Annotated in this window: 54 protein-coding genes and 1 pseudogene; 28 read left to right on the forward strand and 27 right to left on the reverse strand. The window is 75.3% G+C overall.

Features of this window, described 5'->3' with window-relative positions; all coding sequences use genetic code 11:
- A pseudogene (locus tag I4I78_RS02490) lies at nucleotides 1–851 on the forward strand (hypothetical protein); the annotation flags it as partial.
- Nucleotides 852–880: 29 nt separating this feature from the next.
- Here I4I78_RS02490 and I4I78_RS02495 read toward each other — a convergent pair.
- The 4 genes from I4I78_RS02495 to I4I78_RS02510 are packed head-to-tail and all read right to left on the reverse strand — an operon-like array spanning nucleotide 881 to nucleotide 3,360.
- Nucleotides 881–1,162 (reverse strand): hypothetical protein, encoded by a 282-nt coding sequence (locus tag I4I78_RS02495; protein WP_218609521.1) that lies wholly within the window; start codon nucleotides 1,160–1,162, stop codon nucleotides 881–883.
- Nucleotides 1,159–1,857 carry a DUF2267 domain-containing protein gene (locus tag I4I78_RS33660; RefSeq protein ID WP_218609522.1) on the reverse strand — a complete coding sequence of 233 codons (699 nt, stop codon included), beginning with the start codon at nucleotides 1,855–1,857 and terminating at the stop codon, nucleotides 1,159–1,161. The genes I4I78_RS02495 and I4I78_RS33660 overlap by 4 nt, the downstream gene beginning before the upstream one ends.
- A gap of 48 nt (nucleotides 1,858–1,905) precedes the next feature.
- Nucleotides 1,906–2,883: a hypothetical protein gene (locus I4I78_RS02505; protein WP_218609523.1), complete on the reverse strand. Its 978-nt coding sequence runs from the start codon at nucleotides 2,881–2,883 to the stop codon at nucleotides 1,906–1,908.
- An 18-nt stretch (nucleotides 2,884–2,901) separates the two neighbouring features.
- A complete protein-coding gene (locus tag I4I78_RS02510) occupies nucleotides 2,902–3,360 on the reverse strand; it encodes an STAS domain-containing protein (protein ID WP_218609524.1) in 459 nt (152 codons plus the stop codon).
- A gap of 265 nt (nucleotides 3,361–3,625) precedes the next feature.
- Here I4I78_RS02510 and I4I78_RS02515 point away from each other — a divergent pair, with 265 nt between their 5' ends.
- The 6 genes from I4I78_RS02515 (at nucleotide 3,626) to I4I78_RS02540 (ending at nucleotide 7,873) form a co-directional block, all read left to right on the forward strand.
- Nucleotides 3,626–3,991: a TraR/DksA C4-type zinc finger protein gene (locus I4I78_RS02515; RefSeq protein WP_226378964.1), complete on the forward strand. Its 366-nt coding sequence runs from the start codon at nucleotides 3,626–3,628 to the stop codon at nucleotides 3,989–3,991.
- Nucleotides 3,988–4,827, forward strand: coding sequence for an MBL fold metallo-hydrolase (locus I4I78_RS02520; RefSeq protein ID WP_218609525.1), 840 nt, complete (start codon nucleotides 3,988–3,990; stop codon nucleotides 4,825–4,827). The genes I4I78_RS02515 and I4I78_RS02520 overlap by 4 nt, the downstream gene beginning before the upstream one ends.
- A gap of 41 nt (nucleotides 4,828–4,868) precedes the next feature.
- The gene (locus tag I4I78_RS02525) at nucleotides 4,869–5,768 is read left to right on the forward strand and encodes an MBL fold metallo-hydrolase (RefSeq protein ID WP_226378965.1); all 900 of its coding nucleotides are present in this window, start codon (nucleotides 4,869–4,871) and stop codon (nucleotides 5,766–5,768) included.
- Between the two features lie 162 nt (nucleotides 5,769–5,930).
- A complete protein-coding gene (locus I4I78_RS02530; RefSeq protein WP_218609526.1) occupies nucleotides 5,931–6,719 on the forward strand; it encodes a GAF domain-containing protein in 789 nt (262 codons plus the stop codon).
- Nucleotides 6,716–7,465 carry a GAF and ANTAR domain-containing protein gene (locus I4I78_RS02535; RefSeq protein WP_226378966.1) on the forward strand — a complete coding sequence of 250 codons (750 nt, stop codon included), beginning with the start codon at nucleotides 6,716–6,718 and terminating at the stop codon, nucleotides 7,463–7,465. The genes I4I78_RS02530 and I4I78_RS02535 overlap by 4 nt, the downstream gene beginning before the upstream one ends.
- 78 nt (nucleotides 7,466–7,543) lie before the next feature.
- On the forward strand, nucleotides 7,544–7,873 hold the full coding sequence (locus tag I4I78_RS02540) for a hypothetical protein (RefSeq protein ID WP_218609527.1): 330 nt from the start codon (nucleotides 7,544–7,546) through the stop codon (nucleotides 7,871–7,873).
- 69 nt (nucleotides 7,874–7,942) lie between these two features.
- Here I4I78_RS02540 and I4I78_RS02545 read toward each other — a convergent pair whose 3' ends face one another.
- The 6 genes from I4I78_RS02545 to I4I78_RS02570 form a co-directional block, all read right to left on the reverse strand.
- Nucleotides 7,943–8,797 (reverse strand): SDR family oxidoreductase, encoded by an 855-nt coding sequence (locus I4I78_RS02545; RefSeq protein ID WP_218609528.1) that lies wholly within the window; start codon nucleotides 8,795–8,797, stop codon nucleotides 7,943–7,945.
- The gene (locus I4I78_RS02550; protein ID WP_218609529.1) at nucleotides 8,794–9,990 is read right to left on the reverse strand and encodes an alcohol dehydrogenase catalytic domain-containing protein; all 1,197 of its coding nucleotides are present in this window, start codon (nucleotides 9,988–9,990) and stop codon (nucleotides 8,794–8,796) included. The genes I4I78_RS02545 and I4I78_RS02550 overlap by 4 nt, the downstream gene beginning before the upstream one ends.
- Nucleotides 9,991–10,122: 132 nt before the next feature.
- Nucleotides 10,123–12,222 carry a xanthine dehydrogenase family protein molybdopterin-binding subunit gene (locus I4I78_RS02555; protein ID WP_218609566.1) on the reverse strand — a complete coding sequence of 700 codons (2,100 nt, stop codon included), beginning with the start codon at nucleotides 12,220–12,222 and terminating at the stop codon, nucleotides 10,123–10,125.
- A gap of 31 nt (nucleotides 12,223–12,253) precedes the next feature.
- Entirely contained in the window at nucleotides 12,254–13,252 is a 999-nt protein-coding gene (locus I4I78_RS02560) for a xanthine dehydrogenase family protein subunit M (protein ID WP_218609530.1), read from the reverse strand.
- A complete protein-coding gene (locus I4I78_RS02565) occupies nucleotides 13,249–13,764 on the reverse strand; it encodes a (2Fe-2S)-binding protein (protein WP_218609531.1) in 516 nt (171 codons plus the stop codon). Before I4I78_RS02565 ends, I4I78_RS02560 begins: the two co-directional genes overlap by 4 nt.
- 88 nt (nucleotides 13,765–13,852) lie before the next feature.
- Complete coding sequence (locus tag I4I78_RS02570) at nucleotides 13,853–15,076, reverse strand: glycosyltransferase (protein ID WP_218609532.1); 1,224 nt, start codon at nucleotides 15,074–15,076, stop codon at nucleotides 13,853–13,855.
- Between the two features lie 98 nt (nucleotides 15,077–15,174).
- On the opposite strand from I4I78_RS02570, the gene I4I78_RS02575 reads away from it, so the two are divergent.
- Entirely contained in the window at nucleotides 15,175–16,233 is a 1,059-nt protein-coding gene (locus I4I78_RS02575) for a glycosyltransferase (protein ID WP_226378968.1), read from the forward strand.
- On the forward strand, nucleotides 16,230–17,522 hold the full coding sequence (locus tag I4I78_RS02580) for an aldehyde dehydrogenase (protein ID WP_218609533.1): 1,293 nt from the start codon (nucleotides 16,230–16,232) through the stop codon (nucleotides 17,520–17,522). Before I4I78_RS02575 ends, I4I78_RS02580 begins: the two co-directional genes overlap by 4 nt.
- 386 nt (nucleotides 17,523–17,908) lie before the next feature.
- Here I4I78_RS02580 and I4I78_RS02585 read toward each other — a convergent pair whose 3' ends face one another.
- From I4I78_RS02585 to I4I78_RS02595, 3 genes are read right to left on the reverse strand one after another with little or no spacing between them, the layout of a single operon-like run.
- Nucleotides 17,909–18,826: a glycosyltransferase family 2 protein gene (locus I4I78_RS02585; RefSeq protein ID WP_218609534.1), complete on the reverse strand. Its 918-nt coding sequence runs from the start codon at nucleotides 18,824–18,826 to the stop codon at nucleotides 17,909–17,911.
- Nucleotides 18,823–19,692 carry a glycosyltransferase family 2 protein gene (locus I4I78_RS02590; protein ID WP_218609535.1) on the reverse strand — a complete coding sequence of 290 codons (870 nt, stop codon included), beginning with the start codon at nucleotides 19,690–19,692 and terminating at the stop codon, nucleotides 18,823–18,825. Before I4I78_RS02590 ends, I4I78_RS02585 begins: the two co-directional genes overlap by 4 nt.
- The gene (locus I4I78_RS02595; protein WP_218609536.1) at nucleotides 19,689–20,639 is read right to left on the reverse strand and encodes a polysaccharide pyruvyl transferase family protein; all 951 of its coding nucleotides are present in this window, start codon (nucleotides 20,637–20,639) and stop codon (nucleotides 19,689–19,691) included. The genes I4I78_RS02590 and I4I78_RS02595 overlap by 4 nt, the downstream gene beginning before the upstream one ends.
- Nucleotides 20,640–20,710: 71 nt before the next feature.
- On the opposite strand from I4I78_RS02595, the gene I4I78_RS02600 reads away from it, so the two are divergent.
- From I4I78_RS02600 to I4I78_RS02640, 9 genes are all read left to right on the forward strand, one after another.
- Nucleotides 20,711–21,682 carry a UDP-glucuronic acid decarboxylase family protein gene (locus I4I78_RS02600; protein WP_218609537.1) on the forward strand — a complete coding sequence of 324 codons (972 nt, stop codon included), beginning with the start codon at nucleotides 20,711–20,713 and terminating at the stop codon, nucleotides 21,680–21,682.
- Nucleotides 21,683–21,836: 154 nt separating this feature from the next.
- Nucleotides 21,837–23,474, forward strand: coding sequence for a carbamoyltransferase C-terminal domain-containing protein (locus tag I4I78_RS02605; protein ID WP_218609538.1), 1,638 nt, complete (start codon nucleotides 21,837–21,839; stop codon nucleotides 23,472–23,474).
- A complete protein-coding gene (locus I4I78_RS02610) occupies nucleotides 23,471–25,006 on the forward strand; it encodes an HAD-IIIA family hydrolase (RefSeq protein WP_218609539.1) in 1,536 nt (511 codons plus the stop codon). The genes I4I78_RS02605 and I4I78_RS02610 overlap by 4 nt, the downstream gene beginning before the upstream one ends.
- A 95-nt stretch (nucleotides 25,007–25,101) precedes the next feature.
- Nucleotides 25,102–26,115 carry a glycosyltransferase family 9 protein gene (locus I4I78_RS02615; protein ID WP_218609568.1) on the forward strand — a complete coding sequence of 338 codons (1,014 nt, stop codon included), beginning with the start codon at nucleotides 25,102–25,104 and terminating at the stop codon, nucleotides 26,113–26,115.
- Between the two features lie 20 nt (nucleotides 26,116–26,135).
- Entirely contained in the window at nucleotides 26,136–26,684 is a 549-nt protein-coding gene (locus I4I78_RS02620) for an SIS domain-containing protein (protein ID WP_374225830.1), read from the forward strand.
- A complete protein-coding gene (locus tag I4I78_RS02625) occupies nucleotides 26,681–28,291 on the forward strand; it encodes a PfkB family carbohydrate kinase (protein ID WP_218609541.1) in 1,611 nt (536 codons plus the stop codon). Before I4I78_RS02620 ends, I4I78_RS02625 begins: the two co-directional genes overlap by 4 nt.
- On the forward strand, nucleotides 28,288–29,010 hold the full coding sequence (locus tag I4I78_RS02630) for an SDR family oxidoreductase (protein WP_218609542.1): 723 nt from the start codon (nucleotides 28,288–28,290) through the stop codon (nucleotides 29,008–29,010). The genes I4I78_RS02625 and I4I78_RS02630 overlap by 4 nt, the downstream gene beginning before the upstream one ends.
- Nucleotides 29,007–29,978, forward strand: coding sequence for a glycosyltransferase family 9 protein (locus tag I4I78_RS02635; RefSeq protein ID WP_308251861.1), 972 nt, complete (start codon nucleotides 29,007–29,009; stop codon nucleotides 29,976–29,978). The genes I4I78_RS02630 and I4I78_RS02635 overlap by 4 nt, the downstream gene beginning before the upstream one ends.
- The gene (locus I4I78_RS02640; RefSeq protein WP_218609543.1) at nucleotides 29,971–31,374 is read left to right on the forward strand and encodes a UDP-glucose/GDP-mannose dehydrogenase family protein; all 1,404 of its coding nucleotides are present in this window, start codon (nucleotides 29,971–29,973) and stop codon (nucleotides 31,372–31,374) included. The genes I4I78_RS02635 and I4I78_RS02640 overlap by 8 nt, the downstream gene beginning before the upstream one ends.
- Here I4I78_RS02640 and I4I78_RS02645 read toward each other — a convergent pair.
- From I4I78_RS02645 to I4I78_RS02665, 5 genes are all read right to left on the reverse strand, one after another.
- Nucleotides 31,349–31,681, reverse strand: a complete 333-nt coding sequence (locus I4I78_RS02645; protein WP_218609544.1) for a plasmid stabilization protein — start codon at nucleotides 31,679–31,681, stop codon at nucleotides 31,349–31,351. The two genes, I4I78_RS02640 and I4I78_RS02645, sit on opposite strands and share 26 nt — an antisense overlap.
- An 84-nt stretch (nucleotides 31,682–31,765) precedes the next feature.
- The gene (locus I4I78_RS02650) at nucleotides 31,766–32,608 is read right to left on the reverse strand and encodes a SigB/SigF/SigG family RNA polymerase sigma factor (RefSeq protein ID WP_218609545.1); all 843 of its coding nucleotides are present in this window, start codon (nucleotides 32,606–32,608) and stop codon (nucleotides 31,766–31,768) included.
- Nucleotides 32,609–32,854: 246 nt separating this feature from the next.
- Nucleotides 32,855–33,856, reverse strand: coding sequence for an SDR family NAD(P)-dependent oxidoreductase (locus I4I78_RS02655; protein WP_218609546.1), 1,002 nt, complete (start codon nucleotides 33,854–33,856; stop codon nucleotides 32,855–32,857).
- Between the two features lie 27 nt (nucleotides 33,857–33,883).
- Nucleotides 33,884–35,908 (reverse strand): CocE/NonD family hydrolase, encoded by a 2,025-nt coding sequence (locus tag I4I78_RS02660; RefSeq protein ID WP_218609547.1) that lies wholly within the window; start codon nucleotides 35,906–35,908, stop codon nucleotides 33,884–33,886.
- 69 nt (nucleotides 35,909–35,977) lie between these two features.
- Nucleotides 35,978–37,261, reverse strand: coding sequence for an acetyl-CoA carboxylase biotin carboxylase subunit family protein (locus I4I78_RS02665; protein WP_226378970.1), 1,284 nt, complete (start codon nucleotides 37,259–37,261; stop codon nucleotides 35,978–35,980).
- Between the two features lie 142 nt (nucleotides 37,262–37,403).
- On the opposite strand from I4I78_RS02665, the gene I4I78_RS02670 reads away from it, so the two are divergent.
- Nucleotides 37,404–37,790, forward strand: a complete 387-nt coding sequence (locus tag I4I78_RS02670; protein WP_218609549.1) for a hemerythrin domain-containing protein — start codon at nucleotides 37,404–37,406, stop codon at nucleotides 37,788–37,790.
- The gene (locus I4I78_RS02675) at nucleotides 37,787–38,788 is read left to right on the forward strand and encodes an MEDS domain-containing protein (protein WP_218609550.1); all 1,002 of its coding nucleotides are present in this window, start codon (nucleotides 37,787–37,789) and stop codon (nucleotides 38,786–38,788) included. Before I4I78_RS02670 ends, I4I78_RS02675 begins: the two co-directional genes overlap by 4 nt.
- A gap of 52 nt (nucleotides 38,789–38,840) precedes the next feature.
- On the opposite strand, the gene I4I78_RS02680 is transcribed toward I4I78_RS02675, so the two are convergent.
- Both I4I78_RS02680 and I4I78_RS02685 read right to left on the reverse strand, forming a co-directional pair.
- The gene (locus tag I4I78_RS02680) at nucleotides 38,841–39,320 is read right to left on the reverse strand and encodes an STAS domain-containing protein (protein WP_218609551.1); all 480 of its coding nucleotides are present in this window, start codon (nucleotides 39,318–39,320) and stop codon (nucleotides 38,841–38,843) included.
- A 177-nt stretch (nucleotides 39,321–39,497) separates the two neighbouring features.
- Nucleotides 39,498–40,235 carry a GAF and ANTAR domain-containing protein gene (locus I4I78_RS02685; protein ID WP_308251862.1) on the reverse strand — a complete coding sequence of 246 codons (738 nt, stop codon included), beginning with the start codon at nucleotides 40,233–40,235 and terminating at the stop codon, nucleotides 39,498–39,500.
- Nucleotides 40,236–40,458: 223 nt separating this feature from the next.
- On the opposite strand from I4I78_RS02685, the gene I4I78_RS02690 reads away from it, so the two are divergent.
- Nucleotides 40,459–41,520, forward strand: coding sequence for an SDR family oxidoreductase (locus I4I78_RS02690; protein WP_218609552.1), 1,062 nt, complete (start codon nucleotides 40,459–40,461; stop codon nucleotides 41,518–41,520).
- On the opposite strand, the gene I4I78_RS34130 is transcribed toward I4I78_RS02690, so the two are convergent.
- On the reverse strand, nucleotides 41,415–41,894 hold the full coding sequence (locus I4I78_RS34130; protein WP_226378973.1) for a DUF2795 domain-containing protein: 480 nt from the start codon (nucleotides 41,892–41,894) through the stop codon (nucleotides 41,415–41,417). The genes I4I78_RS02690 and I4I78_RS34130 overlap by 106 nt on opposite strands.
- On the opposite strand from I4I78_RS34130, the gene I4I78_RS02700 reads away from it, so the two are divergent.
- The 4 genes from I4I78_RS02700 (at nucleotide 41,893) to I4I78_RS02715 (ending at nucleotide 44,297) form a co-directional block, all read left to right on the forward strand.
- Nucleotides 41,893–42,204: a hypothetical protein gene (locus tag I4I78_RS02700; RefSeq protein WP_218609554.1), complete on the forward strand. Its 312-nt coding sequence runs from the start codon at nucleotides 41,893–41,895 to the stop codon at nucleotides 42,202–42,204. The two genes, I4I78_RS34130 and I4I78_RS02700, sit on opposite strands and share 2 nt — an antisense overlap.
- A gap of 107 nt (nucleotides 42,205–42,311) precedes the next feature.
- On the forward strand, nucleotides 42,312–43,076 hold the full coding sequence (locus I4I78_RS02705; RefSeq protein ID WP_218609555.1) for an alpha/beta fold hydrolase: 765 nt from the start codon (nucleotides 42,312–42,314) through the stop codon (nucleotides 43,074–43,076).
- The gene (locus I4I78_RS02710; RefSeq protein ID WP_218609556.1) at nucleotides 43,073–43,984 is read left to right on the forward strand and encodes a PfkB family carbohydrate kinase; all 912 of its coding nucleotides are present in this window, start codon (nucleotides 43,073–43,075) and stop codon (nucleotides 43,982–43,984) included. Before I4I78_RS02705 ends, I4I78_RS02710 begins: the two co-directional genes overlap by 4 nt.
- Before the next feature lie 82 nt (nucleotides 43,985–44,066).
- Nucleotides 44,067–44,297: an acyl carrier protein gene (locus tag I4I78_RS02715; RefSeq protein WP_218609557.1), complete on the forward strand. Its 231-nt coding sequence runs from the start codon at nucleotides 44,067–44,069 to the stop codon at nucleotides 44,295–44,297.
- A 579-nt stretch (nucleotides 44,298–44,876) separates the two neighbouring features.
- Here I4I78_RS02715 and I4I78_RS02720 read toward each other — a convergent pair.
- The 4 genes from I4I78_RS02720 to I4I78_RS02735 all read right to left on the reverse strand — a co-directional run bounded on the left by I4I78_RS02720 (nucleotide 44,877) and on the right by I4I78_RS02735 (nucleotide 47,180).
- Nucleotides 44,877–45,212, reverse strand: coding sequence for a DUF6457 domain-containing protein (locus tag I4I78_RS02720; RefSeq protein ID WP_218609558.1), 336 nt, complete (start codon nucleotides 45,210–45,212; stop codon nucleotides 44,877–44,879).
- 159 nt (nucleotides 45,213–45,371) lie between these two features.
- Nucleotides 45,372–45,746 carry a hypothetical protein gene (locus tag I4I78_RS02725; RefSeq protein ID WP_218609559.1) on the reverse strand — a complete coding sequence of 125 codons (375 nt, stop codon included), beginning with the start codon at nucleotides 45,744–45,746 and terminating at the stop codon, nucleotides 45,372–45,374.
- Nucleotides 45,747–45,762: 16 nt separating this feature from the next.
- A complete protein-coding gene (locus I4I78_RS02730) occupies nucleotides 45,763–46,650 on the reverse strand; it encodes a cytochrome c oxidase assembly protein (RefSeq protein ID WP_218609560.1) in 888 nt (295 codons plus the stop codon).
- Between the two features lie 44 nt (nucleotides 46,651–46,694).
- Nucleotides 46,695–47,180 (reverse strand): DUF2243 domain-containing protein, encoded by a 486-nt coding sequence (locus I4I78_RS02735; RefSeq protein WP_226378974.1) that lies wholly within the window; start codon nucleotides 47,178–47,180, stop codon nucleotides 46,695–46,697.
- Nucleotides 47,181–47,310: 130 nt separating this feature from the next.
- On the opposite strand from I4I78_RS02735, the gene I4I78_RS02740 reads away from it, so the two are divergent.
- Nucleotides 47,311–48,063, forward strand: coding sequence for a GAF and ANTAR domain-containing protein (locus I4I78_RS02740; RefSeq protein ID WP_308251863.1), 753 nt, complete (start codon nucleotides 47,311–47,313; stop codon nucleotides 48,061–48,063).
- 109 nt (nucleotides 48,064–48,172) lie between these two features.
- Here I4I78_RS02740 and I4I78_RS02745 read toward each other — a convergent pair whose 3' ends face one another.
- On the reverse strand, nucleotides 48,173–48,967 hold the full coding sequence (locus tag I4I78_RS02745) for an SDR family oxidoreductase (RefSeq protein ID WP_218609561.1): 795 nt from the start codon (nucleotides 48,965–48,967) through the stop codon (nucleotides 48,173–48,175).
- 225 nt (nucleotides 48,968–49,192) lie between these two features.
- On the opposite strand from I4I78_RS02745, the gene I4I78_RS02750 reads away from it, so the two are divergent.
- Together I4I78_RS02750 and I4I78_RS02755 are read left to right on the forward strand one after the other, a co-directional pair.
- Nucleotides 49,193–49,645: a hypothetical protein gene (locus I4I78_RS02750; protein ID WP_218609562.1), complete on the forward strand. Its 453-nt coding sequence runs from the start codon at nucleotides 49,193–49,195 to the stop codon at nucleotides 49,643–49,645.
- The gene (locus I4I78_RS02755; protein WP_218609563.1) at nucleotides 49,642–50,340 is read left to right on the forward strand and encodes a hypothetical protein; all 699 of its coding nucleotides are present in this window, start codon (nucleotides 49,642–49,644) and stop codon (nucleotides 50,338–50,340) included. Before I4I78_RS02750 ends, I4I78_RS02755 begins: the two co-directional genes overlap by 4 nt.
- Nucleotides 50,341–50,372: 32 nt before the next feature.
- Here I4I78_RS02755 and I4I78_RS32490 read toward each other — a convergent pair.
- Nucleotides 50,373–52,835, reverse strand: a 2,463-nt coding sequence (locus tag I4I78_RS32490; RefSeq protein ID WP_226378975.1) for a DNA polymerase ligase N-terminal domain-containing protein, incomplete at its 5' end; no start/stop codon positions are given.

Raw genomic sequence — 52,835 nt, forward strand, 5'->3', positions numbered from 1 at the left:
ACCACATGCACGACCACGTGCAGGACGAGCTGATGGTCTCCCGGATGACCTACTTCCGGACCAAGTGGAGCGCCCTGCCCGAGGCCTACGCGCGCTTCCTGCACGAGCGTCTCGCTCCCGGGGCACCGGTCGTACTCGTCGAGGACACCTCGACCTGGCCGGTGGTGCGGGTCGGCGACCGGCACGTGTTCCAGACCGGCGCCCAGGGCGGCCGCGACCCCGGAACCTACATGCGCGAACCGCACGCCCCGCAGCCCGACGACGAGGCACCGGAGGCCGAGTGGGGGGCCGACCCCGGTCTCGGCGCCGCCGTCGAGAGCTGGTGCGCCGCCCACGGCCATCCCCTGCTCCGCGTCACCTACCAGGGCCCGCAGGCGCCCTCGCACGCCGTCGCCGGCGTCATGCGCGACTGGTACCGGAGGCGGGGCGAGGCGGCCGAGCGCCTGCTCGTGCCCTCGTTCGTCCTCGGCGACCCGTGGCGGACGCTGACCACGGCCTCGGTCCCCTACTGGACGTTCTTCTCCGTGCAACCCGCGCTGCGCGCCCTGGACGACCACCTCGCCCGGGCCGAGCCCTACCGCACGGTCGACCTGCTGCTGTTCCAGCACGGCGCCGACTCCGAGGGCATCGCCACCCCGGACGAGTGGGAGGCGGTCGTGCGCCGGCACGGCGCGCGGGCGCGCTTCCCGGCGCTGGACCGGCGGAGGTTCCCGCACGACATCGCCGTCAACGCCCGCTACGACCGCGCGTTGCGGGAGTTGCCCCTTGCCCGACGGCCGTGGACCCCGATGGCGGTCCGGGACACGATCGGACGTGTCGTCCGCGAGCTCGACTCCCCGGCCCGCCGGTAGGTCGATCCCGCGCAGCGGCCGACGCCGGATCAGAGGTCGGCGCCGCTCCCGGACCGGTGCGCGCTGCCGCCGTCGGGCAACCGGTCGATAAGGCACTGGCGGGCCAGGCGTTCGAGGAGCTCGGGCATCATCTCCGGGGAGACGCCCTGCAGGTCGCGGCGGCAGTCCCGGATCACCTCGGCGATGACCTCGGCGGGCAGGAAGGTGGCGAACTCGACCGCGATCCGGGCGGAGACGTCGGCGCTGCCCACCCGGGCCCGCGCCGGGTCGCCGTCGTCGCCCCGCTCGGCCACCGGGCCCGACGCCGTCATCCGGTCCCACCCACGACCGTGTCGATACGGCCGGCCAGCTCCAGGTCCGGGCGGGTGACCGCCTCTCCGCGGGTCCGCAGCGTGAACGTGACCGCACCGGCCTCCCGGCTGACCCGGACGTGGTCGTCGGAGCGGCGCGCCTCGCGCTCGACGCGCTCGACGAGCGGGTCGATGCGGTCCTCGGGCAGCGCGACCGTGCGCGAGATGCCGCGCTCGTCGCCGCTCCACCCCTCCAGGTCCCGCAGACCGGCGGCGACGTCGTCCCCGTCCAGCTCGGTCGGACGTTCCGGGGTCGTCGTCACCGCGCGCCCCGGGCTGTCGCCGGCCTCGGACAGCGCGTCCCGGGTCTCCGGTGGCAGGTGCCCGGCCAGCTCGTCGACGAGGGCGCCGTCCTGCTCCCGAAGCTGTGCCAGGACGGCCTGCAGGAGGTAGCGGGCCTGCTCGGGTGGCCGTGACACCAGCCGTCCCAGCTCGTCGAGCAGCTCGGGCCCGCTCGCCGGGCCCGAGCCCACCGGCACCGTCACCTCGGACCCCAACGCACCCGGCAGCGCGTCGACGATCCGCTGCCGCTCCTCGGCCGGGGCCGCGCGCAGCAGCGCGCCCAGCACGGACCCGCTGACCTCGCGCGCCTCGTGGGCATCCTGCAGGCCGGCACGGTCCCGGACGCCTTCCACGAACTCCTGATAGGTCGCCACGGACTCTCCTCTCGGCGCTGTCTCGCGTTCACGTCTGGAACTGCGCGCCTACCCGGATCGGGCCGGGGTAGTCCTGCGGCGGGCACCGAGCCAGCCGAGCAGCGCCGCCACGACGTCCTCGGCGAGCGCGCCGGGGCGGTCGGACCCGAACCGGCGCGCCGACACGGCACGCAACCGCATCCCGGCCGCCGCGCCCGCCACCGCCGAGAGTGCCCCGACCAGCGTGGGCAGATCGGGATCGTCGCCGTCGCGGGCGGCCACCGCACCGGCCGTGCCGCCACCGAGCACCACCCGGGGCACCAGGCCCTGCGGCTCGAGCCGGTCGGGGATGAAGGGCTGCTTGTCGGCGTAGAGCTCGCCCGCGGCGAGCGCCAGCGTCACCCCGGTCGCCGCCCGCCCGCCGGCCAGGCCCGCGAGCCCCCGGTCCCGGGCTCCGGAGGTCAGCGCCACCGCGGCGAGGCCGGCCGAGCTGCGCGACCCGGTGGCGAGCCCGAGCGCTGCCGCCCGCCCGAGCGCACCGGCCCGGACCGGCGCGGCCCGGCCGGTTTCGTCGTCGGCGGCGGACAGGGCGACCAGCGTCCGGTGCGTGACGGCGCCGTAGGCCAGGTGCGGCACCACGTCGGACATCCAGTCCGAGCGGCTCCAGCTGCGCGGGTCCGACACCCGCGTGAGCGCGAGCGGCACGTCGCTCGCGAGCATCGCGGCCACGCCGAGGACCGGGCCGCCGACGGCGGTGGGCAACCGGAGCCCGGCGGCGCGCAGGGCGCCCGCGGCCGCCCCGACCAGTACCCCGGACGCGGTCCCGGCCAGCGGGCCGAGCGCCGCGATGCGGCGCTCCCGCTCCTTCTTCCGGCCGGGGATCGTGACGCCGGCGTCGTCGACCAGCGCGGCCACCAGCTCCTGCGGCGCGTCGCTGCCCGGACGGCCGCGGATCGCGGCGTCCGCGCCGCTGACGGCGTTCAGCGCGGTGGTACCGGCAGCACCGGCGGTCGCGCCACGGACAAGACCTCGAAGAATGACTCCCACGGCGTGCGGTCTACCCGGTCAGGCCCGGGTCACACTCCGCGGCCGCGGGGCCGCCGGGTGCGGCGGAAGTACCTGGTGCGGATGCACGGTCAGGGTGCCCCCGAGTCCGGCGATCTCCAGCACACGTCGGGTGCGCTCGGTCGGGTGCACCAGCACCACCCAGCCCCGCAGGTCGCGGAATCGCCGGTCGACCCGGATCAGTACCCCCAGGCCGGTCTCGGCCACGAACTTCAGCTCGGAGAGGTCCAGGGCGAGGTAGCGCACCCCGGCGTCGCGCAGGTCGTCGCACAGCACGTCCAGCGTGGGCGCGGTGGCCGGGTCGAGGTGCCCGCGGACGCGGACCCGGCACCGCGGTGGACGTCCGTGCGTGCTGAGCAGCAGGCGCGACGGTCCCGGCAGGCCGTCGCCGTGGTCGGGCAGAGAACCGTCGCCGTCGCCGGCGCCCGGCCGGGGCACGATGTCGTTCCGGAAGCGCATGGTCACAGTCCCGTCCGGTTCCGCGAGGGGGTCGGACCGGGCCGGGGACGGCGCGGTTCGACTTCGGACGGCTGTGGGTCCAACCGGATCGAGAATCCTAACCGCTCGGAGCGCGGGCCCTCAACCCCGACCGGGCCCGTGCGGTCCGGCGACGCCCTTTCCCCAAGGGCCGCGGCGATGATTGCGCGGCGCTCGTACGGGTACCGCAGTGACCGGACCAGTGACCGGACCGTTCCGGCCCCGCACCCGCCACCGAGGAGGACCCTTGGACGCCGACCACGCACGCGGCCTGCTCGAGGCCGAGCTGAAGCAGATCGACGCCGACGTCGAGACCGAGGTCTCCGACCGTGCCGGCCAAGTCGTCGAGGACCGCAGCGCCGACGGGATGGACATCGCCGACAGCGGGTCCCGGGTGGCCGAGTCGATGGACCGCGACCTGACGACGGGCACGCTGCGCCGTCGACGCCGGCAGGTGCTCTCGGCGCTGGAGCGCGTCGAGGACGGCAGCTACGGCCGGTGCGTCGTCTGCGGCGAGCCGATCGACGACGAGCGCCTGAGCGCCCGCCCGGAGACCGACCGCTGCCGCCAGCACCCGGAGGGTCCGGACGACATCGGTGAGGTCGAACCGTGAGCTCGGCCGAACCTGCGGCGGACGCGTCCCTGACCTTCGTCGGGACCGCCACCACGGTGCTGCGCCTCGGCCGCCACACGCTGCTGACCGACCCGAACTTCCTGCACCGCGGGCAGCGGGCGAAGCTGGGCTACGGCCTCTCGTCGCGCCGGACGACCGACCCGGCGATGACGATCGCCGACCTGCCGTCGCTGGATGCGGTGCTGCTCTCGCACCTGCACGGCGACCACTTCGACGACGTCGCGCGGCGCGAGCTGGACCGCTCACTGCCCGTGCTGACCACGCCGTCGGCCGCGCGGACGCTGCGCGGGTGGGGTTTCGGGTCGTCGGTCGGGCTGCCCACGTGGGAGAGCCACACCCTCGGCGACGACGCCGAGCGGGTGCGGGTCACCGCGGTGCCCGGACGGCACGGCCCGGCCCTGCTGCACCGGGCGCTGCCGCCGGTGATGGGCACCATCGTCGACCTCGAGCAGCACGGGAGGCGGTCGCTGCGGGTCTACATCACCGGGGACACGCTCAACGTGCCCGAGCTGCGCGAGGTCCGGGACCGCTACCCCGACGTGGACGTGATGGTGGCCCACCTCGGCGGCACCCGGATCGGCGGCGTCCTGGTCACGATGGACGCCGTGCAGGGCGCCGACCTGGTGGAGCTCGTCCGGCCCGGCGCCGTCGTCCCGGTCCACTACGACGACTACGGCGTCTTCCGCTCGCCGCTGAGCCATTTCACCGACGAGATGCGCAGGCGGGGGATGCTCGACGCCCGCGTGCGCCTGGTCGCCAGGGGTGAGACGGCCCCGCTCCCGGCACGCGCGGTCCCGGACCCGACCGGCCGGTGAGCGCAGGAGCGACCGGGAACGACCCGAGGAGGACGGCAGTCATGGACTCCGATCTCGACCACCCCGTCTGCGTGACCTGCGGCGTGCAGTACGGGCCCGACGTCGACCGGTCGGTCTGCCCGATCTGCGCCGACGACCGCGAGCACGTCGGCTGGGACGGTCAGCGCTGGACCTCCCTGCGCGACCTGGCCACGGACGGGTACCGCAACGAGGTCCGCGAGGAGGTGCCCGGGCTGACCGGGATCGGGACCACCCCGGACTTCGGGATCGCCCAACGGGCCCTGCTCGTGCCCGGGGAGGGCGGCAACGTCCTGTGGGACTGCACTCCCCTGGTCGACGACGACGCACTCGCCGGTGTCCGCCGCCTCGGCGGGGTCGCCGCGATCGCCCTGTCGCACCCGCACTACTACTCGAGCATGGTCACCTGGAGCCGGGCGCTCGGCGACGTCCCGATCTACGTGCACGCCCGCGACGAGCAGTGGGTCCCGCGCCGCGACAACGTCGTGTTCTGGGAGGGCGAGGCCAGGGAGATCCTGCCCGGCCGCACGCTGCTCAACGCCGGGGTGCACTTCGCCGGGGGGACCGTCCTGCACTGGGACACCGGCCCCGACGGACGCGGCGCCCTGTGCGCGGGCGACATCTTCAACGTGGTCCCCGACCGTCGCTGGGTCGGGTTCATGTACAGCTACCCCAACCTGATCCCCGAGCGGCCCGCCCGCATCAGCCGGGCCGTGCACCTCACCGAGCCCTACCGGTACTCCTCGCTCTACAGCGCGTGGTGGGACCACGTGATCACCGACGACGCGCAGGGCGCCGTCCTGCGTTCCGCCCACCGCTACTTCGACCAGGTCGACGCGCCCGCGGCCGACCTGCCCGCACTGCCCCGGCCCACGGCGGTACCGGGCCGCGCGGAGGGGCCGAGGAACGCCGGGATGCGGTAGGGCGCTGGTGTAGCGTCACGCCCATCACCACCCGATCCCGGCGCGGGTACGCCGCACGTCCCGCCGTCCACGCCTCCCGGGCCGCCCGGGCCGCCCGGGCCGCCCGGCAGGAAGCCGGCGTCCCGCGCGCACGGGTGCGTTCCGATGATTGACCGGGGCGGGTTGAGCCAGGCACTGGCGACGGCGGTCGCCGTCGGCGGGTCCGCGGCGGCACTGGCGGTGTGCCGGGCGGTGGTGTCGTGGGTGCCGATGACCGGCGCCGCGATCACGCTGATGTCCGGCCCGGACGGGCAGGAGCCGGTCTGCGCCACGGACGCGGGCGCGGCCCGGATCGACGAGCTGCAGTTCGACCTCGGCGACGGTCCGTGCGTGGAGTCGTTCACCACGGGCCGGGCGGTGCTGGTGTCCGACATCACCGACGGCGCCGACGCGCGGTGGCCGGTGTTCGCGGCGGCCGCCGCGGCGACCGGGGCGCGGGGCATGTTCGTGTTCCCGCTGTCGGTCGGGGCGGCCCGGCTCGGCGTGTTGGACTGTTACCGCGACACGCCCGGTTCCCTGGACGACGACGAGCTCGCCGCCGCGTTGGCGGCGGTGGACGCGGCGGTGTGGACGTTGCTCGAACACGGGGCCGCGAGCACCCTGGACGGGGACCGCGCCGGGTCGGACTGGTTCAACGGGTCGCCGCTGGCGCGCGCGGAGGTCCACCAGGCCACCGGCATGCTCAGCGTGCAGGCGGGGCTGCGCCCGGGCGCGGCGCTGGCCCGGCTGCGCGCGGGCGCGTTCGCCACCGGGCGCCCGATCGCCGAGATGGCCGCCGACGTCGTGTCCCGCCGGCTGCGCCTGGACTCCGACGGGGCCTGGCACAGCACCACAGCACCACCGATGACGAGTACGTACGACACGGGCAGGCCCGGCGACGAGGAGCCGGGCGACGAGGAGAAACGATCATGAGTACAGCAATGTCGTCGCAGGGCCGCGAGAAGGACCTGGTGGCGGCCTTCGTCCGGATGGCCGACACCCTGATCGCCGACTTCGACGTGATCGAGCTGCTGCACGGTCTGTGCGACGACTGTGTGACGTTGCTCGGCGTGGACGCCGCAGGCCTGTTGCTGACCGATCAGCGGGGCAGCCTGCAGGTCGTCTCGGCCTCAACCGAGGCCGCACACCTGGTCGAGCTGTTCCAGCTGCAGGCCGAGCAGGGCCCGTGCCTGGACTGCTTCGCCACCACCGCCCCGGTGCACGCAGGCGACCTGGGTACCGAGTCCCGGTGGCCGCTGTTCACCGACCGCGCCCGGCAGGAGGGCTACGCCGCGGTGCACGCGCTGCCGATGCGCCTGCGCGGTCAGACGATCGGCGCGCTGAACCTGTTCCACCGCCGCCCCACGGCCATGCAGGAGCAGGAGCTACGCGTCGGTCAGGCCCTGGCCGACGTGGCCACGATCGCGATCCTCGCCGAGCGCAGCACCCGTGAGCGCGAGCTGCTCACCGAGCAGCTGCAGGGCGCGCTGAACAGCCGGGTGATCATCGAGCAGGCCAAGGGCATGCTGGCCGAACGGGCCCGGATCGGTATGGACGAGGCGTTCGCGCGGTTACGCCGGCACGCCCGCGACACCGGCACCCGCCTGGCCGACGTGGCCCGCGGCCTCACCGAGGCCACCCTGGACGCCACACCGCTGCTGGAGCCGCCGGGCCGGTGAGAAAACTCGGCCGATAGCAGGTGTCGACGCGTGGCGCGGCGGGTATGTGTGCCACCTCACGTCACGAGGAGACTGCAGATGTCGACACCCCCCGAACGCACCCGCCCCGCCACCACGGACGGCACGATCGAGCAGGCCGACGCGATCGCCGGCCGGTTGGCGCCCTACATCGCCTGGCTTGCCGTCCAGCTCGACAACGAGGCGACCCGGCGGACCTACCGCGAGGTCGCCGAGCACTACCTGCAGTGGTGCGCGCACGACCGCGGTCCCACCGCAGGCCGGCGGGCGCGCTACTGCACCGACGGTGCCGCCTCGCTCGGCTACTCGGGCGCCCTGGTGCGCGACGCCCTCGACCGGCTCTTCGAGCACGAGCGGGTCCGCGCGTGCACCCTCCCGGTCGACGGCTGAGGTCGCGGGAGGCCCCGGACACCCAGGGCCTCCCGTCCGTCCCGTCCGGACGGGCCCGGGCCCGGGCCCTCAGCCCGGCATCGTCTCGCCGCCGACCGGTGCGAGCACCTCACCGGTGTAGTAGGACGAGAGGGACGGCGCCGCGAAGAACACGTAGGACGGCGCGATCTCGTCCGGGTGCGCGGCACGGCCCATCGGGACCTGGGTCCCGAACGACTCGACCTTCTCGGCCGGCATCGTCGCCGGGATCAACGGCGTCCACACCGGGCCGGGCGCAACGCAGTTCACCCGGATGCCGCGCTCGGTCAGCGACTGCGCCAACGAGTACGTCAACGACTGCACGGCGCCCTTGGTGGCCGAGTAGTCGATCAGGGTCTTGTTGCCGCGCAGCCCGTTCACCGAGCCGGTGTTCACGATCGCGCCGCCGGCGGGCAGGTGCGCCAGAGCGGCCCTGGTGACCCGGAAGAAGCTGTGGATGTTGACGTCGAACGTGCGCAGCCACGCCTCGTCGCCGATCTCCTCCGGCCGGTCGTAGGGCTCCTGGGTCGCGATGTTGTTGACCACGGTGTCCAGCCGGCCGAGCTCGGCGACCGTGCGTTCGACGACGTCACCGCAGTGCGTGGCGTCCCCGAGGTCACCGCGCAGGGTCAGGCACCGCCGGCCCTGGGCCCGCACGAGCGACGCGGTGTACTCCGCGTCGTCGTCCTCGGACAGGTAGGCCAGCGCGACGTCGGCACCCTCCTTCGCGAACGCCACGCAGACCGCGCGACCGATCCCGGAGTCGCCCCCGGTCACCAGGGCCACCGTGCCGTGCAGGAGGTCCCGCCCGCGGTAGTCGCGCATCTCGTCGCGCGGCTCCGGGTCCATCGGGCCGGTCCGGCCGGGCGGGTCCTGCTGCTGGGCGGGCGGGTTCGGCGAGCTCATGCGACCCCCTCCGGGCGCAGCAGAACCTTCACCGCACCGTCGCGCTTCTGCTGGAACATCGAGTACGCCTCCGGCGCCTGCTCCAGCGAGACGTGGTGGGTCGCGAAGTCCTCGGTCCCCAGCGGGTCGTCGTCGCCGAGCAGGGGCAGGATCTCGGGCACCCACCGCCACACGTTGGCCTGGCCCATCCGCAGCTGGATCTGCTTGTCGAACAGGGTGAGCATCGGCAGCGGGTCGGCCGCACCTCCGTAGACGCCGGACAGCGAGATCGTGCCGCCGCGCCGGACGAGGGTGATCGCCAGGTGCAGCGCGGCGAGCCGGTCCGAGCCGACCGTGCTCATCAGCTTCTCCCCCACCCCCGACGGCATCAGGTTCACCAGGTTCTGGGCGATCCGCGCCCCGGGCGAGCCGTGCGCCTCCATCCCGACCGCATCGATCACGGCGTCCGCGCCGCGCCCGCCGGTCAGCTCCGCGACCGCCTCGGCGACCCGGTCGGTGCCCATGTTCAGGTCGATCGTGTGCACCCCGCGCGCGGTCACCCGGGTCAACCGCTGCGGCACCAGGTCGACGCCGATCACCTGCTCGATCCCGCGGTGGCGGGCGATCCGGGTGCACATGTCGCCGATCGGGCCGAGGCCGAGCACGAGCAGCGTCCCGCCGGGCGGGGTGTCGGCGTAGGCGACCGCCTGCCACGCCGTGGGCAGCACGTCGGACAGGTAGACGAACCGGTCGTCCGGCGGGCCGTCCGGCACCTTGATCGGCAGCGAGTTGCCGAACGGCACCCGCAGGTATTCCGCCTGACCGCCGGGGACCTGGCCGTAGAGCTTGGTGTAGCCGAACAGCGAGGCGCCCATGCCCTGGTCCCGGTTCTGGGTGGTCTCGCACTGCGACTGCAGCCCGCGGTCACACATCCAGCAGTGCCCGCAGTTGACGTTGAACGGCATCACCACCCGGTCGCCGACGTCGAGGGCGGTCACCTCGGGCCCCTTCTCGACCACGACGCCCATCGGCTCGTGGCCGAGGATGTCGCCCTCGCTCAGGAACGGCCCCATCACCTCGTAGAGGTGCAGGTCCGACCCGCACAGGCCGGTCGAGGTGACCCGGACGACGATGTCGTCGGGGGCCTCGATCCTCGGGTCGGGGACGGTGTCGACACGGACGTCGCGCCGTCCGTGCCAGGTCAGTGCGCGCATGCGGCTCCCATCGTGGCGAGGGGTGCGGGCGGGCCCGCTTCTCGCCACAGCGCTACCCGTGACCGTCGGGCGCAAACGCCGAGGCCCGCACGCCGCGGGGACACCCCGCGGCGTGCGGGCGGACGTCGCTGCTCAAGCCGGCGGGAGCACCTTGTCCAGGGTCAGCGGCAGGTCCCGGACCCGTACCCCGGTCGCGTGCCAGGCGGCGTTGGCGACCGCGGCCGCGGTACCGACGATGCCGATCTCGCCGATGCCCTTGGACCCCATCGGGTTGACGTGCGGGTCGTCCTCGTGGACCCAGTCGGCCCGCAGGTCGGCCACGTCGGCGTTGGTCGCGACGTGGTACTCGGCCAGGTCGTGGTTGACGACGTGGCCGGTGCGCGGGTCGAGCACGCTGTCCTCCATCAGCGCCATGCCCAGCCCCATCGTCATCCCGCCGAGCAGCTGCGACCGCGCCAGCCGCGGGTTGACGATCCGGCCCGCGGCGAACGTGCCGTGGAGCCGGGGAACCCGGACCTCGCCGGTGTCGGCGTGCACGGCGACCTCGGCGAAGTGCGCGCCGTAGGCGTGCATGGCGAAGCGCTCGGAGGCTGCGTTCTCCGGTACCGACGCCTCGATCTCGTCACCCTCGTGCGGATCGGCCCCGAACTTCCCCCGGAACTGTTCGGCCGCCGCGACCAGGGCGGAACCCCAGGTCGTGGTGCCCGAGGAGCCACCCGCCACCGACGCGGGCGGGTACTCGGTGTCACCGATCAGCACCTCCACCTCCTGCACCGGCACGCCGAGGGCGTCCGCGGCGATCTGCGGCAGCACCGTCCACGCGCCGGTACCGATGTCGGCGGCACCGATCCGGGCCACGTAGCGCCCGCCGGAGTAGCCGATCACGGCGGTCGAGACCGGCATCCGGTAGACGGGGTAGGTCGCCGACGCGACCCCGGTCCCGATCCACCAGCCGCCCTCGAGACGGACGCCGGGCCGGGGGTCGCGGCCGGGCCAGCCGAACTGCTCCGCGCCCCGGCGCAGGCACGCCACCAGGTTGCGCGTGGAGAACGGCTTGCCGGTCTCCGGGTCGACGTCGGGCTCGTTGCGGATCCTGAGCTCCACCGGGTCCATCCCCAGCTCGGCGGCCAGCTCGTCGAGGGCGACCTCGGGCCCGAACATGCCGGGGCACTCACCCGGCGCCCGCATCCAGCTCGGGACCGGCACGTCCAGGGCCGCCAGCCGGTGGGTGGTCCGCCGGTTCGGCGCGGCGTACATGTTGCGGGTGGGCACTCCGGTCTGCTCGGCGAACTCCTTGATCCGCGAGGTCTGCTCGACGACGTCGATCGCGATCCCGTCGAGCGCGCCGTCGCGCTGCGCGGCCAGCTGCACCTGCTGGATCGTCGGGGTCCGGTAGCCGGCCAGCGAGAACATCTGCTGGCGGGTCAGCGCGACCCGCACCGGGCGGCCGGGCACCGCCCGCGCGGCCATCGCCGCCAGCACGGTGTTCGCGTGCGGCATCCCCTTCGAGCCGAACCCGCCACCGACGTAGGGACAGACCACGCGGACCTGGTCCTCGTCCAGGCCCAGGACCGCCGCGACGGTACTGCGGACCGGGTGCACGCCCTGCGTGGAGTCGTAGAGCGTCAGGGCGCCCGCGCCCCGGTCCGGCTCCCACAGCGCCGTGGTGGCGTGCGGTTCCATCGGGTTGTTGTGCAGCATCGGCGTGGTGTAGGTCCGCTCCAGGGTCACCGGCGCCGAGGCCATCGCGGCGGCCATGTCGCCCTGGGCGGTGTCGGTCTCGTAGGTCGGGTTGACCTGGTCGGGGGTGTAGAGGTCGTCGCGGTCCGCGGACAGCGCCGCGTCGTGGGCGGCCACCTCGTACTCCACCCGCACGCGGGCCGCCGCGTCCCGGGCGACCTCGAAGCTCTCGGCGACGACGGCGCCCACGATCTGGCCGCGGAAGCCGACCCGGTCGTCCTGCAGGACGGCCAGCTCGGCGTCGGACGTCGAGGCCAGGCGTTCCGCGGTGGCCGGGGTGAGCACGGCGAGGACGCCGTCCAGCCCCTCCGCCTCCCCCGTGTCGACCGAGACCGCCCGCCCGCGGGCGATGGTGGACGCCACGATCCGGCAGTAGACCGGGTTCTCGACCGGGGACTCGTCGGCGTAGAACGCCGTCCCGCGCACCTTCGCCGCGCCGTCGCGGCGGGCCAGGTCGCGTCCGATCGCGTGCGGTGCCAGAGCCGGTGTCATGTCGGTGCCCGTCATGTCGGTGTCGGTCATCTCAGGCCTCCTCGCGGGCGAGGTCGCGCAGCGTGGCGACCAGCGTCCGGGTGAGCAGCGCGATCTTGAACTCGTTGCCCCCGTCGACGCCCGGCTGCGGGCGGGCGTCGGTGAGCTCCGCGGCCGCGGCCGCGGCGAAGGACTCGTCGGACACGGTCGCGCCGCGTAGTGCCTCCTCGGCGCGGCGGGCGCGCCACGGGGCGTGCGCGACGCCGCCGAACGCGATCCGCGCCTCCCGGACCACCCCGCCGTCGACGTCCAGGGCGGCGGCCACCGAGACCAGCGCGAACGCGTAGGAGGCCCGGTCGCGCACCTTGCGGTAGCGCGAGCGGCGGGCCATCGGCAGCTCCGGCAGGTCGATCGCGGTGATCAGCTCGCCGTGCTCGAGCACGGTGTCGCGCTCCGGGGTGTCCCCGGGCAGCCGGTGCAGCTCGGTGAACGGGATCGTGCGCTCCCCGTCCGGGCCCAGCACGAGCACCTGCGCGTCGAGGGCCGCCATCGCCACCGCCATGTCGGACGGGTGGGTCGCGATGCAGTGCTCGGAGGTACCGAGCACGGCGTGGTTGCGGGTGGAGCCGCCGATCGCCGAGCACCCGGAACCGGGCTCGCGCTTGTTGCACGGCGTGCTCACGTCCTGGAAGTACATGCACCGGGTGCGCTGCAGCGGGTTGCCTCCGGTGGTGGCCATGTTGCGCAGCTGCCCGGACGCCCCGGAGAGCAGGGCCTGGGCCAGGACCGGGTAGCGCGACCGCACCCGGGCGTCGGCGGCCAGCTCGGAGTTGGGAACGCCGGCTCCCACCCGCAGGCCGCCACCGACCTCGGTGATCTCGGTGGAGGTCAGCGCCGTGACGTCGACGAGCAGGCCGGGTGAGACCACGCCCAGCCGCAGATGGTCGACCAGGTTGGTGCCGCCGCCCAGGAACACGGCGTCGGGTCGTTCGGCGACCGACCGGACGGCGGCGCCGGTGTCGTCGGGAGCCTGGTAGGCGAAGGGCCTCATCGCGACACCTCGCGGTGGGCGTCGGCGACGGCCGCGCGGATGCCCTTGTAGGCCCCGCACCGGCACAGGTTCCCGCTCATCCGCTCGGCGATCTCGGCGTCGTCGAGCTCCGGGTCGGCGGCGACGTCGGTCGTGACGGCGCTGGGCCAGCCGCGTGCGAACTCGTCGAGCGCGCCGACGGCCGAGCACACCTGCCCGGGGGTGCAGTACCCGCACTGCAACGCGTCCTCCTCGACGAAGGCCCGGTGCACCGGGTGGTCCGCACCGTCCTCGGAGAGCCCGTCGGCGGTGGTGATCTCGTGGCCGTCCTGCGCCACCGCCAGCGACAGGCACGCCAGCACGCGACGGCCGTCGACGAGCACGGTGCAGGCGCCGCACTGGCCGTGGTCGCATCCCTTCTTCGGGCTCATCACACCCAACCGTTGTCGGAGGGTGTCGAGCAGCGAGGCCCGGGGGTCGAGGTCGAGGTGGTGGGTGACGCCGTCGACGCGCAGCGTGGTGTCGGGATCCATGGGCCACGGCTTCCCGCCACATGTCACCCCAACCGGGCACGATGCCGTTTTCCCCGCGACCGCCCGCGCACGGCGGCGCGGGCCGCCCTCACACGGCCGAGACGGCCGGCGTCCGGACGCGGTGGCGGACGGCGTCCTCGTATACCTGCGTGACCGACTCCGCGACCCGGTCCCAGGAGTAGGCGCCGAGCACGCGGCGGCGCCCGGCCGACCCGTAGGCGGTGCGCCGGGCCGGGTCGGCCAGCAGGGCGCGCAGGGCGGCGGCGATCTCGTCGGCGCGCCGCGGCGCGACGTGCAGCCCGGTCTCCCCGTGCACGACGGTCTCGCGCAGCCCGCCGACCGCGGTCGCCACCACCGGGCGTCCGCAGCTCATCGCCTCCAGGGGCACGATGCCGAACGGCTCGTACCAGGGCGCGCACACCACCACGTCGGCCGAGCGCAGCATCGCGGGCATCCGGTCCCGCGACACCGCCCCGGCGAAGCGCACCCGGTCGGCCACGCCGGCGTGGTGCACGACCGCGCGCAGCCGGCAGGTGTCCGGGTCGGTCGCCTCGTCGGCCGGGTCCGCCGGCCCGCCGGCGACCAGCAGCTCGGCCCCGGGAACCTCGGCCAACGCCTCGACCGTCTCGTCCACCCCCTTGCGCCGGACCAGGCGCCCGACGGTGAGCACCCGCGGGCGGGCCCCGCGCCGGCGCACCGGGCCGACCGGCGCGAACAGGCCGGTGTCCACCCCGGAGGGCACCGTGACCAGCGTGGACACCGGCGCGCCGAGGGCGGACAGCTCGTCGCGCTCGTCGGGACAGGAGGCGATGACCCGGTCCACGGCGCGGGCCAGGTGTGCCTCGGCGGCGCACCGACCGGCCGGGCTGGTGTCGGCACCGCCCTGGTGGCGCGCCTTGACAGCGCCGAGCGCGTGGAACGTCTGCACCACCGGGAGGGCTGCGTCGAGTCCCCTGGCGGCCGCCAGCGCGGCCTGCCCGGACATCCAGAAGTGCGCGTGCACGACGTCCGGCCGGTCTCCGCGCCAGGCACGTTCGAGCTCGCGGGCCATCTGCGGGACGTGCGCGATGAGGTCGTCCTTGGGCAGCGACACCGCGGGGCCGGCGTCGAGGTGGTGCACCCGCACGCCCGCGCGGAGCTCGACCCACTCGGGCAGCGCCGCGTCGTCGCGGCGGGTGTGCACGGTGACCCGGTGCCCGGCCCGGGCCAGGGCGCAGGCCAGCTCGCGGACGTGGACGTTCTGACCGCCGCAGTCCGGCCCGCCCGGTTCGGCGAGCGGGCTGGCGTGCTCGGAGACCATTGCGATGTGCACGGTGGCGGGTGACCGCCACGGGCCGCTTCAAACCTGGCGGTCCCGCCGAGATCGTCCGCGGCGGGTTTGACCGACGGTGTGGCGGCAACGCGTGGACCATGCCCACGCCCGCGACCGCTCCGCTGCGCATCCTGCTCTGGCACGTACACGGTTCGTGGACCGGCTCGTTCGTGCAGGGGCGCCACACCTATCTGCTCCCCACGCTGCCCGAGGGAGGTCCGTGGGGCCGCGGGCGCTGCGGGCGGGACTGGCCCGCCTCGGTGCGCGAGGTCCCGGCCGGCGACCTCGGCGGCGCCGACGTGGACGTGGTGTTGCTGCAGCGGCCGGAGGAGCTCGAACTGGCGCACCGGTGGCTGGGCCGCCGGCCGGGGGTGGACGTGCCGGCGATCTACGTCGAGCACAACACGCCGCACGAGCACCCGGTGCGCACCCGGCACCCGATGGCCGGGCACCCGGAGGTCGGGCTCGTGCACGTCACCCACTTCAACGACCTGATGTGGGACAACGGCGACCGGCCGAGCACCGTGGTGTCGCACGGGATCCCGGACCCGGGCCACCGCTACACCGGCGAGCTCCCCCGGGCGGCCGCGCTGATCAACGAACCGATCCGGCGCGGCCGGGTCACCGGCACCGACCTGCTGGACCGGATCGCGCTCGCTGCCCCGGTCGACGTCTACGGGATCGGCGCCGACGAGCTCGGCGCGGCGCATGAGGGTGTGTGCGGCGTCGGCGACCTCGGGCAGGCGCGGCTGCACCCGGAGATGGCGCGCCGGCGGGTGTACGTGCACACCGCCCGGTGGACCTCGCTCGGGCTGTCGCTGATCGAGGCGATGGCCCTGGGCATGCCGGTGGTGGCCGTCGCGAGCACCGAGGCCGTCGCGGCCGTCCCGCCCGCGGCCGGGGTGCTCTCCACCGACGTCGCGGAGCTGGTCGAGGGCGTGCGCCGGTTCGTGCGCGACCCGGAACACGCGGCCTCGGCCGGGGCCGCGGCCCGCGCGCACGCGCTCACCCAGCACGGCCAGGCCGCGTTCCTGCGCCGCTGGGACGAGCTGCTCGACGAGGCCGTCGGACCGCGCCGCACGGTCCTCACGACCCGGCTCCCGCCCCGGACGGGCGGGGCCCCGCTCACCCGCACGACGATCGAGGAGACCTCATGACGACGTCCACGTCCGCCCTGCACCGTGCCCGCGCCGCCGCTCCCGGATGGGCGGCCACCCCGCCCGCCGAGCGCGGCCGGCTGCTGCACGTCGCCGCGCAGGCGGTGCGCGAGCAGGCCGACGAGCTGGCCGCCTGCCAGGAGGCCGAGACCGGCCGTCCGCGCGACGACGCCCGCGAGGGTGTCCTGGCCGGTGCCGGGACGCTGGACCAGTACGCCGAGCTCGGCCCGGTGCACCGCGGGCGCGCGCTGCAGGGCGGCGACTCGGCGACCGACCTGATGATCCCGCGACCGCGCGGCGTGGTCGTCGCGATCACGCCGTGGAACGACCCGGTCGCGATCGCCTGCGGCCTGATCGGGGCGGCGCTGGCCACCGGCAACGTGGTGGTGCACAAGCCCAGCGAGCGCGCGCCGAAGGTCGGTGAGCTGCTCGGGCAGGCCATCGCCGGGGCGATCGAACGCACGGACGTGGTGGCGACCGTGTCCGGGGACGGGGCGGTCGGCGCGGAGCTGGCCGGCGCCGAGGAGGTCGACCTGGTCGCGCACGTCGGTAGCACCCGGGCCGGGCGCAGCATCGCCGCGGCGGCCGCCGTCACCGGCGCGAAGGTGCTGCTGGAGAACGGCGGCAACGACCCGCTGCTGATCGACGACGACGTCGACCCCGGCTGGGCCGCCGAACAGGCCGCCCTGGGCAGCTTCGCCAACTCCGGGCAGATCTGCGTCTCGGTCGAGCGGATCCTGGTGCACCGGCGGATCGCGGTGCCCTTCATCGAGGCACTCACCGAGCAGGCGCGCCGGCGCGGGAACCTGCCGCTGGTGGACCGGGCGCACCGCGACGGCGTGCACGCCCACGTGAGTGCCGCGGTGGCGGCCGGCGCGGTGTGCCACATCGGCGGCGAGGTGCCCGACGGCGAGGGCGCGTCGTACCCGGCGACCGTGCTGTCCGGGTGCACCCCGGAGATGGCGGCCTACGCCGAGGAGACGTTCGGCCCGGTCGCGGCCGTGCGGGCGGTCGACGACTTCGACCAGGCCCTTCTCGAGGCCGCGGCCGGGCCGCACGGGCTGGGCGCGGGCGTGCTGACCCGCTCGATGGAGCACGCTCAGCGCGCCTGGAGCAGGCTGCCGGTGGGCACCGTGAAGGTCAACGACGTGTTCGGCGGCGCGCCCGGCGGTGCGGCCGAGCCGCGGGGCTGTAGCGGGCAGGGCTTCGGCTTCGGGCCGGAGCTTCTCGACGAGATGAGCACGGTCAAGGTGCTGCACCTCGCCCCGCCGCCGGACGGGGCCTGGTAGGCCCCGTCCGGTCGCCGAGCCCGGCCCCGGGACACGCGGCGTCCGGGCGCGGGTCGCCCGGGTCCTGCCGGGCACGCCGAGCGACGCGCCATCGCTGCGGGACCGGTCCGCGGCAGCCATCGTGCGTCACCCGATGTCCTCGGCGGCCCACCGGCCGGCGAGCGTCACGTTATGGCCGGCCGGAGCGCCATCTCGTGACGCCCGGCGTCACCGGGCGGTCGCCGGACCCGACGAGCGTCGCGACCTGGTCATCGCCACCGCCATAACGTGACGCCCGCGCGCCGGGCTTGCGGACGCGCGCCGGGCTCGTCGATGCGCGCGTTGCCGCGGTCGCGTCGGCACGCGGAGCGCGCGGTGGCGGGTCGAGGGTGCGGCGGTGGGTCGGGTCAGCCGACGTAGCGGCGGGCGGTGGAGCGGCGCTGCGGCTCCTCGAGCAGTACCAGGCCCGCCTCGACGTGCGGCGGCACCACCCGGCGCCCGCGCAGCACCCACACCGCCCCGGCCAGTGCGGACAGCACGGCCCGGGCGGTGGCGGCGTCGGCCGGCGCACCGCGCAGGACCTCCACCGACCGCCGGGCCGCGCTGCGCACCGGCCGGCGCAGCCACAGCGTCCACAGCGTGTTGCGGATACCGAGGCGGCGGCGCCCGCGCGGGTCCCGAGCGGTCGAGGGCGCGTGGTGCACCACCACGTCGGGGGCCCAGCACATCCACCACCCCGCGGCGGCCAGGTCCAGTGCCAGCAGCTCCTCCTCGCCGCCGAGCCACATCTTCTCGCAGAACCCGCCGACGCCGCGGAACGCCGAGACCCGGAACGTCGTCAGCCCGGCCATCACACCGAGCAGGGCCGGCCCGGGCAGCCAGGCCGGGCCGGGGACCGGCGAGTACCGCATCTCCGGGGTGATCGGGTCCTCGGCCAGGCCGGGCTCGACCAGGCAGCGCCCGGTCACCGACGCGAGCCCGGGGTGCGCGTCGAGCAGTGCGGCGGCCCGGGTCAGCGCACCGGACTGCCAGCGGGTGTCGTCGTCGCAGAACGCGACGTGCCGGGTGCGGACCCGGTCCACGGCCACGTTGCGCCCCACAGCGCCGAGGTTGCGATCACCGCGGATCAGTTCCACCTGGCCGAACTCGCGCTCCACCATGTCCGCCGTGCCGTCGGTGGAGGCGTTGTCCACCAGGATGATCGGTGCGGCGTCAGGCAGCGCCGTCATGGCCGTCAAGGTGCGCCGCAGCTCGTCGGCCCGGTTGTGGGTGATCATGACGACGGTCACCGGGGCGTCGCCGGGCCCGGCCGCCGGCGTGCTCATGCCGCACCGTCCGCGAGCAGGCACACGTCGCGTTCGACCGCGTGAGGCAGTACCCGGCGGTCCCGCCAGGCCGGAGCCAGGCGACGCAGCGCCCCACCGAGCGCGCGTCGGGCCACCGGGTCCCGGGCGGCGCGCTCGGCCGTGTCGGCGAACGCCCGCGCGACCACGGGGCCCGGACGGCGCAGCACCGCGATCAGCAGCCGGTTGCGCAGCTCCAGCGCCGCACGCGCGTCCGGGTCCGGCCGGTGCGGCGAAGGATGGTGGTGGGCGCGCACCTGCGGGACGTGGCACACGGCCCAGCCGCTCGCTGCGAGATCGCAGGCCAGCAACGTCTCCTCCGCGCCGAAGCGCAGCAACGCGCTGAACCCGCCGACCTGCCGGTAGGCATCGGCCCGCACGACGGCCGCGCATGCCAGGAAACCGAGCACCGACGGCCCGGGCAGGGAAGGGTCACAGGGCAGCGGGCTGGCGGCCATCGCGGCGTTCACCGGGTCCGACCGGTCCTGCGGGCCGACCAGCGTGGTCGCGGCGAGCAGGCCCAGGCGCGGGTGCGCGTCGAACACCGCCTCGGCACGCGCCAGCGCGTCCGGCGCCCACCACGAGTCGTCGTCGGAGAACGCGACGTAGGGGGTGTCCGCGTACCGCACGCCCGCGTTGCGGGCGGCGGCGCCGTCGTTGCCGGGCAACGACACCAGCCGGGTCCCGGCGAAGCCGCGGACGGTGCCCGCGGTGTCGTCGGTGGAGGCGTTGTCCACCACGACGACCGGCGGGGCCGGATCGAGCTCGCGCAGGTGCGACAGGGTGGTGGCCAGCTCCTCGCAACGGTTGCGGGTCGCGATCACCACGGTCGTCCGCGACGGGGTCACGCCGGCACCTCCACCCGCAGGACGGCCAGCAGCGCAGGCTCGAGCCCGTCCTCACCGGGCCGGTCGGACAGGGATTGGGCGGACAGGGGCCGGTCGGACAGGGATTGGTCGGACAGGGACCGGGCCAGAGCACGGGCCCGCTCTGAGCGACACCACGCCCACCAGCGGTCCAGGACGTCGCCGGGGGCCGCTCCCGGCCCGACGAGCTCGTCGGCGGTGACCACGCCCGGCCAGCCCAGCGTCGACGCCTGCGCGGCGACCTTGCCGCCGCCCCCGACCGGGTCCACCGCCAGCACCGGGACCCCGGCGCGGAGCCCGAAGACCAGGCCGTGCAGCCTCGAGGTGACCAGCACGTCGAACCGGGCCACCAGCGCGGCGAACTGGTCGGGTGTGGCGCACTGGCGCCAGTCGCGGCTGTCGAGCCGGGTGTCGATCGGGACCCGCGCGGCGTCGAGTCCGAGCAGCCACTCCCCCAGTGCCTCGTGCACCGGACCGTGCCGCCCGCGGGCGCCGTACTCGGCCTGGCCGGGGGCCAGCGCCGTCGCGAGCACCGGGACCGACGCCGGCGGCGCGGCCGAGAAGCACAGGTCGGGGGCGGCACCGGCGCCGTCGCGGGCCAGCACCCGGTCGAAACCGGTCACCGCATCGTCGGCCGGGTCGATCACGCTCACACCCACCGCGATCCGGCGGCACCGCGCGTAGCGGCGGTGCAGCGCCCGCACCTGCGCACCGTGCGCGGGTCCGCAGACGAACACCAGGTGCGAGTACGCCTCCGGCGCCGCCTGGTCCAGGCTCAGCGACCCGGGCCGGAAGACCGGGCTGAACGCCTGGTCGCAGGCCAGGCCGGCGTCGTCGAGGATCTGCGCGACGCGGGACATGGCGAGCACGTCGCCCGCCGTGGCCTCCCCGTCGACGAAGCTGGCCCACCCGGCCACCAGTATCCGCATGGAGCCCCGGTACCCGGTGGCGGCCGGGTCAATCTCCGTTTGACCGCCGGTGCCGGTGGTAGGAGCCACGCATGACGACGTCGTTCACCCATGCCGTGATCACCGGCGGCGCCGGGTTCCTCGGTTCGCACCTCTGCGAGCGGCTGCTCGCCAGCGGCACCCGCGTGATCTGCCTGGACGACTTCTCCAGCGGCCGACGGGAGAACGTGGCCCACCTGCTCGGCGAGCCCGGGTTCCGGCTGGTCGAGCACGACGTCACCGAGCCGTGGGACCCGGGGCGCGGGGCCGGTCGGGTCGACCTGGTGGCCCACCTCGCCTCGGCCGCATCCCCCGTCGACTACTTCAGCCGTCCGATCGCGACCCTGCGCGCCGGGTCGCAGGGCACCGAGAACGCGCTGGGCCTGGCCGGACGGCACGGCGCACGGTTCCTGCTCGCCTCGACCAGCGAGGTCTACGGCGACCCGCAGGAGCACCCGCAGCCCGAGAGCTACCGCGGGCACGTCGACCCGATCGGGCCGCGCAGCGTCTACGACGAGGCCAAGCGCTACGCCGAGGCCATGACCTCCGCGCACCGCCGGGAGTACGGCCTGGACACGACGATCGCGCGGATCTTCAACACCTACGGCCCGCGGATGCGCCCGGACGACGGGCGGATGGTCCCGGCGTTCCTGGGGCAGGCGCTGGCCGGGAAGCCGTTGACCGTGGCCGGCACCGGGGAGCAGACCCGGTCGCTGTGCTACGTCGACGACACGGTCGGCGGCCTGCTGGCGCTGGCCGGGTCCGGCCACCCGGGCCCGGTCAACATCGGCAACCCGCAGGAACGCAGCGTGCGCGAGTTCGCGGAGGCGATCAACGACCTGGTCGGCCTCGGGTCCCCGATCGGACACGTCCCGGCGGCCGTCGACGACCCGTGCCGGCGGTGCCCGGACATCACGCTGGCCCGCGAGCAGATCGGGTGGGAACCGGAGGTCGAGCTGTCCGACGGTCTGGCGCGCACGTCGGCCTGGTTCGCCGCCCGGATGCCGGTCGCGGACCCGGCCTGACCCGGGGCCGGGCTGCCGTTCCCGCCCCGGGCGGAACCGGTCGACTGCGCGCAGTAGCGACGTCCAGGGACTTCGGTCCCGATCGTTTGCCGGCGAACGCGCCGGGTAGTCGACTGCCCGTCCGGCCCCCGACCTGCACGAAGGTGAGACAGCGATGCGGATCCTCGGCGTCAACGCCGTGTTCCACGACCCGGCCGCCGCCCTCGTCGTCGACGGGCGGGTGGTCGCCGCAGCCGAGGAGGAGCGATTCACCCGGCGCAAGCACGGTAAGGAGCCGGTGCCGTTCTCGGCCTGGGAGCAGCCCGCCGAGGCGGCCGCCTGGTGCCTGGCCCGGGCCGGGATCGACGCCGCCGACCTCGACGCCGTCGCCTACTCCTACGACCCGTCGCTGGTCGAGCCCGGGCAGGAGGGCACCGACGACGGGTGGGAGCAGCTGCGCACCGACTACGCCGCCCGGGCACCGCTGTTCCTGCGGAGCGCGCTGCCCGGCCTCGACCCCGGCGTGGTGCGCCACGTCGGGCACCACGTCGCGCACGCCGCGTCGGCCGGGCCGGCCGCGCCCCGCTCGGCCGCCACCGGGTCGGACTGCGCGGTGCTGGTCGCGGACGGGCGCGGCGAGTCGACGTCCTACCTGGCCGGGCAGTACCGCGACGGCAAGCTCGAGGAACTCGCCACCCAGCGCCTGCCGGACTCGCTGGGCCTGCGCTACGAGGAGCTGACCGAGCACCTCGGCTTCCGCCGTTCCAGCGACGAGTACAAGGTGATGGCGCTGGCGTCCTACGGGACCCCCCGGTTCACCGACGCCCTCGCGAGGACGATGCACGCCACCGGCGACGGCGGCTTCGTGGCCACCCCGACCGACCTGTCCCGGTTCGCGCCGCGCCGCGGCCCCGCCGACCCGATCACCGCCGAGCACGCCGACCTGGCCGCCAGCATGCAGCGCCGGCTCGAGGACGTGCTCCTGGACCTGGCGCGGTGGCTGCACGGGGTGACCGGGTCCTCGCGGCTGGCGCTGGCCGGAGGGATCGCGCTGAACTGCGTCGCCAACACCCGGCTGCACGACGAGGGCCCGTTCGACGAGGTCTGGGTGCAGCCCGCCGCCGGGGACGCCGGCACCGCGCTCGGTGCGGCCCTGCACCTGGCGGCCGAAGCCGGCGACACGATCACCCCGATGCCCGGCGCCGACCTGGGACGGGCGTGGACCGACGACGAGCTGGAGGACGTCCTGCGCCGCGCCCGGGTGCGCTACGAGCGCCCGGACGACATCGCCGACACCGTCGCCGCCACGCTGGCCTCGGACGGGGTCGTCGCCTGGTTCCAGGGCCGCTCCGAGTTCGGGCCGCGCGCGCTGGGCAACCGCTCGCTGCTCGCCCACCCCGGGCGGGCGGAGAACCTCGAACGGCTCAACGACGTCAAGGGCCGCGAGCAGTTCCGCCCGGTCGCGCCGATGGTGCGCACCGAGCGGGCCGGCGAGATCTTCGGCCGCGGACCGGTGCCCAGCCCGTACATGCTGTTCGTGCACGACGTCGCGCCGCAGTGGCGCGACCGGATCCCTGCGGTGACGCACGTGGACGGCACCGCCCGGATCCAGACCGTCGACGACACCGACCGGCCGCGGCTCGCGGCGACGCTGGCCGCGTTCGAGGAGCGCACCGGGATCCCGGCCGTGGTCAACACCAGCCTCAACACGGCGGGACGGCCGATGGTCGACCACCCGCGCGAGGCCCTGGAGACGTTCGGCTCGGCCCCGGTGGACCTGCTCGCGATCGGGCCGTTCGTGGTGCGCCGGTGAGCCGCGCCGACGGGCCTCCCGCGCACGGCGCCGACGGGCACCCCGCCTACACGGTCGTCGTCCCGACCGCCGGGCGCGCACGGCTGGCCGACCTGCTGGCCGACCTGCGCGCCGCGGACGGGCCCGGCCCGGACGAGATCGTCCTGGTCGACGACCGGCCGGACCCGGGCACCGACCCGCTGCCCGGGCACCACGACGAACGCGTCCTGCACTCCGGCGGGCACGGTCCGGCCGCGGCCCGCAACACCGGGTGGCGCGCCGCCCGCACGCCGTGGGTCGCCTTCCTCGACGACGACGTGCGGGTCCCCGCGGACTGGCCGCACCTCCTCGCCGCCGACCTGCGCGACCTGGCCCCCGACGTGGCCGCCTCGCAGGCCCGGATCGCGGTCCCGCTGCCCCCGCACCGAAGCCCCACCGACGACGAGCGGGGCACGGCCGCGCTGTCCGGCGCCCGCTGGATCACCGCCGACATGGCCTACCGCCGCGACGCGCTGCTCGCCGTCGGCGGTTTCGACGAGCGGTTCCCCCGGGCCTACCGCGAGGACTCCGACCTGGGGCTGCGGGTGCGGGCAGCCGGGTACCGGATCGTCGACGGCGACCGGGTCACCACGCACCCGCCGCGCGCGGCCGACCGGTGGACGAGCGTGCGCGCGCAGGCCGGCAACGCCGACGACGCGCTGATGCGCCGCAAGCACGGACGCGGATGGCGCGACGGCGCCGGGGCCGGGACGGGGCGTCTGTCCCGGCACGCGCTGACGGTGGCCGCGGGCCTGGCCGGTGCGGGGTTACTGGCGACCGGGCACCGGCGGGCCGGATGGGCCGCGGCCCTCGGCTGGGCCGGGCTGACCACCGAGTTCGCCGCCCGCCGGATCGCACCCGGGCCACGCACCGGCACCGAGCTCGTCTCGATGGCGGTGACCAGCGTGGCGATCCCGCCGGTGGCCTGCGCGCAACGGCTGCGCGGCGAGCTGAGGGTGCGGCGCGGCCCGTCGCCGGACCGGGCCCTCCCGGCCGCGGTGCTGTTCGACCGCGACGACACCCTGATCGTCGACGTCCCGTACCTGGCCGACCCGGACGGGGTGCGGCCGGTCGACGGCGCCGCCGAGCTGATGGACCGGCTGCGCGCGGCCGGGATCCCGGTCGGGGTCGTCAGCAACCAGTCCGGGGTCGCCCGCGGGCTGATCGCCCCGGACCGGCTGACCGCGGTGAACGCCCGGGTCGAGGAGCTGCTCGGCCCGTTCGGCACCTGGCAGGTCTGCCCGCACGGCGAGGACGACGGCTGCGCCTGCCGCAAGCCCGCCCCCGGGCTGGTGCACCGCGCCGCGGCGGCGCTGGGCGTCGACGTCCGGCGGTGCGTGGTCCTCGGCGACACCGGCGCCGACGTGCGTGCCGCGCTCGCGGCCGGTGCGCGGGCGGTGCTGGTGCCGACCGCACGCACCCTGCCGGACGAGGTCGTGCACGCCCGCGCGCACGCCGCCGTGGCCCGCGACCTGCGCCACGGCGTGGAGGTCGCGCTGGCGGGTGCGCGGTGAGCGCCGCCGCGGCGGCGCCCGCCCCGCCCGAACCCGGGGCCACCGGGCCGGTGTCGGACGTGCCCGCTCCCGGCGGCACCGTGCTGGTGGCCCGGATGGACAACGTCGGCGACGTGCTGCTCGCCGGGCCGAGCGTCCGGGCCGTCGCCGCCCGGGCCGACCGGGTGGTGCTGCTGGCGGGGCCGCGCGGCCGGGCCGGGGCGGACATGCTGCCCGGGGTGGACACCGTCCTGCAGTGGTGCGCGCCGTGGATCGACCCGGAGCCGCCGCCGGTGACCGCCGACGCGGTCCGGGACCTGGCCGACGCGGTGCGCGCCGAGGGCGTCGACGCCGCGATCGTGCTCACCTCCTTCCACCAGTCCGCCCTACCGCTGGCGCTGGTGCTGCGCACGGCGGGCGTCGGATGGATCGGCGCGGTCAGCGAGGACTACCCCGGGTCGCTGCTCGACCTGCGCCACCGGGTGCGCGACGACCTGCCGGAGGCCGAACGCGGGCTGTCGCTGGTGCGCGCCGCGGGCTACCCGACCCCGCCCGGGGACGACGGCGCGCTCGCGGTCCGCCGCCCGCTCCCGGACGTCTCCGCGCTGACCGGGCCGCCCGGTTACGTGGTGGTGCATCCGGGCGCGTCGGTGCCGGCACGGCGGCCCTCGGCGCAGCGCAGCGCGGAGCACGTGCGCGGGCTGCTCGCCGACGGCCACCGGGTGCTGGTCACCGGCGCGCCGCACGAGCGGGAGCTGACCGCGCAGGTGGCCGTGCACGGCGCACGGGACCTGGGCGGCGCGACCGACCTGCCCGGGCTGGCCGCCGTCCTGGACCGGGCCGCCGTCGCGGTCGCGCCGAACACCGGCACCGCGCACCTGGCCGCGGCCGTCGGCACCCCGGTGGTGTCGCTGTTCGCGCCGGTCGTGCCGGCGCGGCGGTGGGCGCCGCACCGGGTCCCGACGATCCTGCTCGGCGACCAGGACGCGCCGTGCCGCGACACCCGGGCGCGCCGCTGCCCGGTGCGCGGCCACCCCTGCCTCGACTCGATCACCACCCGGGACGTGGTGAGCGCCACTAACCGGCTGGCCACACCGGCCGGCCGCATGACAACGGGAGGATCGCCGTGACCGAGAGCCAGCTCACCGACCTGTCCCACGCCCTGGAACGCGTCCGTCCCTCGCTGCCGACGATCACGGCCTGGGGCCGGCACCTGGCCGCGCTGCTGCCCTCCGGCGGCCGGCTGCTGGCCTGCGGCAACGGCGGGAGCGCGGCCGAGGCCCAGCACCTGACCGGGGAGCTGGTCGGTCGCTACGTGCGCGACCGGATGCCGCTCTCGGCGATCGCACTGCACGCCGACACCTCGGCCGGGACCGCGATCGGCAACGACTACGGCCCGGACGAGCTGTTCGCCCGGCAGGTGCGGGCGCACGGCCGCCGGGGCGACGTGCTGGTGCTGCTCTCCACCAGCGGCAGCAGCCCGAACGTGGTCGCCGCGGCCAAGGCCGCGCACGAGGTCGGGATGTGGGCGTGGGCGCTCACCGGCCCGGCGCCGAACCCGCTGGCCGCGGTGTGCGACGACGCCGTCACCGTCGACGCCCCCCGCACCTCCACCGTCCAGGAGATCCACCTGTTCCTGGTGCACGCGCTCTGCGAGGCCCTGGACGAGCGCCTGGACGCGATCGGGGCGCCCCGGTGACCGCAGTCGTCGTCCTCGGCGACGTGCTGCTCGACGTGGACATGCTCGGCGCGGTCGAACGCAGCTGCCCGGACGCGCCGGCACCGGTCGTGGACGTGGCCGGTGAGCGGGCCCGGCCGGGCGGTGCGGGCCTGGCGGCGGTGCTGGCGGCCGAGCTGCCCGGTGTCGACCGGGTCGTGCTCGTCACCGCGCTGGGCGACGACGAGGCCGGCGCCCGCCTCGCCCGGCTGCTGGCCGGGCGGGTCGAGCTGGTCGCGCTGCCGCTGCGCGGCGGCACCGTGTGCAAGACCCGGGTGCTGACCGGAGGGGAGGTGCTGGCCCGCCTGGACACCGGCGACGGCCGCGCGGCCCCCGGTCCGGTGCCACCGCAGGTCCGGCGCGCCCTGCACGCGGCGGACGCGGTCCTGGTCTCCGACTACGGCCGCGGTGTCGCCGCGCACGAGGGCCTGCGCCGGGCGCTGGCCGGGCTCGACGCCGGCACCCCGGTGGTGTGGGACCCGCACCCGCGCGGCGCGGCGCCGGTTCCGGGCGCACGCCTGGTCACACCGAACCGCGCCGAGGCCCGCGCCGCGGACCCCGGCGCCGGGGAGGACCGCGGCCCGGACCGCGGCGTCGCCGGGCTGGGCGAGCGGCTGCGCCGGCACTGGGCGTGCGACGCGGTCGCGGTCACGGTGGGCGCCGACGGCGCCGTGCTGGCCCCCGCGGACGGCGGGTCGAGGGAGATCCCGGTCCCGGCGACCGGGTCCGGCGGCATGCCGGTCGCGCAGCTGCGGCAGCGCGACACCTGCGGTGCCGGTGACATGTTCGCCGCCGCCGCGACGGCCGCCCTGGGCGCCGGGTCCGGTACCGCAGGGGCGGTCCGCGACGCGGTGGCCGCCGCGGCCCGGTTCGTCGGCGACGGCGGGGCCGGTGGCCGTGACCTCGACGGCCCGAGCAAGCCGCACCCGCGCGCCGACCGCTCCGAGCCGCCCGTGCCGTTCGATTCGTCCGGGCCGCCCGACCCGTTCGAGCTGGCGGACCGGGTACGGCGCTCCGGCGGGCGGGTGGTCGCAACCGGAGGGTGCTTCGACCTGCTGCACGCCGGGCACGTGGCCCTGCTGCAGGCGGCCCGCGCACGCGGCGACGCGCTCGTGGTGTGCCTGAACTCCGACCGCTCGGTGCGCCGGCGCAAGGGCCCCGACCGGCCCCTGGTGCCGGCTGCCGACCGCGCGCGGGTACTGGCCGCGCTCGGTGCCGTGGACGCCGTCGCGGTCTTCGACGAGCCCGACCCGGCGGCGCTGCTGGAGCGGCTGCGCCCCGACGTCTGGGTCAAGGGCGGCGACTACGAGGGCGCCCACCTGCCGGAGGCGCAGGTCGTCGAACGCCACGGGGGCGTGGTCACGGTGCTGCCGCTGGTCGGTGAGCACTCCACCACCGGGCTGGTGGCAGCGGCCCGGACGGGTCCGGCACCGGCTCGCGGGCCCGGCGTGCGCACCGCACCGGCCCCCGTCCCCGTCCCCGACTCCCTGCCCGAACCCGGTCTCGCACCGGTCCCCGACCGGCCGGGCCGAAGGCCTTCGAGGTCCGCGGCCCCGACACCCGTCACCCCCACGAGAGGAGTCCGATGACAACCACGACTCAGCCGAGCAGCACCCCCACGACCGGCCCGGGCATCGTCCTGGTCACCGGCGGAGCGTCCGGCCTGGGCGCGGCCGTGGTGGACGCGGTCCGCGCCGACGGGGGCACCCCGCTGGTGCTGGACCTGGAGCCGCCGCGCGCCGACGTGGCACACGCGCAGGTCGACCTCGCCGACTCCGCGGCCACCGAGCACGCCGTGCACGAGCTCGTCGAGCGCGCGGGCGGCACCGTGGACGCGGTGGTCACCGCCGCCGGCATCGACCACCCGGCCCCGTTCGGCTCGCTGTCGACCAAGGACTGGGAGCGGGTGGTGCAGGTGAACCTGCTCGGCACCGCCGCGGTGGTCCGTGCCGCGCTGCCCTACCTCGAGCGTTCCCGGGGCAAGGTGATCACCGTGTCCTCGACGCTGGGCGTGCGCGCGGTCGGCGACGCCACCGCCTACTGCGCGTCGAAGTTCGGCGTGGTCGGGTTCACCCGCGCGCTGGCCGCCGAGACCGCGGGCCGGATCGGGGTCACCATGCTGGTGCCCGGCGGCATGCACACCGCGTTCTTCGACGGACGCGACGAGCAGTACCGCCCGCCGGAGGGCGCCCCGCTCAACCGGCCCGAGCACACGGCGGCGACGGTGCTGTTCGCGCTGCGCCAGCCGCCCGGCTGCGAGGTACGTGAGCTGGTGGTGTGCAACTCCGAAGAGGGCTCGTGGCCGTGAGCGACCCCGCTCCCGAGCGGGTGCTCGTGCTGCGCGCGCTCGGGCTGGGTGACCTGCTCACCGCCGTGCCCGCGCTGCGCGGGCTGCGCCGCGCGTTCCCGGCCGCGTCCACCCTGCTGGCCGCGCCGGCTCCGTTGCGCGAGCTGGCCGCGCTCACCGGCGTCGTCGACGAGCTGGTACCCACCGACGGGCTCGGCGCGCTGAGCTGGGCCGGCCCGCCGCCGGCGCTGGCGGTGAACCTGCACGGCAGCGGCCCGGAGAGCATCACCGACCTGGTCGGGACCCGCCCGGGCACGCTGCTGACCCACCGGCACCCGGACGTGCCCGACGTCGGCGGCCCGCCGTGGCAGGCCGACACGCACGAGGTCGACCGCTGGTGCGCGTTGCTCGAGCACGCCGGGATCGCGGCCGACCCGGCCGATCTGGGCCTGGCCGAGCCGGACGTGCCCAGCCCGTGCCCGGGTGCGGTCGTGCTGCATCCGGGCGCCGCCTCCCCGGCCCGCCGGTGGCCGGCCGAGCGGTTCGCCTGGGTCGCCGCCGCGCTGGCCGCGGCCGGGCACCGGGTCGTGGTCACCGGCGGTCCGGACGAGCGGCCGCTGGCGCGCGAGGTCGCCCGGCGCGCCGGGTTGCCCGGGTCGTGGGTGGTGGCCGGACGGACCGGGCTGTCCGAGCTGGCGGCCCTGGTCGCGCGCGCCGGGCTGGTGCTGTGCGGCGACACCGGGGTCGCCCACCTGGCCACCGCCTACGGCACACCGTCGGTGCTGCTGTTCGGGCCGACCCCGCCGTCGCTGTGGGGCCCGGCCCGGCCGGGGCACCGGCACGTCACGCTCTGGTCGGGCCGCCGCGGCGACCCGCACGCCCGCCGCGCGGACCCCGGACTGCTCGAGCTGGGCGTCGACGACGTACTCGCCGCAGTCACCACCCAACTCGACCGCCACGCGGCGCGCGGAGGTACCGACCATGGCTGAGCCATCCAACGGGACATCCAACGGGACCACGAACGGGACAAGGTCGAACGGAACCCGGCCCCGCAGCCCGACCCGGGTCGGGGTGATCGGCACCGGCTACGTCGGGCTGACCAGCGCGGTGTGCCTGGCCTCGCTCGGACACGTCGTGCACGGCACCGACATCGACCCGGGCCGGGTCGCAGCCCTGCGCCGCGGGCACACGGTGCTGCACGAACCGGGCCTGCCCGAGCTGCTCGCCGACGGCCTCGACGTCGGGCGGCTCTCGTTCGGCACCGACCCGGGCGACGTCGCCGGCGCCGCGGTCGTCCTGCTCTGCCTGCCGACCCCCGCGGCCCCGGACGGTTCCGCGGACCTGGGCCCGCTGGACTCGGTGCTGCCGTCGCTGCGGGAGCGGCTCGCGCCGGGCGCGGTCCTGGTCACCAAGTCCACGGTGCCGGTGGGGACGACCGACCGGTTGGCGCAGCGTCTCGGCCGCGACGACGTGTCGGTGGTCAGCAACCCGGAGTTCCTGCGCGAGGCACACGCCGTGTACGACTTCCTGCACCCGCACCGGATCGTGATCGGCGCGCGGTGCGACCGGGCCGGTGACCGCGTGGCCGGGCTCTACGACGGCATCGACGCGCCGCTCGTGCGCACCGACCCGCCCAGCGCCGAGATGGCCAAGTACGCCAGCAACGCGTTCCTCGGCGTCAAGGCCTCCTACGTCAACGAGCTGGCGGCACTGTGCGAGCGGGTCGGCGCCGACATCGGCGACGTGACCGCGACGATGGGCCTCGACGACCGGATCGGCCCGGCGTTCCTGTCCCCCGGCCCCGGCTGGGGCGGCCCGTGCCTGCCGAAGGACAGCAGGGCGCTCGTGCGCATCGCCGCCGACGCCGGGATGGACCTGCCGTCGGTACGGGAGGCGTTGCGCACCAACGAGCACCAGCGCGACCGGGTCCTCGGTGCCGTCCACGCCGCGACCGGACGGCCGTTGCACGGCCTGCGGGTCGGGCTGCTCGGACTGGCGTTCAAGGCCGGCACCGCGGACCTGCGCGACTCCCCCGCACTCGCGGTGGCCGACGCGCTCGACGCCGCCGGGGCCGTGCTGACCGGGCACGATCCCGCGGTCGGGCACGCCGACCTGCCGCACGGGTGCCCGGTCCGTGCGTGCCCGGACCCGTACCGGATGGCCGAGGACACCGACGCCGTGGTGGTGCTCACCGAATGGCCGGCGTTCCGGGACCTGGACTGGCACCGGATGGCCGCGGTGGCCCGCACACCGGTCGCGGTGGACACCCGCAACGTGCTCGACCGCGACGTGCTCGACCGCGCCGGTGTGCGGCTGTACGCCCTGGGCACCGGCGCGGCCGAGAGCCGCCGGGACGCGGCTACGTGTTCCCGAGCGCCTTCTTGAGCTCGTCCTTGCTCATCGACGAGCGGCCGGACACACCGGCCCGCTGGGCGTCCGCGTAGAGCTGCTGCTTGGTCTCGCCGCCGGGGCCCTCGCGCTTGCCGGAGCGCTTGCCGCCCCGGTGCTCGGGCGAGACGTCCTGGGTCGAGGTCTTGCTGGCCTGCCGGGACTCACCGGTCTGGGCGCGGTCCTTGTTCACCGTCCGGGCGGCGATCTCCTCGGCGCGCTCCTCGCTGCTGCCGCGCTCCTGCGTCTGCTCCTTGATGTGCTCGTACTGTCGTTCACGCTTGTCGTTCCACGCCTGGGGCATGTTGCTCTCCTCCTTCGAGGCAGGTCGTGGTGAGCGGGTACCCCGCCCACGACGGCCGACACATCGCCCTCTCCGGCGGACCCGTCAGGCGTCCTCCGGCAGGCCGGGCCGATCCTCGACCAGCGGTTCGCCGTCGGGCTCCTCGTCCGCCATCCGGGACCGCAGATGCTCGATCGTCCGGCTCAGCAGCCGGGACACGTGCATCTGCGACACCCCGACCTGCTCGGCGATACGGGTCTGGGTCTGCTCGCCGTAGAAGCGCAGCAACAGGATCGTGCGCTCGCGCTCGGGGAGCTCGTTGATCAGGCTCCGCAGCGTGCCGCGCTGCTCGACGACGTCGAGCGCCTCGTCCTCGACGCCGAGCCGGTCCCCCAGGCTCGGCCCGTCCTCGGCGAACGGCACGTCCAGCGAGTGCGCCTGGTAGGACTCCAGCGCGGCCAGCGTGTCGACCACCTCGCCGACCGGCACGCCGATCTCCTCGGCCAGCTCGGTCGGGCGCGGTGCGCGGCCCAGCTGCTGGGTCAGCACGTCGGTGGCCTTGCGCACGCGGACGCTGAGCTCCTTGAGGTCGCGCGGAACCCGCATCGCCCACGTGTGATCGCGCAGGTAGCGCAACATCTCGCCGCGGACGCTGGGCACCAGGTAGGCCAGCGGCCCACCTCGGGCCGACTCCGGGTCGTACCGGTCGATCGCCTTGATCAGGCCGACGATGCCGGCCTGCTCCACGTCCTCCGGCGAGTGCGTCCCGACGCCGTAGCGCCGCGACAGGTTGTGCACCAGCGGCAGGAACTCGCGGATCAGCCGGTCCCGGCGCTCCTCGCGGCCCGGGTCGCCGACCCGGCTCTGCGCGTGCAGGCGCAGGTCGGGCTCGAGGTCGTCGTAGCCGTTGCGCCCGTCGCGGTGCCCGGCCCGGGTCGGGTGGGTCATGGGCGACGTGGTGGCCGTCATCGCCGTACCTGCCGGTCGGCGTTCTGCTCAGGGATCAGGGGCACGATGCACTCCCAGGGTATCGAGGCCAGAGGCTTCAGTACCGGAGCGCTGGGTGGTTCAACGCGTCCTCGCCGCACACGACGGTGCGGGTCGCCTTCGACGGTAGTAGGCGCGGATCAGGTCCACAACCGCGGATGCCGGGTCACCGCATTCCGCGCCCGGGTACCGGCCCGTCACCGCAGGTCAGCCGCCACCGTGTCGCGCGAGGACCGCCTCGACGTGCTCGCGGACCTGGCGGCGCACCGACTCGGCGTCGGCGCCCGGCCCGGCGGCGTAGGTGACCGGTCGCGGACGGCGGTCGTGCCAGAGCAGGCCGGTGCTCGTCACGCCCTCCGGCGCACCGCCGAGCCAGACGATCGTGTCCGCGCCCTCCTCCGGCGTCCGGATGACCGGCCGGGTCAACGCCCGGAACACCGGCATCCAGCTGCGCACTCCCTTCGTGTCGGCCCATCCGGGGTGCATCGCGTGTACGTGGACCTCGGGACCGAAGCGCTGCGCCTGGTACGCGGTGATGTCGAGCAGCGCCCGCTTGGTCCGGGCGTAGATCTTCTTCGGGCCGTAGTCGTCGCGCGCGGACTCGACGTCCCCGTCCGGGACCCGCTGCCCGTACTGCCCGCCGGACGTCACGTTGATCACCCGCGCGGGTGCGGTACGGCCCATAAGCGGTGCGAGCCCCTCGGTCAGCACCCAGGGGGCGACGACGTGTGTGGCGAAGGCGAGCTCGACGCCGTCGACCGAGTGCGTGCGCTCGTCGGGCATCACGCCGGCGTTGTTCACCAGCACGTCGAGGCGCTCCTCCTGCTCGTGCACCCGCCCGACGATCGCGCGCAGCGCCGCGACGGAGCTGACGTCGCACGCCACCGGGCGCACGTCGCCGCCGCCGGCCGCGGCGCGTGCGGCGTCGGCGGCCTCGGTGGCCCGCCCGTCGTCGCGGCCCAGGGCCCGTACCGACGCGCCGAGCCGGGCGAAGCCGGCCGCCGCGGCCAGGCCGAGTCCGGACCCGGCGCCGGTCACCAGCACCACCTTGCCGTCCATCCGGGGCGGGTCGGCGGGCCAGCCCGGCAGCAGGCGCCGCAGGGCCAGGCCCGGCCGCCCGTACCCCAGCACCAGCGACCGGTCCAGCACCGTGTCCACGGTCGAGGCCACCCTCGATGCCGTCGTCGGCGCGGTCGTCGAATCAGTCATGGTGGCGCGTTCCCGTGTGGGACCCGCTCACACACAGTCCCGCGCGATGCTGTCCGACCAGTTCAGCGACAGCACCCGCTCCGCGCCGTGGTAGGCGTCCAGCTCGGCGTGCAGGTGGAAGTCGTGCGCGTCGGAGGTCATCACGGTACGGGTCACCGCGGAGGCGTCCCAGTCGCCGCGGCTCAGCCGTACCCGCGAGACGACCTCGCCGCGCACCGAGTCGAACGCGTCGCCGCGGCAGCTGTAGCGCTCCTCCACCCGCTCGTCGACCTCGAGGTCGATGTCGTCGAGCCGGTAGCCGCCGGGGTCCTTCACCACGTGCAGCTCGGAGACGTAGTCGACCAGGTCCCGGGTGACCTGCCAGCGCTGCTCCCCCGGCCGGGTCTGCGTCGTGGCCGGCGGCGGCGTGCCCTCGGGCGCGTCGAACGGCCGCACCGGGGCCTCGTCCGGGTCCCCGGTACGGCGCAACGGCAGGCTCAAGGTGCTCTGCCCGGTCACCACCGACAGGCACACCGGCTCGGGCGGGGTCCAGGCCAGCGGCCAGTACGAGGTCGAGAGCGACAACCGGATCCGGTGTCCGGCCGGGAAGTGCTGCGCCACACCGTTGAGCCCGACCCGCACCCGGTAGCGCCGCCCGGGCTCCAGCGGCGCCGGCTCGGCGTCGGAGTCGCGGTGGGTCAGGTTGAGCAGGCCGTAGGTCACGCGGGTGGCCCGCCCGTCCGGTGCCACGTCGGACAGGCGCGCGGCGACCATCGCGACCGGCCGGTCCACCGAGCACTCCAGTTCGAGCTCCGGGGCACCGAGGATCTCGTGCGACTCGGTCAGCACGTCGCTGTCGAAGACCAGCGACCCGCCGTCCTCCTCGCGCTGGTCGTAGGGCAGGTCCGGCGGCGCGTTGTAGGAGCACCACTTGCCGGCGAACTGCCCGACCGACAGCGGCGAGGACACGGTCAGCTCCGCCTCGTCGGCGCGTTCGTCGCGGTCACCGAGCTTGGTCGGCAGCAGCGGGAACGCGACCGTGTCGACGTGCGGCGACGGCCAGGACGGTTCACCCACCCAGCGGCCCGGACGGTCCTCGTAGGCCGTCGACGGCGGCACGGTGTCCTGCATGAACGTGCGCAGCATCGGCTCGTCCATGATCCCGTTGTCGGTGTCCTTGAGCCAGCGGTCCCACCACCGGACGAGCTCCTGCAGGAACCCGACCGCGGGGCCCGGCTCGCCCATGTGCGGGTACTTGTGCGACCACGGGCCGATCAGGCCCTTGCGCGGCACGTCGAGGCGCTCCATCAGCCGGAACACCGAGTTCGAGTACCCGTCGGCCCAGCCGCTCACGGCCAGCACCGGGCACTGCACCGCCGAGTAGTCCTCGCAGATCGAGCCGTGCCGCCAGTAGTCGTCACGGCGCTGGTGGCGCAGCCACTTCTGCACCCACAGGCCGCTCTCCCGCATCCGCTCCAGCCACATCTCCTTCCAGCGGTCCCCGACCAGCGCGGGGTCCGGTGGGCAGGAGTTGAACGAGAACATCGTCGAGGCCCAGGACAGGTTGTCCCCGAGCAGGCAGCCGCCCATGTAGTGCACGTCGTCGGCGTAGCGGTCGTCGGTCGAGCACACGGTCGCGATCGCGCCCAGGCTCTCCGGGCGCCGCGCGGCCACCTGCAGCGCGTTGAACCCGCCCCAGGAGATCCCCATCATCCCGGTCCGGCCGCTGCACCAGGGCTGCGCGGCCAGCCAGGCGAGGACCTCCTCGGCGTCGACGAGCTCCTGCTCGAGGTACTCGTCGGTGAGCACGCCGTCGGACTCGCCGCTGCCGCGCAGGTCCACCCGCACCGCGGCGTAGCCGTGCCCGGCCAGGTAGGGATGGTGCATCGCGTCGCGCGGCGCGGTGTGGTCGCGCTTGCGGTACGGGATGAACTCGAGCACCGCCGGTACCGGGCCCGCCAGGGACTCGTCCGGACGCCAGATCCGCGCGGCCAGCCGCGTGCCGTCGGAGAGCGGGATCATGGTGTGTTCTGTCTCGTGGACCTCGTACGGCATCGACGTCACCGTGCGCACGGTCTCGACCTCCTCACTCGGGGTCGTGCGCGGACGCCGCCGCCGGGGCAGCGACGTCCGCGCACGGGATCACTCGAACCGGAACGTGAGCATCTCGGCGCAGCGGTCGAACTTGTCGGACAGCTCGGCCTCGTCCGCGCCGCCGATGTAGATGTTCGCGATCTTGTAGCTGTAGCTGTCCTGGTCGGGCAGCTCGCTGAGCCGCTCGCCCTCGGACACGATGACATCCACGGTCACCCCGGGCACGGCGGACTCCACGGCCGCGACCTCCTCGGCGGTCGGGACCCGCGTCGCCCGGCCGTCGGAGAGGCGGCGCAGGAACCACTTGGCCGCCATCGCGTGCGGGCCCTGCCGGTGCGGCATGTGCGGGTCCCGGCCCAGCGCGAGCTCGAGCATCGCGCGGTGGTTGGCGGCCCCGTCGACGTTCGCGAACAGCTCGGCGTGCGACTGCGAGTGCCGCGGGTTGACCTCGAGCACCCGGATCCGGTCGGCGTCGGAGTCCCAGAAGAACTCGATGTTGAACGTGGTGTTGTCCAGGCCGACCTGGCGCACGATCCGCCGGGAGACCTCGGCCATCCGCTCGGCCGCGGCCTCCGGAAGGGACGACGGGTACTGGAACCGGTCCTGGCTCGGCACGTCGTCGCGGTTGACGGTGTCCACGACACCGAAGATGTGCACCTCGTCGCCGCGCACGTAGCCCTCGAGAGTGACCTGCTGGCCCTGCATCGTCTCCTCGACCAGGCAGGCGCGCCCACCCGCCTCGGCCAGCTCCGGTGGCAGGTCGAGCCGGTTGAGGATCACCTCGAACGGCTCCCCGACCCGGCCGATCTTCTCGCTGATCTCGGCCAGGGCGTCCCGGAACTGGTCCTCGTCCTCGACCCCGAACGCCAGGTCGGAGGAGAACGACTTCACCGGCTTGACCCACATCGGGTAGCGGAGCCCCTCCGGCGGCTGCTTGTCGCCGTCGGGGTCGACCAGCCCGAACGCCGGGTACTCGTCGATCACCTTCTGCTGCTCGAGCCGGCTCCAGTACTTGTGCTCGCACTTGATGACCGACTCGAGGCTCGCGCAGTGCGTCCGGGCGTGCGAGCACAGCAGCGGCACCATCGTGCTGACCGGGAAGTCCCAGAACCCGATGACCGCGTCCACCGTGCCGTCGAACGCGTCCAGCTCGGCCTTCGCCTTGTCCAGCAGCTCCTGTACCGGGATCTCGTCGCCGTACTGGAGCTCCTCGATCGTGAGCAGCGGGTGGAACCGGTAGTTCTCGGCGTCCGGCAGTGCCTCCAGCACCTCCCGGTTGTGATCATCCAGGCCCAGCACGAACACCTGGGCGACTCGCGACGACTCGGACAACGTGTGTTCACTCCTCATGTGGTCACTGACGACGATGTGGCCTCGTTCAGGGGCATGCCCGGGCTCGCAGCGGGTAAACACCCCCGGTTCCGCGGTAACTGCCGCGCACCGTGACGACCGCCACCGACCGCAGGAGCGCTCCGTGACCGACGCCGTGTCCAACTCCGTGAGGGCCGCACCGGACGACCTGGTGGACGCGCACCGCACCGCCTGCGACCGTCTCGACCGGGCGGTGACCGACCCGCACGTGCCGGACCGGTCCGCACTCATGGCCACGCTGATCGAGGAGATCGTCGAGCTCACGGTGGCCAAGGAGATGCACCTCTACCCGGCGGCCCGCCGGTCACTGCCCGACGGTGACCGGCTGGTCGAGCGCGGCATCGAGGACCACGAGCAGCTCGAACGGATCGTGCGCCGGATCGAGGCCGCGGGCACCGCCGAGCCTGCGGCGGCGCGCGACCTGGTCTGCGCGCTGCGCCGGCACCTCGAATGGGAGGACCGCGTCCTGCTACCGCGGCGGCGTACGTGAGCCGCAGCCCGGTGACGGCGGGCGGCGGCCTGACGCACGAGGCGGCGTTGTTCCGCAGCGACGACGAGATGCTCGACATGACCGCGTCGTTCCTGCGCGACGGGCTCGCCGCCGGGGAGGCGGGTCTGGTCGCGGTCGCAGACGACGTCGCCGCCTCGTTGCGCCGGGAGCTGTCCGACGCGCCGATCGTGTTCTTCCCGGCCCCGCGCAGCGCGGGCAACCCGACGGCCGCCATCGCCGGCTACCGCGAGGCGCTCGCCGCGCAGCGTGACGCCGGGGCGGCACGGGTGCGGATCGTCGGCGAGGTACCGCACCCGGGCCGTCCCGGTGCTGCGGCCCCGGCCGGGGCCGGCACGTCCTTCGACGGCGGCCTCGGTGCGCCACACCCCTCGGCGTGGGACTGGTGGTCACGTTACGAAGCAGCATCCGGGCACATCCTCGGTGACTTCGACGCGTGGTCGATGTGTCCCTACGACCTGCGCACCACCCCGTCCGACGTGGTCGACGACGTCCTCGCGACGCACCCGTACCTCAGTGACGGCCGGAGCCGGCACCGCCGCAACCCCGACGTGCTCCCGGCCGAGGAGTTCCTGGCCCGGCCGCGACCTCCGGCCGGGCACCCGCTCGAGGACGGGCCGGCGCACCAGGACCTGCTCGACCCGACGCCCGCCGCGGCGCGCACCGCGGCCCGCTACCTCACCGCCCACCTGCCGCCGCACCGGGTGGAGGCGTTCGTGTTCGGCCTCAGCGAGGCCGTGTCCAACGCGTTCCTGCACGGGGTCCCGCCGGTACGGGTCCGGCTCTGGTCCGGACGCGGGCACGCGGTGGCCGCGGTGACCGACACCGGGCCCGGGCCGAGCAGCCCGTTCGCGGGGCTGCTGCCGGACCCGACGGCACTGAGCGGCGGTCTCGGGCTGTGGACGACGATGCAGGTGTGCCCGTACGTGACGTTCGAGCACTCACCGGAGGGGTTCACGCTGCGGGTCGCCACCGGCTGACGGGCGGCGGGTGCGCGGCAGGAACCCTGGGGCGCGACGGCGCCCGACCGGACTACCCGCGACCGCCCGGCCCGTCCTGCGCGGCGACGAGGCCGGGCTGCGTGGCGACGAGGCCGGGCTGCGTGGCGATGCGGAGCTCCCGGCCCGCCCGGCACAGGCGCAGGACCCGCTCGGTCATGCTGGCGGCTTCGACGACGACGAGCATCTCCACGCCGTTCTCGCGCGCCGCATGCCCGGCCTCGATCAGGACCTGCACCCCGCGGGCGTCGCAGAAGGTCACCTGCCGCAGGTCGAGCACGAGCCGGGCGCAGCCCGTCCCGTGCCGGGCGACGTGCCTGGCCAGCGACGGAGCACTGAGCATGTCGATGTCGCCCCGGATCCGGATCTCCGCGGTTCCGCGGCGCGAACGGCGACGGGACAACGTGAGCAGGTCGCCCGGGCGCTGCAGGACCTCGGGGCGGGGCTGGACCTCGGGGTGCTGCTCGATCGTCGTGTGGCACCCGATGTCGGCAGGCCGGGTGATGGGTTGCATGGCAATCGCTCCGGTCCGGATCCGGTCGGCCACGTCCGGACCGAGGGGTCCCGGGACGTCTGCCGACTGTCGGACGGGCGTGCTGTCGCTTCAACCGCTCCGTATCGTCCTCCACCATGGCGCGGCCGGCGCCGGTGCGCAAGTCCGCCCCTACCCTGCTCCGCGTGGCGTCGCCGGTCAGGACGACGCGGGCGACCGCGGATCGATGCCCGCACCGTGGGGCCCCCCGCCGGTCAGCCACTGCGCGACGTCGTAGAGCTTGAGGTTGGAGTCCTGCGAGCTGCGCACCAGCAGTTCGAAGGCCTCCTCCGCACCGAGGCCGAACCGCTCCATCAGGATCCCCTTGGCCTGCCCGATCACGTCCCGCGATCCCAGGGCCCGCTGCATGTGTTCCACCATCCGCGCCCCGTACACCGCCACCGCGACCTGGCTCGCGAACGCCGCACCCAGCGCACGGTCCACCTCACCGAACGCCGCACGCCGCCGCGAGTACAGGTTCATCGCACCCGGAGCCGCGTCCCGCGGCGCCATCGCGAACGACACCAGGCTCTGCACCCCCGCCCGCGTCGCCGCCGGGGCGAACCGCGGCCAACGACCGTGCTCCTCGACGAAGTCGTCGACCTGCACCACCGTCACCCCGCCCACCGACAATGCGGTCGCGCACGGGCCCTCCCCCAGCTCCGCCTGCAGCCGGTCCAGCTCCACGATCGCCGCGTCACTGGGCGCGCGGGTGGTCAACCGGCCGTCCTCGCGCATGGTGAACCCACCGAAGTCGGCACCGGGGACGTTCTGCACCGCCATGTCGACCAACGCACGCAGCGTCTGGTCCAGATCCCGCAGCCCACCCCGGCGGGTGACGCGCTCCGCGCCGTCGACCAGCATCGCGGTCAACGCCGCCCACTCATCCGGATACACTGGCACTCCCACCACCACGGTCGAGATCGAGAATCGTCATCGCCGCGGCTGGGACGTGCACACGGACGTTCGGACGCGGCGTACGCCGTCGTCCGCGGCCGTGTGCTCGACCGGTCCTTGATCTTAGGGGCCCCGGTGCGGTGGACGCCGCGTGGGGACGTGTCGTCCGGGACGGGTCGGCGCGGGCCGGATTGCCTGCCCCGTCCGCGGGCACCCGAGCGCCATGGCGAACACGCATGAGGGCAGCGCCCCGGCTCCCGACGACCCGGTCCCCGACAACCCGGCCGCCGGCAACCGCGCCGGCACGGTCTCGACCCGCCCGGTCGCCCTGGTCACCGGAGCCAGCCGCGGCCTGGGGTTCCTGCTCGCCCGCGAGCTCGGCGACCGCGGACACGCCGTGGTGATCTGCGCCCGTTCCGGGGAGGGGCTGCGGGCCGCCCGCGAGGACCTGGCCGGCCGCGGGACCGAGGTGCTCGCCGTCGAGGCCGACGTCGCGGACCCGGACGACGTGACACGGCTGATGTCGGAGACCGAGGACCGCTTCGGCCGGCTCGACATGCTGGTCACCAACGCGGGGGTGATCCAGGTCGGGCCCGCTCCCGACATCCGGGTGGCCGATCACGTAAAGGCGATGGACGCCATGTTCTGGGGGACGGTGCACCCGGTGCGCGCGGCGCTGCCGCTGCTGCGCCGGCGTCGCGGGCGGGTACTGGCGGTCACCTCGGTGGGCGGCAAGCTGCCCGCGCCGCACCTGCTGCCCTACACCGCGGCCAAGCACGCGGCCGTCGGGTTCGCCGAGGGGCTGCGGGTGGAGGCCGACGCGCTCGGAGTCGGCGTGACGGTGGCGGTGCCCGGGCTGATGCGGACCGGCTCCCCGCGCAACGCGCTGTTCACCGGGCGCCGGGCGGCCGAGCAGCGCTGGTTCACCCTCGCCGCGAGCACGCCGGTGCTCTCGATGGACGCCGAACGTGCCGCCCGGCGGCTGGTGCGCGCCGCGCTGCGCGGCCGCCCGGAGGTGGTGCTGACCCCGGCGGCGAAGCTGGGGGTACGGCTGCACGCGCTGGCCCCCGGGCTGACGCTGCGGGCACTCGCCCTGACCGCGCGCCTGCTGCCGGCCCCGGTCGGCTCACCGGACGACGCCCCCGACCCGACCCGTCCGGCACCCGGACCGGTACCCGGTCACGCGACCGGGCGCCGGACGGGCTGGTTCGCCCGGCTGACCCGGCTCGACCGGGACGCCGCACGCCGCTGGCACGAGCACGACGACGAGGTCCCGGCCGAGTAGGGAGCCGGTCCGGTCCGGGCCCGGCTGCCCGGAGCTGCCCGGTTTCTCGGGGCCGCGCGGTCACTCGGGGCCGCCGAGGTCGCCTGGAGCTGGCTCATCACGCCGCTCGGCCCGTCCACCTCCCGCAGCGGACGCAGCGCCGAGACGAGGTCGTTACCGGCCCCGTCGTTGCGGGCCAGCTCGGCGAGCGGCTCGCCGTCGGCCGGGTAGTCCGCCCCGGCGAGCGCCTTCTGCACATCGGTCACCTGAAATCCCCTGGACGGTCGGTACCCCGCGGGCCGCCGTCCAACCCCGGCTTCCGCGACTCGCCGGCGGACGTGCGGGCGTGCCGGCCTGCGCGCGTGACGTCGCGGTGCGCGGGTAGCCGCAGCCATGGACGCAGAACCGAACCAGGAGCGGAGCCGCACGTCCGACCCGGACCGGCGCGCGGCCTACCGGGAGGGACTGCCCGGCTACCACGACCCGACGGCCGGCATCGGCGGCGCGACACCGGGACGCAGCGCACTCACCCTGCGGGCGGTGCTGGCCGCGTTCGGGCTCCTGGTCTGCGTCGTCGGCGCCGTACTGGTCTTCCGGGTACCGGGGCTCGCCCCGTTCGGGTGGGGCCTGGTCGCGATCGCGGTGGTCGCGCTGATCGACCTGGCCTGGGTGCTCTATCGGAAGTGGCGCGGCGAACCGGGCTGACCGCCGGCACGGCCGCGCCGGTCGCCTCCGAATGCCGCGGCCGACCGCGGGTAGTCGTCCGGCGATCGGCCCGCCACCGGCCGCGAACGGCGGACAGGAGAACTGCCATGACGTCCAGGACACGCGCCCCCGACAGGGGCGACACGGACGCGCGTGACACGGACGCGGGCCCGGTACTGCTGGTCGGCGGACTGGCCACCCCGGTCGGGCTGCTGCGGCCGATGGCGCACGCGCTGGAGCAGCGCGGACACACCGTCACCCCGGTCGCGATCGGAGCAGGGGTGGGGTGCGCCCAGCGCACGGTCGACACCCTGGTGGAGCGGATACACGCCGCGGCGGACGACGCGGCCGAGCCGGTCGCGCTGGTCGGGCACAGCCGGGGCGGGCAGTTCGCCCGGGTGGCCGCACACGCCGCACCGGACCGGGTCGCCGGCCTGGTCACGCTGGGCACGCCGCTCGGGATGACCGGCGTCGCGCTGCCCACCTACGCGGCGGTCGCCGCGATGGCCGCGGCCGGCACCGTCGGCGTGCCGGGGTTCCTGAGGCTGAGCTGCCTGCTCGGCGCGTGCTGTCGTGCCTTCCGCGCCGACCTGCGCCGCGACTGGCCCCCCGACCTCCCGCTGACCAGCGTCTACAGCCGGGCCGACCGGGTCGTCCCGGCGGCGGCGAGCATCGACTCCCGCGCCCGCAACGTCGAGGTCGGCGGCGGTCACCTGGGCATGCTCACCGACGAGCGGGTGCTGGACCAGGTGGCCGTCGCCCTACGCCGGGACCACCGTGGGGACAGCCGGGGGCCCACCCGGCGGCGACCTGCCCGACGGCGACCTGCCCGGCGCGACCCGTCCACCGCCGACCTCCGGGCCGCGGGATGAGCCGGCGCCCGGACGTCGTGGTCGCCGGTCAGCTCGCCCGGGACCTGGTGATCGGCGTGGAGGAGCTGCCGCCGGTCGGCGGCGGGGCCACCGTGGCGCGGCGCCGGGAGATGCTCGGCGGCAAGGGCGCCAACTGCGCGGTCGGAGCCGCACAGCTCGGCGCGCGGGTCGCCCTGCTCGCGGTGGCCGGCGACGACGGCGTCGGCGACGAGCTGCTCACCCGCGCACGCGATGACGGCATAGACGTCGGCGTCGTCGTCCGCCGCCGCGACACCGCCACCGGGCTGATCGTGGAGATACTCGAACGCGACGGCGGGCGGCGCTACCTGGAGGACCTGCAGGAGCCGGTGCTGCTCGACGTGCCCGACGTCGACGCCGCCGCACCGCGCCTGCGCGACGCGTCGACGGTGGTGCTGCAGGCCCAGCAGCCCGGGCCGGCGTTGCTCGCGGCGGCCCGGCACGCCCGCGCGGGCGGAGCACGTGTGGTGCTCGACGGTGCACCCGCCGAACGCGAGCGCGCCGAGCTGCTGCGCCACGTGGACGTGCTGCGCGCCGACGCCCCGGAGGCCGAGCTGCTCGGTGGCGGGCCGGTGCGCGGGCGCGGCGAGGACGCGGTCGCCGAGGTGACCGCCCTGGCCCGGTCGCTGCACGAGGCCGGCCCGGACACGGTGCTGCTCGGCGTCGAGGGTGCGGGCAACGTCGCGCTGCGGGCCGGCGGCGAGGAGTTCCTGCCGCTGGCCGACGTCGACGTGCTGGACCCGACCGGCGCCGGCGACGCGATGACCGCGGCGCTGGCCGTCGCCCTCGACGAGGGCGCCGACCCGGCCGACGCCGTGCGCCGCGCCGTCGACGCGGCCGCGTCGACCGTGCAACGGGCCGGTGGACGCCCGGACCTGCGCGGGATCTGACCGCTGCCGCGGTGAATGGGGCCGGATCGCGGGGGTACGCGCCCGGTGCACCAACCGACACAGAAGACAGGGAGTGATCACGATGGCAACCGGTGAGACCGGCTTCGGAGACGTCGTCTTCGACCTCGTGTCCGTGCAGTACCACGCGCTCAAGGGCGGCCACGACTACGGCCAGTACGTGCGCGACGCCCGCAACGCCGGCTACGAGGACGTGGCCTCGTTCTTCGAGAAGGTGATGGAGGAGGACTCGAAGCGGGCGGCGACCTGTCACGACCTGCTCGCCGAGCTGCAGAAGAAGGAAGGCGTCGGCTGAGGTCCTGGCCGTGGCGACCGTGACGCGCCGGCACCCTCACGGTGCCGGCGCGTCAGCGCGTCAGCGCGTCCGGCGGCCTCGGAGCACCGAGCGGGCCGGGGGTCGACGGCCGACACGGGAGGTACGCCGGTCCGATGAGCGACACGACCCCGTCGGCCGCGAGCCGACACCCACCGGCGGCCTCGGCTCGCAGGGCGGCCTGGCCGATCTGCCCATCCACCGCCTCGGGGCCACGTTCGGCGTCGAGCCGTCGACGTTCGCGCCGCTACCCCGGACCGTCGAGCCGGTGACGATCGTTCGCCGCCCCTGACCGCAGACCGGGCCCGGTACGCGGCCAGGGCGGGGGTGCGTCTCGGGCGCACGCCCGGCCGCCGCTCCGATCAGCGACACCACACCCGACGGCGGCGACACCCCCGGCTACGGCTCCCACCCGCCGTACCCGAGATCACCGGCCTCGAGGCGCGCCCGCGTCGGGCCCACCCGCCGAGGTGCATCCCAGCGCGAGTATCCGAGCGTCGAGGAGCGCTGAGACGCATGTCGGCGGTTGTGGGGCCGCCCCGGCCGAGCGGCCACGTCGGGTCAGCGGGAACCGTCGCCGGGTCCCGCGGTGTGGCTCGCGCGGTTCGCGGGGTCGTTCGGCTGCGCGGCACGTTCGGTGTCGGCGTTCCAGCTGCGGGCCAGCGCGGCGATCTTCTCGGTGAAGTCGTGCGCGGCGATCGGCGGCTCCTCGGCGCGCCCGGCCGCGGCGCCGATCAGGAACGCGGTGCGGGCCGCGACCGAGGCGTCCACCTTGTCCGAGACCAGGTCGGCGACCTGGTGCACGGCGTCGAGGCCGTGGTCGTCACCCTCCGATCGGTGCAGGCCGAGCTCGCGCTCGACCGTGGTCAACCATTCCTGAAGCGGGTCGGTAGTCATCGTCGGCCGCATTCCCGCCGGGCGGCCTCTCAATCCGGGCGGTCGACGACGGAACGGCGTGGTCTCGGTCACACCGCCCCGCCCGTCGACGTCGACCGCCATGCCGGTGACCGCACCTGACCGGCCGGGCCCGTGGTGGGCACGGCACCTCTCGGCCGGTCAGCGCGCCGGCGCGCGTGTGTCCGGGACCGCATCCCAGTCGGTGAGGTTGTAGACCGTCACCAGGGTGGCGCCCGCGCCCAGGAAGAAGCCGAGCGCCGCGCGGTCACGCAGCACCCCGGTCAGCAGCGGTAGCGCCACGAACAGCGGGAGGCTGTCCCGCTCGGCCGTGCCGTGCGTGGCGAACGGGACCAGTCGGGCCACCCCGAGCGGTTGGTCGGTGAGGGCGTTGAGGGTGCCCTGGACCGCGCCGAACGTGCCGAACAGGGCGCGTGCCCTGCGGTCGAGCCCGAGTAGCCGCGGGACGACGAGCATCATCCCGAGGAAGCCGTAGTCGAGCGCGCCGTGCAGAGCGGGAGAGATCGGTTTCCGCATGCCGCGCTGTACCCGCTCAGGGCCGCCCGACACCGTGCGCCGCTCGGCCCAGGACCGTCCCCCGAGGCCCGACCCCGCGCGACCCGGCCCGGTGCGGCCGGGTCCGGCGCGACCCGACCCCGTGCGGCCCGGCCTGACGCGACCCGGCCCGACCGCGACCCAGCCACTCGCGGCACAGCAGCACGGCCAGGGCCAGCTCCACCGGTAGGCCGCCGTAGTACATGAGCTGGCCCGCGGCCTCGGCCGCGGCGGCGGTGACGCCGTCCGGCGGGTCGGCGTAGATCGTCTTCGACAGGATGTCGTGCGCCGCGGTGGCCAGCACCAGGACCGCGGCCCGCAGAACCGGGGGCGACCGGTGCGGAGCCGGGTCCGGTCCGGCGATCGACGCGACGAACAGGCACCCGGCCAGCAGGACGTGCGCGTGCACCAGCAGGTGCAGTGCCGGGTCGGTGGTGCTGGCCGCGTAGAGGCCGGTGCGGTAGAGCACCCACAGCCCACCGACATCGAGGACGGCCGCGACGACCGGGTGGGTCAGCACCCGCGCCGGTGCCGAGCGCAGGGCCCGGGACAGCGCACGCGCCGCACCGACCGGCAGGGCACGCATCGCCAGCGTGACCGGGGCGGCCCACACGAGCAGCAGCGGCGCCAGCATCCCCAGCAGCAGGTGCCCGAGCATGTGCACCCGGAAGTCGGTGTGCGCCCGCTCGGCGAGTGGGCCGGCCAGGACCACCGCTGCCGCGGCCAGACCTGCGAGCCAGAACACGGTCCGCCACCACGGCCACGCTCGGCCGCGCCCGCGCGCCCGCAGCACGGCGACGCCGTAGGCCACGGCCGGCACCAGCAACGCCGCCGCCACCACCGTCGAGCCGCTGACGACATGGCCGCCGGTGGCATGGCCGCCCACGACATGGCCGGCAGTGGAATGGCCGCCGGTGGCGTGCCCGCCGGTCACGATGCCCGCGACCGCGCGGAGACCAGCAGTACCGCCCCCGCCACCAGGATGACCGCGGCCGAGAGGTTCCACAGCAGGTCGTAGGGCACCAGGTCGACGTCGTAGCGGATCTGGTGCAGCCCGAGCAGCTTGTGCTGCACCAGGCCGTCGTAGAGCTGGAAGAACCCGGCCCCGACCAGCAGGCCGCCGACCAGCGACCGCCACCGCACCGCGTGCTCGCGGCGCAGCCGGGCGTACAGGAACCCGGCGGCGACGGTGGCGAACCAGCTGAACGCGTGGAACAGCCCGTCCGAGACCAGTCCGGCGCCGGAGCCGGCCCGGTCGTAGAAATGGTGCCAGTGCAGCAGCTGGTGGAACACGGTCTCGTCGACGAACGCCACCAGACCGAGCCCGAGCAGGACCCCGCACAGCACGTTCGTACCCGCACTCCGGTCGCTGCTGCGGGAACCCTGGGCCGCCTCCGGGCCGGTGCTCTCCGTCATGCCCGGCGCCTACCCGGCGCGGGCCCCGGTACACCGGCCGCCACCTCGCCCCGCCCGCCGGTTCCGTGACAGGCTGACCGGGGTCGCCCGGTCTCGCCAGGTCGTGCGACCCGAACCGGAGGTGAACGCTGTGGCAGTCGGACAGGATCGTGGGGCCGCTGCGCACGAGCCCGAGAAGTACTCCGGTGAGGACCTGGTCGCGGCGATGGACAATGCAGCGCACGAGCTCCTCCGCAACCGCGGTGACGTCACCCAGGCCGCCCGGCAGATCGTGGTCGGTGCCATCTCGGTGATCCCGCCCGCCACCGACGCCGGCATCTCGTTGGTCGAGCACGACCGGACGGTGCGGTCCTACGCGCCGTCCAGCGTCGTCGTCGACGAGCTGGACCGGTTGCAGAACGAGCTCGGTGAGGGCCCCTGCCTCGACGCCATCCACCAGGAGACCCGGGTCGAGATCCCGGACATGGCCGCGGAGACACGCTGGCCGCGCTGGGCCGCCGCCGCCCGCGAGCGCGGGGTGGGCAGCCTGCTGTCGTTCCAGCTGTTCGCCCGGGACGGCAGCGCCGGCGCGCTGAACCTCTACGCGCTCGGCGTGGACGCGTTCGACAGCGACGCGCACCACCTGGGCGGGTTGTTCGCCGCACACGCCGCCGTCACCGTGTTCGGTGTGCAGGAGATCGCGCACCTGACCCGTGCGCTGGACTCGCGCGACGAGATCGGGCAGGCCAAGGGCATCCTGATGGAGCGCTTCACGATGACCGCCGACCAGGCGTTCGCCCTGCTCGTCCGCACCTCCAGCGAGACCAACGTCAAGCTGGCGAGCGTGGCGCACTTCCTGGCCGCCCAGGCCACCGAACGCGCCACCGCGACCGCCGAGGACTGACGTCGCCGCCCGGGCGGCAGGGTGTCAGGGCCCGGGCGTCGGGGCCGGGCCGGCACACCGGCAGTAGTCACCGGCCCGCCCCGCTTCGTGTGCACCGCGGACGGCCGCACTACCCGGCCGAGCCGGGCTCGGCCATCCGCCGGTGCATCGCCGCCTTCGCGGCGTCCGGGAGCACGTCGTTCGCCGCGCCCTGCGCCTTCGTCCCCAGCGACCCGGCCACCACCTTCTCGCGGCGCGCCAGCACGGCCGCCACGGCCTGCTCGGCGACCTGTCCGGCGTCGTCCTTCTCGCCGGCTCCGACCGCCGTGTCGTCCATCCCCGCCCGGTGGAAGAAGTCGGTCTCGGTCGGCCCGGGCATCACCGAGGTGATCGAGACACCGGTCCCGTCCAGCTCGGCTCGCACCGCCGTCGCGAACGACTGCAAGAACGCCTTCGACGCGTTGTAGATGGCCTGGTAGGTACCCGGCATGGTGGCCGCGATCGACGAGGTGATCAGCACGTCGCCCTCGCCGCGGGCGACCATGTCGCGCAGCACGAGCTTGCCCAGGTGCACCGTCGAGGTGACGTTGAGGTCGATCACCGAACGCTCGTCGTCCAGGTCGGTCTCGACGAACGGCCCGCCCTGCCCGACTCCGGCGTTGAGCACCGCCAGCGACACGGCCCGGCCGGTGCCGGCGACCGCGGACCACAACTTCTCCACCTCGTCCGGACGGCGCAGGTCGGCACGCACCTCCTGCACGTCGACACCGGTGCCGCCGCGCAACGCGGCGGCGGCAGCGGTGAGGCGCTCGTCCTCGGCGCAGACCACGAGGTCGAAACCGCGGGCCGCGAGGCGGGCGGCTGTCTCCTTCCCGATCCCCGACGACGCTCCGGTGACCAGGGCCAGTGGCTTGTCGGTGTCCATGTCGCCCCGCCTACCCGTTCCGCAGGCTCCGTAACGGGCCGGGCCGGTTCCACGCGGGCACGCGGGACCATGTGCGAGCGTGTTTCCGGCAGGTGTCCCGGTTTCCGGCAGGTGTCCCGGGGGTACACCGACCTCGCTCCGTCCGGGTGGAGAAGCGGCCCGGCGTTCGGCCTCGCGGGCTGGGCCGCGTCCCGGCCTCCCGCACGAACCAGGGGGTCAGATCTCATGACCGTCTCCTCTCCCACCCGGCCCGACACCGACCTCGGGATCGCGGTACCCGCCGGACCGGCGCTCGTCGACGCACCGCCCGCCCTCACCGTCGAGACCCTCTCCTCCGGCGCCCGCCTCGTACGTACCCGTGGTCCGATGGACCGGCGTGGCTCGGTGCGGCTGCTGCGGCTCGTCGACGCGGAGCTGACGACCGTGCGCGCCGGCCGTCGCATGCTGCGGAACCTGCTCATCGACCTGTCCGAGGTCACCCGCTGGACCCGCGGCGGGCCCGAGGCGATCGGGCACGCCCGCTACGCGTGCGCCCGCGCCGGCATCGAGCTGCTCGTGATCGGCTGCACCATGGACTCGTCCGCGCCGCTGCAGCTGCGGACCCACCTCGACCGGTGTCGCACCTACCCGTCGGTCGCGTCCGCACTGGACGCCCTGCGACCGGAGCGCACGACGTGACCGGGGTGATCGGCGCGGACACGGCGGGGCCTCGGCCCGTCCGCGTCGCCGGTCCACGTCCGTTGCAGGTGGCGGTGTGCTCGCGGGCGGGACTGCGGTCCGGTGTCTGGTCGGTGGTCCCGGTCCGCGACACCGAGCGGGCCGTCGCGGTCGGTCCCGAGCGCGGCGCCGCGACGGCCACGGCGTCGGCTCCCCGGCCCCGGTGCGCGGGCTGGGAGGTCCGGATCCCGCCGGACACCGCGGCGCAGCGCGGACTCGACCCGGCGCGGTGCGGGCCCGCGGCCTGCCGGCCCGTGCTCGCGCCGGCGTCGGGCTGGACGGTCGGGCTGGTGCTGCTGGTGCCGCTGTTCGCGTTGACGCTCACGGCGCCCCCGACGAGGAGCCGGGCACGGGTGCTGCACGAACCGGCACCGGGCCGGTGCGTGCAGGTCATGGTCGCGCTCGGAGAGCCGGACGCGGAGCCGCTCGTCCTGCCGCCCGCGCTCGACGCCGGGTCGCTGACCGGGCGCGACGGCACCCGGATCCAGCTCTGGAGCGGACAGACCACGCTCGCACCGGAGCTGACCCGCCACCTGGTCCGGCTGCGCCGGGAGCTGGCCGCGACGGCGCCCGCGGAGCCCGGGCGGACGGCCGCGTTCGCCCGGTTGGGCGGCGACGCCGGGGTCGACGTGGTGGCCGACCTCGGAACGCTCTGAGAGCGCGCCCGGAACTCGCCCGGCCGTGCGCCTCACAGCGGCGGGAGCCGCTGCGCGTACCCGACGAGGGCGGCCAGTGGGTCGCCCGCCTCGGCGACGTGCGCGGGTGCCGATCGCAGCGTCCACCGGTCCGGGCGTAGTTCCGGGTCGTCGAGCCGGTCCCAGGTCACCGGCACCGAGACCGGCGCGTGCGCGCCCGGGCGGGGGCTGAACGGCGCGACCAGGGTCTTGTTGATCGCGTTCTGGGTGTAGTCGAGACGGGCCAGCCCGCGCCGCCGGTCGGTGTGCCACTCCCAGGACACCAGCTCGGGGACGGTGCGCCCGACCGCCCGGGACAGCTGCTCGACCCAGGCGCGGGTGTCGTCGAACGAGTAACCGGGCTCGATCGGAACCCAGATCTGGACGCCGCGCCGGCCGGTGACCTTGGGCGCCGCCCGGACGTCCAGGTGCTCCAACGCGGTGCGGTAGAGACGGGCCAGCACGAGCACCTCCTCGAACCCGGTCCGCGTACCCGGGTCGATGTCGATCAGCGCCCAGTCCGGTTGCCGCACGTCGGGCAGGCTCGACGTCCACGGGTGCAGCTCGACCGCGCCGTAGTTGGCCGCCCACACCAGCGACGCGACGTGGTCGAGGACGGCGTAGCACCGCGTCTCGCCGGGGTCGGCGTCGACGTTGTGCCAGCGCCGGAGCCACTCCGGCGCGTGGTCGGGCACCTCCTTCTGCCAGAACCCGGAGCGGTCCACGCCGTCGGGGTAGCGGTGCAGGTTGACCGGCCTGCCGGCCAGGTAGGGCAGCATGAACGTCGACATCCGGGCCATGTAGCCGACCAGGTCGCGCTTCGTCGTCGCCGGCTCGTCGCCGGTGCCCGGGAAGAGCACCTTGTCCAGGTTGGTCAGCGCGACCTCGTACCCGCCGACCGACCAGGTGCCCTTCGCCCCGAGCGCGTCCAGCTCGGCCAGCTCCGCGGCGGTGACCGGCTCGTGTCCCTGCGCGGCGCGGGGGCCGAGCGGGACCTCGGCGTGGGCCACCGACGCCTGCCCCTGCCACATCGCGGCGGGTGCGGCCGCGACGTCCTCGGTGCTGCGGCCGCTGAGCACCGAGTCGGGATGGTCCTCGGCGTCCCAGCCGGGCTCGGCGCGCTCGTCGTGCTTGTGCACCAGCAGCCACTGCTCCTTGCCCCGGTCGCCGCCGGCGCCGCGGCGGACGAGGGCGAAGCGGCCGCCGAGCTTGTCCCCGTGCAGGTCGAAGTGCAGCTCGCCGCGCTCGAGCTCGCGGGCCGGGTCGGCCCCGTCTGCGGGCACCCACGTCCCGAGGTCCCAGACGACCACCGGTCCCCCGCCGTACTGACCGGCCGGGATCACCCCCTCGAACCCGGCGTAGTCGATCGGGTGGTCCTCGACCCGCACCGCCATCCGGCGCACGTCCGGGTCCAGCGTCGGGCCGCGCGGCACGGCCCAGCTGGCCAGCGCGCCGTCCAACCCCAGGCGCAGGTCGTAGTGCAGGCGGCTCGCGTCGTGCCGTTGCACCACGAAGATCGGTGCGCCGCCGCCGGAGCGGCCACCGGCGGGTTCCGGGGTCTCGTCCAGGTCCCGTTTGGCCAGGTAGGGCGCCAGCCGCTCCGGCCCGGGCGGTGTGGCCGGCGCCTGTGCGGAGTCGCCCTCAGGGTCCGCGGCGTCGGGTTCGGCGGCCAGGCGGATCTCACCGGGCTCGCGGTCCGGGCGCAGGCCCCGCCAGGCCGCGTGCCGCAACCGCCCGTCCGAGGTCAGCCGGCGGTACTCGACCTCGCCCACCAGCTGCGGGTCGACCCACCGGGCCCGGCGGGCGTGCTCGCGCGGGACGGTCTCGTCGAACGGGCTGTCGGCGCGGCGCAGTGGTTCCAGGCGTGCGAGCAGGTCGCGCAGCATCGCCTCGGTGAACCCGGTCCCCACGTGGCCGAGGAAGCGCAGCCGGTCCTGCTCGTCGCGCGCGCCGAGCAGCAACGAGCCCAGGGTCGAGCTGCGGCGCCCCGCGCCCGGGCTCCACCCGCCGATCACGACCTCCTGGGTGCGCAACAGCGCGGTCTTCGTCCAGTTCGCGGACCGGCGGCCCGGCTCGTAGCGGGAGTCGCGACGCTTGGCGACGACCCCCTCCAGCCCGTACCCGCCGGCCACCTCGAGCATCGCCGCGCCGCTCACGCCGGTGTACGCCGCCGGTACCGACACCCGCGGCCACGGCTGCGCGCCGAGTGCGTCCAGCCGCTCCCGGCGCGCGTCGTAGGGCAGGCCCACCAGGTCGTCGTCGCCGTCGAGGAGCAGGTCGAACACGTAGAGGGAGACCGGGACGTCGGTGAGCAGCCGGGCGCCCGGGCTGCGGACGTGCATCCGCTGCTGCAGCAACCCGAAGTCGGGCCGCCCGGCCACGTCCGAGGCGACGATCTCGCCGTCGAACAGCAGCGGACGGTCGCTGTGCAGGCCGTCGACGAGGTCGGGGTAGGCGCCGGTGACGTCGTTGCCGTT

The sequence above is a fragment of the Pseudonocardia sp. KRD291 genome (assembly GCF_019263595.1).
GTDB lineage: Bacteria > Actinomycetota > Actinomycetes > Mycobacteriales > Pseudonocardiaceae > Pseudonocardia.

What these genes read in the sequence shown, in the direction of transcription:
- I4I78_RS02680 (WP_218609551.1), bottom strand. Translation starts at nt 39,320, where the DNA reads ATGCAACCCATCACCCGGCCTGCCGACATCGGGTGCCACACGACGATC.
- I4I78_RS02605 (WP_218609538.1), top strand. Translation starts at nt 21,837, where the DNA reads ATGCGGATCCTCGGCGTCAACGCCGTGTTCCACGACCCGGCCGCCGCC.
- I4I78_RS02750 (WP_218609562.1), top strand. Translation starts at nt 49,193, where the DNA reads ATGACCGTCTCCTCTCCCACCCGGCCCGACACCGACCTCGGGATCGCG.
- I4I78_RS02715 (WP_218609557.1), top strand. Translation starts at nt 44,067, where the DNA reads ATGGCAACCGGTGAGACCGGCTTCGGAGACGTCGTCTTCGACCTCGTG.
- I4I78_RS02615 (WP_218609568.1), top strand. Translation starts at nt 25,102, where the DNA reads ATGGACAACGTCGGCGACGTGCTGCTCGCCGGGCCGAGCGTCCGGGCC.
- I4I78_RS02575 (WP_226378968.1), top strand. Translation starts at nt 15,175, where the DNA reads ATGCCCACGCCCGCGACCGCTCCGCTGCGCATCCTGCTCTGGCACGTA.
- I4I78_RS02720 (WP_218609558.1), bottom strand. Translation starts at nt 45,212, where the DNA reads ATGACTACCGACCCGCTTCAGGAATGGTTGACCACGGTCGAGCGCGAG.
- I4I78_RS02580 (WP_218609533.1), top strand. Translation starts at nt 16,230, where the DNA reads ATGACGACGTCCACGTCCGCCCTGCACCGTGCCCGCGCCGCCGCTCCC.
- I4I78_RS02690 (WP_218609552.1), top strand. Translation starts at nt 40,459, where the DNA reads ATGGCGAACACGCATGAGGGCAGCGCCCCGGCTCCCGACGACCCGGTC.
- I4I78_RS02525 (WP_226378965.1), top strand. Translation starts at nt 4,869, where the DNA reads ATGGACTCCGATCTCGACCACCCCGTCTGCGTGACCTGCGGCGTGCAG.
- I4I78_RS02560 (WP_218609530.1), bottom strand. Translation starts at nt 13,252, where the DNA reads ATGAGGCCCTTCGCCTACCAGGCTCCCGACGACACCGGCGCCGCCGTC.
- I4I78_RS02550 (WP_218609529.1), bottom strand. Translation starts at nt 9,990, where the DNA reads ATGCGCGCACTGACCTGGCACGGACGGCGCGACGTCCGTGTCGACACC.
- I4I78_RS02630 (WP_218609542.1), top strand. Translation starts at nt 28,288, where the DNA reads ATGACAACCACGACTCAGCCGAGCAGCACCCCCACGACCGGCCCGGGC.
- I4I78_RS02595 (WP_218609536.1), bottom strand. Translation starts at nt 20,639, where the DNA reads ATGCGGATACTGGTGGCCGGGTGGGCCAGCTTCGTCGACGGGGAGGCC.
- I4I78_RS02710 (WP_218609556.1), top strand. Translation starts at nt 43,073, where the DNA reads ATGAGCCGGCGCCCGGACGTCGTGGTCGCCGGTCAGCTCGCCCGGGAC.
- I4I78_RS02705 (WP_218609555.1), top strand. Translation starts at nt 42,312, where the DNA reads ATGACGTCCAGGACACGCGCCCCCGACAGGGGCGACACGGACGCGCGT.
- I4I78_RS02650 (WP_218609545.1), bottom strand. Translation starts at nt 32,608, where the DNA reads ATGACCCACCCGACCCGGGCCGGGCACCGCGACGGGCGCAACGGCTAC.
- I4I78_RS02645 (WP_218609544.1), bottom strand. Translation starts at nt 31,681, where the DNA reads ATGCCCCAGGCGTGGAACGACAAGCGTGAACGACAGTACGAGCACATC.
- I4I78_RS02655 (WP_218609546.1), bottom strand. Translation starts at nt 33,856, where the DNA reads ATGACTGATTCGACGACCGCGCCGACGACGGCATCGAGGGTGGCCTCG.
- I4I78_RS02495 (WP_218609521.1), bottom strand. Translation starts at nt 1,162, where the DNA reads ATGACGGCGTCGGGCCCGGTGGCCGAGCGGGGCGACGACGGCGACCCG.
- I4I78_RS02600 (WP_218609537.1), top strand. Translation starts at nt 20,711, where the DNA reads ATGACGACGTCGTTCACCCATGCCGTGATCACCGGCGGCGCCGGGTTC.
- I4I78_RS02535 (WP_226378966.1), top strand. Translation starts at nt 6,716, where the DNA reads ATGAGTACAGCAATGTCGTCGCAGGGCCGCGAGAAGGACCTGGTGGCG.
- I4I78_RS02555 (WP_218609566.1), bottom strand. Translation starts at nt 12,222, where the DNA reads ATGACACCGGCTCTGGCACCGCACGCGATCGGACGCGACCTGGCCCGC.
- I4I78_RS02585 (WP_218609534.1), bottom strand. Translation starts at nt 18,826, where the DNA reads ATGAGCACGCCGGCGGCCGGGCCCGGCGACGCCCCGGTGACCGTCGTC.
- I4I78_RS02510 (WP_218609524.1), bottom strand. Translation starts at nt 3,360, where the DNA reads ATGCGCTTCCGGAACGACATCGTGCCCCGGCCGGGCGCCGGCGACGGC.
- I4I78_RS02745 (WP_218609561.1), bottom strand. Translation starts at nt 48,967, where the DNA reads ATGGACACCGACAAGCCACTGGCCCTGGTCACCGGAGCGTCGTCGGGG.
- I4I78_RS02725 (WP_218609559.1), bottom strand. Translation starts at nt 45,746, where the DNA reads ATGCGGAAACCGATCTCTCCCGCTCTGCACGGCGCGCTCGACTACGGC.
- I4I78_RS02545 (WP_218609528.1), bottom strand. Translation starts at nt 8,797, where the DNA reads ATGAGCTCGCCGAACCCGCCCGCCCAGCAGCAGGACCCGCCCGGCCGG.
- I4I78_RS02735 (WP_226378974.1), bottom strand. Translation starts at nt 47,180, where the DNA reads ATGACGGAGAGCACCGGCCCGGAGGCGGCCCAGGGTTCCCGCAGCAGC.
- I4I78_RS34130 (WP_226378973.1), bottom strand. Translation starts at nt 41,894, where the DNA reads ATGGCTGCGGCTACCCGCGCACCGCGACGTCACGCGCGCAGGCCGGCA.
- I4I78_RS02640 (WP_218609543.1), top strand. Translation starts at nt 29,971, where the DNA reads ATGGCTGAGCCATCCAACGGGACATCCAACGGGACCACGAACGGGACA.
- I4I78_RS02700 (WP_218609554.1), top strand. Translation starts at nt 41,893, where the DNA reads ATGGACGCAGAACCGAACCAGGAGCGGAGCCGCACGTCCGACCCGGAC.
- I4I78_RS02565 (WP_218609531.1), bottom strand. Translation starts at nt 13,764, where the DNA reads ATGGATCCCGACACCACGCTGCGCGTCGACGGCGTCACCCACCACCTC.
- I4I78_RS02540 (WP_218609527.1), top strand. Translation starts at nt 7,544, where the DNA reads ATGTCGACACCCCCCGAACGCACCCGCCCCGCCACCACGGACGGCACG.